Below are 57671 nucleotides of genomic sequence, written 5' to 3'. Positions count from 1 at the left end.
CAGCTACGAAATTTCCCCCGCCGCAGGCGAAACCCTTAGCAAAATCGCCAAGATCATTAAAGATTACCGCGATTACGACGTGCTGATCGAGGGTAATACGGATAATGTGCCGATCAACAAACCGAATATCCGCAACAACTGGGATCTCAGTACCCTGCGCGCCTCTTCGGTGGTGCAATCGCTGCAGAACAATTATGGTGTGGACCCGAAACGCCTCACTGCCGGTGGCCGCGGCGAATACAACCCGATCGCGTCGAACGATACGCCTGAAGGTAAAACGCGCAACCGCCGCACCCAGATCATCATCACACCGAAACTCGACCAGTTCATGGAGCTGATCGACAAGGCGCCGGATAGCGCGGAACCCGCTCCCGGAGCGCAACCTGCACAACCTGCCCAACCGCAGACACAAGGTTAGCCTTTTTTATAAGTAAGGATGGAAGCCCGCGCCCCGTGCGCGGGCTTTTTCGTTTCCGGCCGGGAGCCATTTAATAAGGAGTCAGAACCACCGGATACCGGGCGGGTTGTAAATTTCGGCGGAATGCCTTAACTTGGATGCCTTCAGTAACGTGATTCATCCGCCCCTTTATCAACCAACTAACGAGCATGAACGGGAATTTGCACACGCAGGATTATTGGTGCCAGCTCCGGGACGGAAATACGGATGCATTATCTGCTTTGTACCAGTTGCATTATACAGGCCTTATCAATTATGGCGTTAAGCTCACGGGCGACCGCGACCTGGCCAATGACTGCTTTACCGCGGTATTGCTCGATCTCTGGGAGAGGCGGCATACGCTGCCGGAGGTGTCCAACGTCCGTGCGTACCTCATCACCTGTCTGCACCGGCGCATGCTGCGCGAAATCGCCTCGGGCAAGAAGCGCCTGGAACACCACCAGGAAGCCCCCTCGGCCCAGAAGCTCCAGTGGTCGCATGAAGATTACCTCGCCGCCATCGAAGGGAACGACGCGTTCACCCAGGTATTCGCGAAAGCTTTCCGCCGCCTTACCCAGCGGCAGCAACAACTCCTGCGTATGAAATTCTTCGAAGACCTCGATTACGACCATATCGCCCTCACCTGCGGCATCACCAAAAGAACAGCCTATAATATTATACACGACGCCCTCAAACAACTGAAACTCGAACTGAAAGGGCACGTGCAATCTTCAGGCCTTCCCATCGAAACCCTGATCTCCGCCGCTTTGCTGCTGATTTTGCATTAAACGGGAAAAAATTAACAATTTCATAGTAAATCCGCTTTCCTGCCTGCTCTATACTGTAAAGCGAGGAGATGAACTATTGGCGGCATAAGGCGGAAGACCTGGTGATGGATGAATCCTTCCAGCAGTATTGCATGGGAACCAACCCGGCCGCAATAAGGTTTTGGGAGCAGTGGCAGGCGGCCCACCCCGAGAAACGGGACCTCGTGCAAACGGCCAAAGTGATGTATCTCTGCCTCAACGGCGGCCTCGATGCAGACGTCTTCGCGGCCCACCACCGCAAGTTCACCGAAGCCCTGTTTGCCCGGGGGATCAGGCCTGGCATGCAGGAAAGGAAAATTCAGGCCGTAAAGCAGAACGGATGGAAGTGGTATGCGCTGGCCGTAGCCGCCACATTGACCGGCCTCGTGTTAACGATGATCTGGATGCGCAAAGACGTACCCGCAACGGAAAGCAATATGCCCGTGTATGCCAGCAAAGCCGGCGAACGGAAATCTTTCCAACTGCCAGACGGGTCGAAAGTAGTCCTCAACGCAGCCAGTACCTTACGCCTCGAGCCCGGGTTTCACAACGGCAAACGCGAACTGACACTGGAAGGAGAAGCATTTTTCGATATCGCTCAGGACGTTTCCGCCCCCTTCGTCATTCATACCGAAGACATGGACATCACCGTGCTGGGCACGGCTTTCAACGTAAAAGCATATAAAGACGACCAAACGGTTGAAACTGCATTGATCCGCGGCCGCGTACGGGTCGACATGCCCGCAGGACAACAGATCTATCTGCAACCAAAAGAAAAACTGGTGATCGCCAGGCAAACTGAATCATCAGATATTCAACCATTACAACCGCAACGGGCAGACATGAGAAAAGCCCCTGGCGGATATGCTATCGACTCTCTCACACACATTCCACAAGACAGCGCCATTGTTGAATTATCATGGGTCGACAACCGGCTGATTTTCGCCGATGAGTCTTTCGGGGACATCGCCCGGAAGCTGGAACGATGGTACGGCGTACAAATCCGTTTCGAAACGGAAACGCTGCGCGGGTATCATTTTACAGGGCATTTCAACAAAGAAACCCTCCACCGGGTACTGGAAGTGATGCAGCTTTCCAGGCCATTCGGATTCCGGTTCGAAAACGACCATACCGTGGTTTTACATCAGTAGATGAGAGAAAGAGCGGTGACGCGCTCCGGACACATCACATGTGACATAAAAAAGGGAGAATGGTGACGCATTCCCCCTTGGTTCAAGCTGGGAGACAGGGTTCTGTTGACACGGTAACCTGTTTCCTGTTTATTCACTTTAAACCTGTACGAAAGTATGCAAAAAAACCAACTTCCAGGCTGGGGAAAGGGGAGCCGTGGGCTCCTGTCAAATTGATTATGTTTATGAAACTAACCATTCTACTTACCGTGGTGGCATGCATCCACGTAAGTGCGAACACCTATTCGCAAGACACCCGGGTTACGTTGAAGCTGAACGATGTTTCCGTCCAGCAACTGTTCAATTCCATTGAAAAGAAAACGACATACCGTTTCGTTTTCTCCAATGATATCATTCCCCGCAATTTCCGGGTGAGCATCGAAGTACAGAATACCGCCGTGTCGGAAGTGCTGAGCCACGCGCTCGGGCGCTCCAACCTCGATTTTAAAATGCTGGAGAACGATATGATTGTAGTCGCCGATAAAAGCGCCATCCGCCAGATGGTGCGCGTCGAAGGCCGGGTGACCGATGCCGCCGGTGAGCCGCTGGAAGGTGTGAGCATCTCCGTGAAAGGTGCCAGCGGCGGCACTTTTAGCGGCGCCAAAGGACAGTTTGCACTCAATGTTCCCGATGCCAACGCTGAACTGGTTTTTAGCTACGTGGGCCTTGAAACCCAGATCGTCGCGCTTCATGGCCGCAAGTCGGTGGATGTAGTAATGAAAGGCGCCCGCCAGCTCAGCACCGTTACCGTCGTGAATACAGGCTTCCAGCAACTGAACAAGGAAAGAGCGACCGGCTCGTTCGGTTATATCGATAAGGAACAACTGGGCCGCCCGTCCACCAATATCGGCAGCCGCATCATCGGCACCACCGCAGGCGTGCAGGCAAAAATGGACGTAGACGGCAATCCCACTTTCGAAATCCGCGGCAAATCGAGCCTCTACGCCACCGCAGCCCCGCTGGTGGTTGTGGATGGTTTCCCCATCAATGGCGACTTCGCCACCATCAACCCCAACGACGTGGAAAGCGTGACCATTCTCAAAGACGCCGCCGCCGCTTCCATCTGGGGTGCGCGCTCCGCCAACGGCGTGATCGTAGTGGTAACAAAGAAAGGCCAGCGCAACACCCCCCTGCGCATCGACTTCTCCGCCTTCACCCGGATGGCCGGCAAACTGGACCTCGATTATATCAACCCGTTGGCCACCTCCGCCGAAACCGTGGATTACGAGCAACGCGCCTTCAACAAATGGAGCGCCATGACCAATCCCGGCTCCGTGCAAGACGCGGACCTGGCCTGGTCTTCGGCCACCGTGGCACTCAACGAGCATTATCTCGGCTACATTTCCGAAACGGAAAGGGATGCCATTCTGGCGCAGCTCTCGCGCCAGAACAACAAGCAACAAATCCGCGACCTGCTGCTCGACAACCCCATCACCCAGCAGTACAACCTCAGCCTGTCGGGCTCCACCGGCCGGATGACCAACATGGTTTCGCTGCTGTTCGAAAACAACCAGTCTAATTTTAAAAATACCGGTTACCAGAAGTACCTCCTCAACTTCCGCTCCGTCGCCAATATCACCAAATGGCTCGACCTCAGTATCGGCGGTATGGTGCATTACAACAAGCAAGACAGCAGCGGCCTGAAGCTGGCGGATATCCAGGATATTTCTCCTTACGAAATGCTGCAGAACCCCGACGGGTCGCTCACCAACCTGCAACAATATTACATGCCGATCCTCGACCGGCACATCCCTACCGGGCGCTTCCCGTATGCCGATTGGAGCTACAATCCCGTGCGCGAGATCAACAACCGGAAACTGACCCGCACGCATCTGAACGCGCGCTTTATGGGCGGGCTCACGCTCAAGCTCATGAAAGGCCTTACGCTGGACAGTAAGTTCCAGTACGAGATTTTCAATAATAACGTCCGCAATTATTACAACGATCAAACGTTCTATGTACGGCAGACAGTGAACCAGGGCGCTTCCTGGAACCAAACCACCGGCGCCGTTTCTCCCAATATTCCGAAAGGGAGCATACTGGGACAACAACGCTACCGCACCCAGGCATACAACTGGCGGAACTCCGTGAACTACAACAACACCTTCCACCGCGATCATGAAGTGAATGTCATCGCAGGTGTGGAGATCGCCAATGCGGTGACGGAATTCTTCGCCAACCCGCTGACTTATGGTTACAATGATGAAACGCTGACTTCAGGCATACTTCCCAATGGTCCGGGCGGTACATTCAAAACGATCCAGAACTGGCAGGGCAACAACTTCACGATTCCCTACGGGAACGGGTTCGCCTACAACACCAACCGTTATTTCTCTTCTTTCGCCAACCTGGCTTATACTTACCTGGGCAAGTACACCGTATCCGGCAGTTTCCGGACCGATGCCTCTAATATCATCGCTGACGATCCGAAATACCGCTATTCGCCGTTCTGGTCGGCTGGTTTGGGATGGGCCATGCACCGGGAGCGCTTCCTGCAGCATAACAATACCATCAACCGCCTGAACCTCCGCGCTACATATGGCTACAACGGCAACGAAGACCGCACGACCTCGTTTAAGCCGCTGATCGCGCTGGGCTCCGTTTCGAATGTGTATACCGGTGATAATACCGCCACGATCTCCAGCTTCGGCAACCCTTCGCTGCGTTGGGAGAAAACGGCGACCTGGAACATCGGCCTGGATTACGGCCTGTTTGATAATAAATTATTCGGTAAGATCGATTTGTATAATAAATATGGAAAGGACCAGATCGCGCAGGTGACCATCCCCGCCATCAACGGTACCACCACCCAGAAGCTGAACAACGCTGAGATCAGCAACCGCGGCGTCGAACTGGAAATCGGTACTTCGCAGCGCATCGCCAGGCGCATCAGCTGGCAGGGCAACCTGAATTTCGCATATAACAAAAACCGCATCGAGAAGCTGTTCATCGCCAACTACGCGGCGTATTCGCTGGCGAACGGCGGCACCGCGGCGTACGTGCAGGGCGCCAATGCCGACGCGCTCTGGCGTTACCGCTATGCCGGCGTGCACGACGGGCAGCCGATGGTGTACGGGGATAAAGGAACGTTATACAACTTCTTCACCTTCACCCCTGGCGACGGCCGCAATTACATGCAGAACGCAGGTACCACTGTGGCGCCCTATACCCTGGGCTTCATGAACACTCTCCGCGTGTATGATTTCGACTTGTCGTTCATCGTAACAGGCAAGTTCGGTCATGTGTTCGAGCGGCTTGGCTTCAATTACCCGGCCGTATGGTCTACCCGTGTGTTGCCGAACGAGAAGATTTCGGAAGTGTTGAACGGCGATATGCAACAGATCATCCCGCTGCCGCAGAATGATGTGGAAGACCGTTACTATTTCTGGGACCGCTTCTTCCCCTACATGAATTATCTCGTTGAAAAGGCCGGACATATCCGGATGCAGGAAGTGAACCTGACGTATAACCTCGACAAGGCGAAACTGGCGAAAATCGGTTTCCAGCACGTACAGGTGTTTGCACAGGGAAATAACCTCTTCACCATTTACGGCAACAACGCGAAGGAAGATCCGGAATTCCGGAAAGGTTTCCTCCGCCCGCAACCTACCGTGACGCTCGGTATCAAGTGCAGTCTCTAACCCGGTTTTTTCGATTCAAAAAAACAGAACACATGACGATCCAATTCAGACATATATTCCGCACCGCCTTCATCTGCGGCGCGCTGGGCTTCGCCTCCTGCGATAAATTTTTAGAAGAACGCCCGAGCAAGACTTCCGCGCTGGAAGTGAAAACCGCCGACCAGCTGGAAGCCCTGCTCAACGCGCATGCCAGCTTCTACAGCGAAAGCAACCGTTACGCGATTTACAGTACAGACGATTACGGCCTGAAAGCCGAGATGTACAAGGCCGCCCGTACGCCGTTCAACCTCACCGGCATCCAGTGCGCGTTGTGGGACACCCGGTACCTGCCCGACGATACCCGCGACGGCTTCTGGACCAACGAATACAAGAAAATCTTCACTGCTAACATGGTATTGAGCCTGGTGGAATCCGTATCCGGCACTGCGGAGCAAAAAGCCTCCCTTACCGCCGATGCGCATTTCATCCGCGCGTACAGTTATTTTCAGCTGGCGAATACTTATGCACTCCCTTACACGGACGCCAGCAAAAATGAACCAGGTGTGCCTATCAAGCTGTCGACCAGCTTCGACGAGCCCATGGCCCGCGCGCCCCTTGAAAAAGTATACCAGCAAATTGAATCCGACCTGTCGGAAGCACTTAAGACGACTGTTCCCCTCGTGCAAAACGGCCGCGCCCGCCACTGGCGCGCCAGTACTACCGGCGTGAAAGGCTTCGCCGCCCGCTATTACCTCACCCGCGGCAATTACGCCGAAGCCCTGAAATACGCCCAGGCGGCCCTCGATGAGTACGGCACCCTGGTGGATTACAATACCGAAATGCGCTATGGCAGAACGCAGAGCCTGGTCGTGAACCCCGGTACACCGGAAGTGAAAACCGTAGTGCTGCAATACCCCTACACGCACGATAACCAGATCGACCAGACGGATATGCTGGGCTGGAAAGAGTTTCTCTATTTCCGCATGCTATCGCACGACAGCTGGTGGTACCTGCCGAGCGAGGCGCTCCTCAGCCTGTACGACAAAGACCATGATCTCCGCTACCGCTATCATATGGTGGAAGGGTATTCGTACGATCGCTCGATGATCAATCCCGGTTATGATTACCCGGGGTATGTTTTCTTTTTTAAGGATCGCATGCCTTCGGGGCCTACCGTAGCCGAGATGCTCCTCACGAAAGCGGAAGCCCTGGCCCGGTCCGGCAAGCCCGCCGATGCCATGGCCGCGCTCAACCAGCTGCGTGCCAAGCGCATGGAGCCGGGAAGCTGGGTGAACCTTAGCGCCACCTCGAACGACGACGCCATCGCCAAAGTATTGCAGGAACGCCGCCGCGAAATGCCATTCGTACACCGCTGGATGGATATCCGCCGGTTTAACAGCAACGACTATCCGAACGACGATGTATCGCTGAGCCGTTCGTTCTTCCCGTACAACTCGGCCGCCGTGCAAACGAATGAAGCGGAGAAAACGTACACGCTGCCTAAAGACTCCCGCCGCTTTGCCACGCCGATCCCGCAAACGGAGATCATCGCCAGCAACGGTCAAATCCAACAAAACAAGTATTAATCCAGTTTCACCCGTTATACAAAACGTCAAAATCAACCCGACATGAAAAAATTGATTTGTCTGCTTGCCGCCGGCATGCTGACCCTGGGCGCTTATGCCCAGGAAGGACAGCGCAAGGAGCCGAAAGCCACGCCTAAAGAAATCAAGTCGCTGCGGAAGGCTGTGAAGAAGGATTTCAACAACACGAAGGCGCATGAAGATTACATTTATGCGGCTGGCGCGGAAAGCAAAAAAGTGCAGGCGCAATATGATAAATGGATCAGGAAGAACCCCCGCTCCGTGGCGATTCCTTTCGCTTTCGCTTCGGCGCTGTACGATAAAGAGTTGCCCGCCGCAAAGCCTTACCTGGAGCAGGTGGTGAAGCTTGATCCCCAAAACGGCGAAGCCTACCAGATGTTGTGGATCGATGCCGAAAGATGGGGTGACTTCGCCGCTGGGCGCGAATATCTCCGCAAGGCCACCGAGGCCGATCCGTCCAACCCTAATTACGCCTTTTACTACGCCAGCTCTTTTTCAGAAGCGGATTCCACCAAACACCACCATATGATGCTGGAAGTACCGAAGCGCTTCCCAGGCACGGAAAGGGGCGCGCAGGCGCTGTACTGGCTGGCGCAACGTTCGCAGAACCCGAAGGTGAAAACTGATGTGTGGGAAATGGCCCGCAAACAATTCGATCCGGGTAAAAATGGCTGGGCGATGAGCGCCATGAACAATTACTACGGCTACCTGCTCGCCAACGATGCGCCGAAAGCGCAGGAGCTCGCTGCGGAAATGTTACGGAACGATTCGCTCCGCTCCAGCCAGCAATGGTTGCAGAACAAAGCGGTGGCCGATGCGATCGTGGGCGGCCGCGCCTTGGCGGCGGAGGGAAAATATGCCGAAGCGATGCAACAACTGGCTGCCGCGCCCAGGATGCGGTACGGTCCAACCATATATTTGCTGTTGAAAGAGAAAGCGATCACCAGCCACGCGATGGGCAACACGGCCGCGGCTTACGACAGCCTGCTCCGTTATTACGCAGTGGAGCCCACGGAAGAAGTGTACGGCTTCATGACCCAATACGGCGGAAAGCTGGGGAAGAACGATGCGGCCATCCAGGCGGATGTCTGGAATGTCCGCAAAGCGGCATCCAAACCCGCGACGGCGTTCTCTCTCGATAACTATATGACTGCAGGCAAAACTTCCCTGGAAAGCCTGAAAGGGAAAGTAGTGCTGGTAACGTACTGGTTCCCCGGGTGCGGCCCCTGCCGCGGCGAGTTCCCGCACTTCGAAGCAGTGGTACGGAAATACGGAAAGGACCAGCTGGCATACGTGGGTATCAATATCGCCCACGAACAAGATCCTTACGTGGTACCTTTCATGAACCAGAGCGGATATTCATTTATACCCGTGCGCGACGAGCCCGAAAAGCGCGGCAACCTCATCGCCCGCGGCGCACCTACCAATTACCTGATCGACAAAGAAGGGAATATCGTTTTCTCCAACTTCCGGACCGACGGGCACAACCAGCGGACCCTGGAACTGATGATCAACGAATTACTGGATAAATAATAAGCGGCATGACAACAGAAAGCCCCCCGGTCCCGGGGGGCTTTCGCTATTCACAGAAGTACCTGGTAATGGGGAATGTTAAATGGATGACAGGCCGGGCTATTGTTTGGCGTCTTCTTCCCGGCGGAAAACCTTCGCGTCGCGGGTGTTCTTTTGTACGGCGATAGCGCCGAACAAAGCCAGCACGAAAGACATGGCGTAGAACCCCTTCTCGCTGCGCGTTAGTTCGGCATTCCACAAGCCGACCGTGAGCAGCACCACGGCGAGGATTGTACTGAACCACGACAGTCCATAATAAATCGCGGTAACAGGGATGCCCTCCATCTGGTCGCGCACCGATTTCTGCACGGAAACGGCGGCGAAGAGGCCGAACATGAGCACGGTGAAGTAGTATCCTTTCTCGTTGAGCTGCATGGGGGCGTTCCATAAGCCGATGTTGAACGCAACGGCGCCGGCAAGCAGGGCGATCCAGGAAGCGGCGACGAAGGCGGCGGAGGGTTGTTGTTGTTTGACAGTTTCCATAAAGGTGTTGCATTTAATACTGCCAAGATATATCCGCCCTTCCGTCCAACTTTTGACATCCGTCAAAAAACGCCGGGGGAAATGTTAAAGGCGGCCGCGAACCCTGCTGAGGGTTTCCTGCGAAATCCCCAGGTAAGACGCCACATACCCCAGCGGGGCGCGTTCCAGGATGTAGGGGGCCTGTTCCAGCAGCTGTTCGTACCGTTCCGCCGCCGATTTAAACTGCGCGTTGACGTACCGCTCTTCCAGCCGCAGGTAATATTTCTCATACGCGATCCGCACCAACCGCTCCAGTTCATGATGCGCGTCCAGCAACCGGAGAAGTTCTTCCCGGGAAACCGACCAGAGGACCGCACCTTCCATCAGCTGGATGTTTTCCATCGCGGGCTGGCCGGTGGTGAAGCTATGGAAGGAAGTGACGAAATCCTGCTCGAAGCCGAACCAGTGCGTGATCTCCTTCCCGTCCAAATGATAATACCCGCGCAGGCAGCCTTTTTCCACGAAGTACAGCCGCCGGCAAACCTGTCCTTGTACGATGAGCAGCTCGTTTTTGGCGTGCACGGATTCCGTGAGGCAATCTTCCAGCGCCTGCCGCGCGGCGGGGCTGATGGGATGGTAACGGGCGAGATGCGCGAGGAGTTGTTGCATATATAAAGATGACAAAAATAACGGCTATACGGAGGAAGTCAAATTTTGGCGCTAACTTGCGCCCCTATTCTAATCCCCTATGACATTTTTCCCGTATCCAGTGCCGCGCCGGCTGGCGCAGCTATTCCATGAAGCCCCGCCCGGCAGCCCGACGGCCCGACGGCAGCGCCTGTCCCATTCGTTGATACCGGAAGTTGTATAAGGAATATAGCTAACTTGTCATGTCGCTCATCCCGGACAACAAAAATGCCGCGCAATTTCAACATTCCTGCCAATTATTGTGTAACTTATGGAACAGTACCGTCAATGATTGTCTGTTACACTCATTGTGTCGAAGCACCCCGCGCAGTATAAAGGTTTGAGCTACTGACATATCAACCAGAACCAGATCGTAACTATAAAAATCATGTACACCCATGCATATGATGGATACCTATATGGTGGTCCGGGATTGGCTCAAAAAGTCCCCGGCAGTCCTCCTATTACCGCTATTAGCCGCTACACCACAACCTGCTGAAGCCGCCCCGCCTGCATCCTTTTACCAGGATTCCATCCCCACAGCCCGGGGGCGCGTCATCGATGCGGAAGAAAACATTCCCTTGCCCGGCGTCACCGTCGAAAACCTCGTAAGCCGGAGGGGCGCCATGACGGATGCCGACGGTTACTTCGCCCTCGCCGCCCGCAGTGGCGACAGCCTCCGCTTTACCTACCTGGGTAAAAAATCCTCCGTGCACATCTACCGCGGGCAAATGCTCAACGTCCGGCTCCAACAGCTGGAAGGACAGTTGTCGGAAGTGGTGGTGACCGGTTTCCAGGACCTGGAAAAACGGAAATTCTCCGGCGCAGCCGTCACCCTGAAAGCCGACGACGTTAAAATCGACGGTCTGAGCGACATCACCCGCAGCCTCGAAGGGCGCGCGGCCGGGGTTACCATCCAGAACGTTTCCAGCACCTTCGGGTCGGCGCCCAAAATCAGGGTGCGCGGCGCCACGTCCATCAACGGCGACAACAAACCGTTATGGGTAGTAGACGGAGTAGTGCTGGAAGATATGGTGAATATCTCCAACGACCAGCTCTCTTCCGGCGACCCCACCACCTTGCTGGGGTCCGCGGTGGCAGGGCTCAACCCCAACGACATCGAAAGCTACGCCATCCTGAAAGACGCCGCCGCCACCGCACTCTACGGCGCCCGCGCCATGAACGGGGTCGTGGTCATCACCACCAAAAAAGGTAAAATCGGCAAACCCGTCGTGAATTATACCGGCAACTTCAGCACCCAGCTGGTGCCCTCCTACGGAGAATACAGCATCATGAACTCAGGGGAACAGATGTCTGTACTCGCGGAACTGGAACGGAAAGGCTACCTGAACGTTTCCACCCTTAATAACGCTAACTGGGGCGTGTACGGGAAAATGTACCAGGGCCTCCAGGCAGATGCCAACGGCAACTACCAGATACCCAATACCCGGGAAGGCCGCGAGAATTTTCTCAAAAGGTACGCCGCCGCCAATACCGATTGGTACGACCTGCTGTTTAAGAATAACTTCATGCAGGAGCATTCCCTCAGCCTTTCGTTCGGTACCGACAAATCGCAGTCGTACTTCTCCACCAGCTATTACGGAGACAATGGCTGGACCATCGCCGACCGCGTCAACCGTTACACCCTGAACTTCCGGAACAACTACCAGTTGTCGGACCGCGTTACCGTGGGTTTCTCCACACTGGCCTCCGTGCGCCAGCAGCGGGCGCCGGGGTCGCTGAAGCGGAACCCCAACCCGGTGGAGGGCAAAATGGACCGCGACTTCGACATCAACCCGTTCAACTTCGCCCTCAACTCCAGCCGTACCCTCACGGCATATGACGTGAACGGCGACCGCGAATACTTCCAGCGCAACTACGCACCATTTAACATCCTCACTGAACTGGAAAATAACTACCTCGATATCAACGTGGCTGATATCCGGCTGCAGGGAGATCTCTCTATCAAGCTCACCAACGACCTGAAGCTCGATTTCGTGGGTGCACTCCGCTACGTGAAATCCTCCATGGAGCACCAGATCAAGGAAGGCGCCAATATGGCCAACGCCTACCGCGCCGCGGGCAATTCCATTATCCGGCAGAACAATAAATTCCTCTACCGCGACCCCGACGATCCCGAGGCGGAGCCTGTTGTTGTGCTGCCTTACGGCGGTTTCTACAACCGTACCGAAGACCAGATGGTGAACTACGATATCCGTCCCAGCCTCAATTACAACAAAACCATCAACAATACACATTCGCTGAACCTCCTGGCCGGTATGCAGGTGAAATCCACCGACCGCCAAAACGCCAATAACACCGGGTTCGGCTATCAATACGGCAACGGCGGCGTACCCTTCGTTGATTACCGCATCGTGAAGCAAACCCTGGAAGCGAATTTCCCGTATTATGGAATGAGCCGCGATTACGACCGCTTCGTGGCATTTTATGGATCGGCCGGTTATTCGTACCAGCAGAAATATAACCTGACGGCCACCGGCCGCTACGACGGCTCCAACCGCCTGGGCAGTTCCGCCCGCGCCCGCTGGCTCCCCACCTGGAGCATCGCCGGCTCCTGGAACGCCGACGCAGAGCCATTCATGCAGGACCTCACCTGGATCGATTACCTGACGGTACGCGGATCCTACGGCCTCACGGCCAGCATGGGCCCGGCCACGAACTCGACCATCGTGCTCCGGAATATCAATACCAACCGTCCTTTCCTCAACGAAATGGAATCGGTGATCGTACTGGCGGAACTGGAAAACGAAGACCTGACCTGGGAAAAAGCCTACACCAGCAACATAGGCCTCGACTTCGGCCTTTTCCAGAAAAAACTGAACGTGAGTGTAGACGCCTATATGCGCCAAAGCTTCGACCTGATCAGCGTGGTACGCACCTCCGGCGTAGGCGGGCAGTCGCTCAAAGCGGCGAACTACGCCGACATGGACGCCCAGGGTATCGAAGTGCTGGTAGGCGGGCAGGTGGTCAAGCAGCAGGACTGGGGATGGAAAACGAACCTGACCTTCGGCTACAACACCACCAAGATCACGCGCCTGCGCAACCGGCCGAGCATTTACAACCTGGTGGTGGCGGAAGGCGGCGCACAGCAGGGGTACCCCGCGCGGGGGCTCTTCGCCATTCCATTTACCGGCCTCGATCCGCGGACGGGCAAGCCGCTGTTCCAAAACGAAAAAGGAGAAGTGTCGGGATCCGTTTACCTGCAGGACTACAACGTCGGGTTCCTGAAGTATATGGGACCGGTGGACCCCACCATCGCAGGCGGCTTCTCCAACACTTTTAATTACAAATCGCTTTCGCTGAACGTTTTCGTGACCTACCAGGCAGGCAATATGATCCGGCTCTACCCGGCCTTCCACGTCGATTACTCCGACCTGGACGCATCGCCGAAAGAATTCCAGGACCGCTGGGTAATGCCGGGAGACGAGCAGTACACCCGGGTCCCCCCGATTTATGGTGCATATGAAAAGAGCGGGCTGAGCGGGGAATATCCTTACAATAACTACAATTATTCCACCGAAAGGGTGGCCAAGGGTGATATGATCCGGTTGAAGACAGTATCGCTTTCTTACTTGCTGGAACCTGCCTTGCTCAAGCGCATCGGCCTTAAAACCGCCAGCGTAACAGCCGCGGCGATCAATCCCTGGCTGATTTACGCCGATCCGAAGCTGAGAGGCCAGGATCCGGAGTTCTTCAATACCGGCGGCGTGGCCCAGCCCGTGCAGAAACAATTTACGCTCTCCCTGAAAGTAGGCATCTAAAAGTAACAACCATGCAACAGCATTTGAAAATATTAGCGATGATCACCCTGCTGACTACGGCGGGATGTAAGAAATTCCTGGAGCAGCCGCCGGACAACAGGGCGCAGCTGACCTCACCGGAGCAGGTGTCGCGCCTCCTGGCTACGGCTTACCCGGGCGCCAGCTATGTGCAATTCGCCGAACTGGCTTCCGACAACGTAACGGACCGGGGACAGGGAGAACAGGGGAATGAGGTGGTGGACCCATATACCTTTACGGACGTCCGCAGCGAAGAGCAGGATTCCCCGGAATACTACTGGAACGCGTGCTATTCCGCCATCGCCGCAGCCAACCAGGCCCTGGAGGCTTGTGAAAAAGCCGCCAATCCCGGCGCATACTACGCGCAGAAAGGCGAAGCGCTCCTCTGCCGCGCCTATGCGCATTTCATGCTGGTGACCTTCTTCGCCGAAACCTACGATCCCGCCACGGCATCTTCCAAACCAGGCGTGCCTTACGTGACCGAACCGGAAAAAGAAGTGGTGAAACAATATGACCGCAGCACCGTGGCGCATGTTTATGAAATGATCGAAAAGGACCTGCTGGCCGGCTTGCCGCTGATCGACGAAAAATCCTATACCGTTCCCCGTTACCATTTCAATAAAGCCGCCGCCAATGCATTTGCCACGAGGTTTTATCTTTTCAAGCGCGATTATACCAAAGTACTGCAATACGCCGGACAGGTATTCATCGACGGGAATGTGGTGGATAAGCTAAGACCCTGGAACAGCCGCTACCTCAGCTACACCGGTCAGGAAATGCGGGTGAACTACGCCAAATCCACCGAAGCGGCCAACCTGCTGCTCTGCGAAACCGCTTCCTGGTGGATGCGCATCCAGATCAGCGGACGGTACGGGCTGGACCGGAACCTTTTCCAGGAGATCTTTAACTGGAACGTAGTAGGCGCCAACTGGGCGATGTCGAACCAGACTTACATTGGCTCGCCTTCCACCACCGCGGTGTATATCCCGAAAGTATATGAGTACTTCGTGCGTACCAGCGTGAATGCGGAGATCGGTACAGGATACGCCATGGTGCCGCTGTTCACGACCGAAGAAGTATTGTTCAACCGCGCGGAGGCTTACGCTTATCTCAACAACACGACCGCCGCCGTGGCCGATCTGAATACTTTCGCGAGCGTGCGCTTCGATCCATATAATGCGACGACGCACCGGATCACCATGCCCAGAATCAGGAATTATTACGGCACCAACAACGACCGCGACGGCCTGCTGCTCACCATCCTGGACTTCAAGCGCGTGGAATTCATGCACGAAGGGATGCGCTGGTTCGATATCCTGCGTTACCGCATACCAGTGGTGCATTTCAAACAGGACGGCAGCATGTATACTTTAACCGCCAACGATCCCCGCAGGTTGTTCCAGATACCGCAGTCGGCAGGGGAATCAGGCGTTCCGCAAAATCCCCGTTAACCAAAACGCTTAAACCCGAACAGATATGCATATGAAGCATTTAATGATACCACTTCTGATCTTCGCGTTGTTTGCCGGTTGCCGGAAAGACGACGATCCCGGCAACGTGGACGAAATCCCCGGCCTGGGCGGAGACGTATGGGTGGAAGGCCCCGTCGACAAGTGGATAGAGGACAGCCTCACCACTACCTACAACATGACCGTGAAATACAAATGGGAGCAGGGCGAGCTGGATCCTACCAAAGCGCTGGTGCCCCCGCACGAAGACAAGATCATTCCCGTGCTGAGCACCATCCGCCGCGGCTGGATCAAACCGTTCGAGGAGGAAGTCGGGAATTTGTTCGTGAAACGCTACACGCCCAAGTACTTCGTACTCGTAGGCAGCTCGCAATATAATATGGACGGCACCATCACACTCGGAACCGCCGAAGGCGGGCGTACCATCGAGCTGTATACCCTGAACGATTTCCGGGTGAACTGGATGCCGGGCTACGTACCCTCCGATTCGCCGAACGTAAAGATGATGTTCCACACCATCCAGCACGAATTCGCGCATATCATGAACCAGACGGTTGCTTACTCGCCGGATTTCAAACGGATCTCCGTAGGCAAATACACCGGCAACTGGGTAAATTTCACGGATCAGGAAGCCAACCGCAGAGGATTTCCCACGGCATACGCCATGTCGTCGTCCGACGAAGATTTCGTGGAGATGGTCGCCACGATGCTCATGGAAGGGCGCGCCGGTTTCGACCGGATCGTGAACAACATCACTGAAGACGGGGCCGACGGTACCCCTGCCGCCACGGCGCGCGCCGTGCTCAGGCAGAAGGAGGCGATGGTGGTGGAATACTACCGCAACAGCTGGGGCATCAATTTCTATAACCTCCAAACCCGGACGCGCGCTGCCCTGGTAGCATTGATCAAATAAAAAGAAGCAACATGAAGAGCATCCTCTCATATATCATACTGGCCGCCGTACTGCTCGCATCCTGCAGTAAGGAAGATGATCCCGTATTCTCCGAAACGGCAGACCAGCGTATCAACCGGGTGCTGGCGGAATACGAAGCCGCGCTGACCAGCTCGCCAAACGGCTGGAACGCGGAGATGACCACGAAAAACGAAGTGACCTACCGATTTCATTTCAGTTTCGACAAATCCAACCGGGTAAAGATGTTTTCCGATTTCGACGGCACAACGGCGGCCGTGCGCAAGGAAAGCAGCTACCGGCTGAAAGCATTGCAACAGCCCGCGCTCCTGTTCGATACCTATTCCTACATCCACATCCTGACTGACCCGGCGGATTCCATTTCCGGAGGACCGGTTGGCGTGGGGCTGAACGCGGATTTCGAATTTTCGCTGGATTCATTGTCGGCCGACCTGATCAAGCTAACCGGCCGCCAGCAGGGTTCGAAGATGATTCTCCGTAAAGCCAGCGCACAGGACGCAGACGCCTGGCAAACCGGCAAATGGGCCGGCGGCAGCGTATTGGCGGGCATCAACAAGCGGATCCTCAATTATTGGAAGCGGCTCACAGTCGGGACGCGCCAGTACGAAATCGTTATCGATCCCAGTTTTCATACTTTGGAGTTTACCTGGCGCAACGCTGCCGGAACCCCGCAAAGGCATACGACCAGCTTTAATTACTCGGCGGAAGGCATGATACTCACCGAACCTTTGCAGGATGGCGCCAATACGATTACTTCACTGTCCGCAGCGACCTGGAACAACGGAACTGCCGCTTTCACCCTTACCGTAAATAATAACACGGCCGGCAGGATCGCGGGCGCCATTGCCCCGATCGTCAACGACGCCAATGCGCCGGAGCGTTGGTGGAACGAGGGGCTGCAGGATTACTGGAGAACGGTAGGAGGGTTCACGGTAAACGGCGTTTGGAATGCATATAAACTGGCAAACCTGAAGGATTATTATTACCTGGCTTTCCTGGAACAATGGGAAGAAGTCGATGGTGTAGAAGTCGATATATTCGGGTTTGTTTTTCTGGGCGGAAACGGACTGGAATTGCGCTATGGGCTCGCCACTTACCCACCGGTATTTACCGGAGGCCGGATCGTTTTTCCGCAGTATGGAGTTTTGGGGACGATACCGCCTGAGGCAGAAGATGCATTCTATAATACCGCCATAACACTGATCAATCCCAACGGGTTCTACCTCGTTCAAACAGGGCAGAACCGTTACGACATGGTGAGCGCATCGGACGCAAAATCCTGGATTACGTGGCAGCGATAAACAACCAAGTATTCTCAACTATTTTATAACCTAAATCTGAGTTTTATGAAAACGAACATGCCCCGGTTTTTATACTTCCTGATGGCTTTTGCCTTATTGGTTGCCGCTTGCGGAAAAGACGGCGATGCCGGTCCCGCAGGCCCCGCAGGTCCCGCTGGCCCGCAAGGTCCCGGAGGCGCCGCTGGCCCCGCAGGTGAGCCCGGTACTGCCAATGTTATCTATTCGGATTGGCTGGATGTTGAGTTTGTACCGATTAAAGACGAAGAAACCGGTGATACGCTTGCATTTTCAGCCGTTATCGATGCGGCGAAGCTAACGTCGGAAGTGCTGAATCAGGGAGAAATAAAAGTGTACTGGAACTTTGGATCCACTGCGGAACCACTGGTCTTCCCGCTACCATTATATGAATTCTATCTGCCAACGCCCACCGTCGTGAATGTAAGCGTGTCTTACCGGGTAGGAGCCATCGATATGATTTCAAATTATGATTTGACGTCGGCTGTAGATGAGGGTGTCAAATACGGCCAATTCCGTTATATCCTCATCCCCGGTGGAACGGCAGCCCGAAAAGCTTCAGGTGTGGATTGGAGCAACTACAAATCCGTACAAAAATATCTCAACCTGAAAGATTAGTCCCTTTACAGGTTTAGAAAAAAGGCTGATGCGCTCGTTGTGCATCAGCCTTTTTTTGTGAGAAGAAGTTATATGATCCCGTGCAGCACGCCTCCTTTCTTTCCCATCTCATCTACTTTCGCTTCCACTTTTGCGTCTTTAATGAGCGGCGGCGCGTGATGGGGTTTAATGCGCGCGTCAATAATGAACGGCCCGGTGCAGCCCCAATGCTTGTTTTTAATGAAACTCCCGATTCCGTGGATGTCGTGGGAAGGATTGCTCCGCGTAAACGTTACCCATACGAAGTTGTTGATGTTCTCCGCCGCAAAGCCCGCATCGTCGCACAATACGATCATCGGCAGTCCGCTGAGGTCCGCGTTTTTTAAGTGCCCGTCGAGGATGGCGATTTGATCCGCTGTTTCGGATTCGTTGGCGTATGGGGGCGCTTCCACGGCCAGTACGCCGGGCAATGCCATTTTGTACTGCGTGAAAGGACGGGGCAGGCTGAAGCCTGCGGGCAGTTCTTTCCACAGCTCCCGGCGCTTGTCGCCCGCCGCGGCGATGGCTACCTTGCTGCCGGCGTTGAGATCGCTGCCGGTATAATCGAGGGTATCGATGGTAGTGTTGGTATGAAAATGGAAATCCCGAGCCGGATCGATGCGCTCCAGCATATGCATGAGGAAATGCGCGATGTCGTGCGTATGCAGCGAGGGATCGTCTTCCTGCGCGCAAATGAACAGGTATTTGGCCAGGCTCAATTGGTTGCTGCCCAGGATGTGGTTGGCAATGGTGAGGATTTCCTGGGGCTTGCGCTCCTTCAGGTACGGCGTGTACCGCTCGCTGCCGATGGCGAACAGCAACGGGTGTACACCCGCGGCGTCCACCGCGTGGATCTCCCGCACACCGGGTATTTCTTTCGGAATGGCGTTCCCCGTGATCTCGTGGATCAGCGCGCCGAAGCTCGTGTCTTCCTGCGGCGGCCTGCCCACCACGGTGAACGACCACACGGGGTTTTTCTTGTGATACACCCGGCTCACTTTCATCAGCGGGAAAGGATGCGTGAGGCTGTAATAACCCAGGTGGTCGCCGAAAGGCCCTTCAGGCTTGTTTTCGTGGGGCATCACCGTGCCGGTGATCACGAAATCGGCGTCGGCGGAGATGCAATATCCTTCATCGTCGTAGAAATACCGGAAGCGCCGGTTTCCCAGCGCGCCGGCGAAAGTCATTTCCGACAATCCTTCCGGCAACGGCATCACGGCAGACAGCGGATGGGAGGGAGGCCCGCCCACGAAAATGCTCACCTTCAACGGCTGCCCTTTCGCATTGGCTTTCGTTTGGTGGATCCCGATGCCGCGGTGCAGCTGGTAGTGCAGCCCGATCTCTTCATTTTGTACATAATCATTGCCGCCCAGCTGGATGCGGTACATCCCCAGGTTGGCATTCATGATGCCCGGTTTGTCCGGGTCTTCGGTGTACACCTGGGGCATCGTCACGAAAGGACCGCCATCCATCGGCCAGTTTACGATCTGCGGCAACTCCGCGATCGTAGTGCGGCCGAAATTGACGGGCGCGCCTTTGCCGGTTTTCATCGGCAGGGCCGATAAAGCCGTGGCGGCTACATTCAGATATTTAAACGGATGCTTGATGGCTTTGACGGGATCGCCCTTGATGTCGACGAGCGTTTTGATTTTCTCCAGCGTGTCGCGGAACATGAACTTCGACCGGTCGAGCGTACCGAACAAATTGGACACCGCCGGAAACTTGCTGCCTTTGATATTTTCAAACAGCAGCGCGGGCCCCTGGTGCGCATACACCCGCAGGTGGATGGCGGCCATTTCCAGCCAGGGATCCACTTCCTGTTTGATGCGAATCAAATGCCCGTTCTTTTCCAGATCGGTGATGCAGTCGTGCAAGCTCTTGTAACCCATGATTATTTCCGGTAATGTTGAATCCTGTCAAAATTAAACAAGTTTCGGCAGAAGTGGTGGCGGCGGGTAAACTGTCCTGCCCCTGCGGCAGGATGGGTTATTGTCCCGTTTTTTATAATTTCCCGCAAACCACCGCTGTCAATGGCGGAAATGGTAAACTGATACATCATGCAACCAAAATGGATGTTACTGGCGCTGGTGCTTTGCTGCAACGCATTGTCGGCGCAAACGCCCGCCCTTTCGCCTGTAAGGCTGAGCTGTGAATACAGGCAAAACCCCCTCGGCATCGATGCCCCCGCGCCCCGGCTGAGCTGGACGCTCGGCGGCGCCGGCCGCGATCTGGTGCAAACGGCCTACGAAGTGACCGTGAGCACCACCCGCAACGGAAATGGCGACGCGTGGAAATCGGGAAAGATCACTTCCGGCGAAAATATTCACATCGCCTACGCCGGCGCCCCGCTGCAATCTTTCACGCGATACTGGTGGCGGGTAAGGGTGTACGGGAAAGACGGTAAAGCCTCCGCCTGGAGCGTGCCCGCCTGGTTCGAAACCGGCGCGCTGTTGCCCGGCGAATGGACCGGCCAATGGATCGGCGACGGCAGCACCCCCGTTTTAAAAGAAGAAGATCATTACGGCGATGATCCCATGCCGCTGTTGCGCAAACCTTTCCAGGCAAACGGAGTGGTTGCGTCAGCCCGGTTGTATATCTCCGGCGCCGGGTATTATGAAGCATATATCAACGGAAAGAAAGTAGGCGACCAGGTGCTGGATCCCGGGTGGACGAGCTACGGCAAACGGGTGCTATACGCGGTTCATGACATCACATCCCTGCTAAAAAACGGCCGGAACGCCGCTGGCATCATGCTGGGCAACGGCTGGTACAACCCGCTGCCGCTGCGCATGTGGGGATCCCGCAACTGGCGCGATTTCCTGGTTACGGGGCGCCCTTGCGCAAATGCCATGATCCGTATCACCTATACAAATGGCAAAACGGAAACCATCGCTACGGATGACAGCTGGCAGGCCGCGCCGGGCCCGGTTGTCCGCAATAGCGTTTACCTCGGTGAACATTACGATGCGCGCCGCGAAATAGCCAACTGGGCGGCGGATCAGCCTTCCGGAAACTGGAAGGCCGCGGTAGTGGTGAAAGGGCCGCAAGGGAAGATGGAAACGCAACAGCAGCCGCCGATCCGTATCACCCAAACCATCCGTCCGCGGAGCGTGAAAGAAGTTAAACCGGGCACTTACCTGGTGGATATGGGACAGAACTTCGCCGGCACCGTGCGCATCCGCGTTCAGGGTAAGGCAGGCAACCAGGTAGTATTGCGGTATGGGGAAGATACGCTCAAAAACGGGGAGATCAATGTGATGACGGCGGTAGCCGGCCAGATCAAAGGCGGGAACGGCGGCCCCGGGGCGCCGCGCATCGCCTGGCAGGAAGACCGCTACACGCTGAAAGGAAACGGCCGGGAAACATGGAGCCCGCGTTTTACCTTCCACGGATTCCGGTACGTGGAAATCACCGGTTGGCCCGGCAAACCGGGCGTTGCGGATATCGACGGGCTGCGCCTGAGCGCGGATCTGCCGGCCGCGGGCAGCTTCACCAGCTCCAATACCATGCTTAACCGACTGGATGAAGTCATCCGCTGGACTTTTCTCAGCAACGTATTCAGCGTGCAATCCGATTGCCCCGCCCGCGAAAAATTGGCTTATGCCGGGGATATCCTTTGCAGCGCGGGGGCATTCATGCATCGCTTCGAGATGCCGAATTTCTATACCAAAACCATCCGCGACCACGAAGACGCGCAGCGCCCGCAGGGCGGCATTACGGAAACAGCGCCGTTCGTAGGGATTGCAGATGCCGGTCCGGGCGACGGTTCCGGCCCGATGGGATGGCAGGCCGGTTATCCGTTCCTGATCAAGAGAATGTATGCGTTTTACGGGGATAAACGGATCGTGGAGGAAAGCTATGCTTCGATGCAACGGCTCACCGATTTTCTGCACGCAAAGGCAAAAAACAACCTGTTCGAAGCGGAAGACCTCGGCGACCACGAAGCGCTCGGCGACCGGGAAATTCCCTTGTCGGCATCCCTTTTCTATTACCTGACCGTGCGGACCATGGCGGAATTCGCCACAATCGTGGATAAGCCCGCCGACGCCGCCAAATACGCCTCGATCCGGGACAACATCCGCCAGGCGGTGAAAAACAAATTCTATCAGCCGGCAAACGGGCAATTCCGTAACGGTACGCAAACCGCCCAGGCCATGGGGCTTTGGATGGACATCCTGGACGAAGCCGAAGCGGAAAAAGCGCTCCATGCCCTGGAGGCCGCCATCGACAAGAAGAACGGGCATATCGCCACTGGCATTTTCGGCACCAAGATGATGTTCGACGTGCTGCGCGAACACGACCGGAACGAAGTGGCGTACCGGGTAGCGGATCAGCGCAGTTTCCCGGGATGGGGGTATATGATCGATAATGGCGCTACCACGCTGTGGGAAACCTGGGCGTATTCGGATAATACATTTTCGCAGAACCATCCGATGTTCGGATCGGTCGGGGAGTGGTTTTACCGTTCGCTGCTGGGTATCAATGCCGGCGCGCCGGGTTACCGCAAGATCATCATCAAGCCGCAACCCGCCGGGGATCTCACTTTCGCGAAAGGACATATCCAGAGCATGTACGGCGCCATCGGCAGCGACTGGCGCATCGGCAATGGGGTTTTTACACTGAAAACCAGCATCCCCGCCAATACAACGGCGGAAGTGATGATCCCGGTGAAGCTGGGAACGGTGGTGAAAGAAAGCGGGAAGTTATTGCAGCCGCAACGGACCGAAAACGGCTATGCCGTGTTTGCCACCGGTTCAGGAAATTATGTGTTTACGGTTTCGAAGTAAATGAGAAGCACACATGCCCGGGTGGATTTTGCGATCCGTCCGGGCATTTTTTATGGCTGTTTCCGAAAAACCTGCTGACATCCTCCTGACATCCTTCAATCATCCTTCAAGCTGCTCCAACGCTGGCTTAGGTTTGAGGGCGTTTGATTGAAGGATGACTGAAGGATCATTGAAGGATTATTGAATTTTGAAGCCGCCCATCCTGCTGACATCCTACTGACATCCTTCGCTCATCCTTCGAACGTGTTCGCTCGTGGTGCGGGTTTGAGGGTGTTTGAGCGAAGGATGAACGAAGGATGAGCGAAGGATGAGCGGAGAAACGTCCTTTCACCCCAGCTTTTTCCGTCGGTCACCCCAAGACGTCATCCTTTCACCCCATTTTTTGCCGGCGCGTCGATGCAAATCCTACTTTTACGCTGTCGGGTTGCCCGGTTAGTGCGAAAACAAACAGGGGCCGCCTGGTGAAAGGCCGCCCCTGGCTGGTGAATGTTTATGCGGGATGATGGTTAATATTCTTCTACGAAATCCAGGTCGCGGTGGTGGGTTTCGTCGATGGTGAAAATGGAGTAGAACCCGATGGCGAAGCACACCAAGCCCACGATGGCGGCGGCATTCACGACGTTGACCAGCGGCTTGAGGAAACCGTAGGAAATGGTCATCGCCACCACGGTTCCGCGCACCATGTTGGGAATGGTGGTAGCGGCGGTGGCGCGGATATTGGTCCCGAATTGCTCCGCGCCGATGGTCACGAACATGGCCCAGTACCCGATGCCGAAGCCCAGCCACAACGTCGCGAAATATAGCATGGCGGCCGTTTGGATGCCGGCATACAGGAAGATGAGGCTCCCGAGGAAAGTGAATCCCATCAACAGCATCACGGCTTTCCGGCGCGATTGCATGCGGTAACTGATGTACCCGCTGAGCAGGTCGCCGCCCGCGAGGCCCACGTAACACCACATCACGGCAAGCCCGGGCTTCACTTCCTCCACGATCCCCAGCGCTTTCCCGAACTCGTTGCTGAACGTGGACAGGATGCCGATCACATACCAGGTGGGCAAACCGATACCGATGCATTTCAAATAGCGGATCAGCCTGTCTTTCCGCGTGAAAAACTGTATAAAGCTCCCTTTCCTGACATGCGCCATGTCTTTCATGTTCACATATAACCCGGATTCAAACACCCCGATCCGCAGCAGCAGCAACAACGCGCCAAGCGCGCCGCCGGCGAAGTAGGCGTTTCTCCAGCTGAACAGTTCCACCGTGAAATACGCGGCTACCGCGCCTAACAGCCCCACACCCGCTACCAGCGAAGCGCCGAGCGCCCGCAGTTGCTTCGGCAGGCTTTCCGACACCAGCGTGATCCCCGCGCCCAGCTCACCCGCCAGCCCCACACCTGCAATAAACCGCAGGATCTTATACTGGTCCACGTCTTGCACGAAGCCGCAGGCGAAATTGGCAAGGGAATAGGTGATGATGGAACCGAAAAGCACCGACAGCCGGCCTTTCCGGTCGCCCAGTACGCCCCATAATATTCCGCCGAGCAGCAGCCCCGTCATTTGCCAGTTGAGGATGGAAGCGCCTTCCAGCGAGATGCCGGCTTCGCTCAGGCCGAGATCGCGGAGGCTGGGGATACGCACGATGCCGAATAACAGCAGGTCGTAAATATCCACGAAGTACCCGAGGGCGGCCACGATCACCGGGGCGGAGAAAAGATATTGAAGCGTCGTTTTTTCTGTTTGCATGCTTGCCGGTTTATTCGTATTTCATCCACACCGTGGCGTTACAGTCTTTGTCAGATACCGCCCTGATCCAGTGCGCATTGTAGCCTTCGGGGAACGTATGGCGGACAGTTTGGCCCGCCGCTACGCGGATGGTCTTGTAATCGTGCCAGCCATCCAGCGCGGTGTTGACCTGCAGCGTGATGTTGACGGTTTTATCCGCCGTAAGCGCCACTGATTTGCGGTCGTAGCCCGTCATCAGGAAAGGCAGCGAATGCTCGCCCGCTTTCACTTGCATGTTTTTCCATAATCCGCCTTCGCCGACGGGTTTCCCGAGTTTCCACAAGTCGTCGATGGCGCCGAACCATAAACCGCCGGCGGGACCGTTCGTGTTGAAATAGTGGCCGTCGGGCGTGGCGTTGGTTTTGGTGCCGCTGATCACCAGCAACCCGCGCCAGGTGCAGTAATCCGCGATCTTGCGCTTGTGCGTGGTTACCGGCCGGATGGATGCGAAGCCCGATTCGCGGCCAATTTCATAGAAAGTGCCATGCGCATTGAGCATGTATCTTTCCGACTCCACTTCCCGCGCGCCGCGCGGCCAGCCGAAGGCCATGGGTTCATCGTACCGCGCCGAAGTTTTAGGCAGGCGGAACGTGCCGGTCGTATCTGTTACGATGACGGAAGCTTCATCTATTTTGAAATCCTGTTTCAGCGCCAGTATCTTTTCCATCCGCGCGGTGCTGTCGCCCACACCGGCCACGTTTTGCAGCTTCTCGTCGATTTCCGCGTATCGTTTTTCGCCGCCCGCAATGCGCAGCACCTGCAGGTTTTTATTGCCAGAAGCTGGTCTGATCAACTGTGCATCAAAACCGCCGGTTTCATCGATGCCCGCGAGCGAGGCGAACATGGCATCCGCTTGCTGATGGAGCTGGCCGCCGTAATGGAGGAATGCCGTGGCCACGCAGTTTTGATCGGATTTGATACGGATCCAGCTGGCTTTGAAATGATCGGGGAAGATGAAAAATGCATACCCGTTTTTGCCGGCCGTTATTTTTTTAAATACAGTCCATTGGTTGTTGCCGGTTATATCCGTTTCAATGGTGAACGTAACGGGTTTGCCGTTGCGATGGCTGAGGTGCAGGATTTTCTTTCCGCTGCCCGTCGCCAGGTAAGGGTCGGAAGGGACGCCGGCTTGAACGGTATCTCCCATCCATGGCCCGCCCCAACCGGAAGCGGGGCCCCAGGTCTTCAGTTCTTCCGCGGTGCCGAACCAGAGATTGGATTGCGATCTGCCGGCGTAAGGGTTCTGCATAATGGTGGTTTCGTCGGTGGCCAGTACCAGCTCCCCGTTCCATTCGCAGAAATCGGGAATATAGCGCAGGTGGCTGCCGATGGGCGTTACGCCGCCGCTGTTGGCGCGGGAAAAGGTTTTCGGGAAATCATAAAACATGCCGTGCATATCCATGAGCATTTTACCGTTACCGATTTCCCGGATGCGCGGCCATTCGGTGTACCAGCCTCCCCAATGATCGTAGGTGCGGGTGGCTTTGGGCATGCGGTAAGTGAACCATTTGCCGTTGTCGAGGAGTTTGAGGATGACGGAACGCTTGTCCCACCCGATGCTCCAGGCCGGCGCCTTATCGTCGGGCGCGCCGTAGATGCCGCCGGGGCCGGTGACGTCGGTGAATTGTTTCCGTTCGATGATTTCCCATTTGTTGCCGTCCCATTCCGCCAGCACGCCCATCTCTTCGCTGTTTTTGGGAGCGCCGCCGGCCTGGAGGTCGCTTTGTTTGATATCGAAAACCTTATGTTCGCCGTTGTTGGCGATGATAAATCTTCCCTGCGCGGTGTAGGCGCCTTTGCCGTGCCATCCGGGTACGGGTTTGTGGAAGAGCTTCTTCACGGCCAGGGTGTGTACGTTGGTTTCATACACCATCCCTTCCATGTCGTAGAAATACACCATGTTGGCGGGATCGGTGAGGTGGCGCGCGGTGGCGGTCATACGGCCGGGCATGGTGGAAAGCGGCAGTACGCGCACTTTCCCTTTGTCGTCGATAAAATACGAACCCGTGATCAGCTGGTTCGATTCACGGTGGATGAGCCTGTTGGCGGGAGTGCCGCCCACGCTTTCCGGGTGGATGGTGAGCCGCAGATTGCCGTCGATGCTGTACAGCTTGTCGGAGCTGCCGAGCGGGCAATGCGGGGAATAGGTGACCATCCATAATTTGCCCGCCCAGGGTGTGATGGCGCCAATCCCGCCTTCGCCACCGTTGCCGCCGCAGGGATAACCGCCGCCTTCATTGAAGACGGTGAGGTGGGGATAAACCCCGCTGATCCGCAGGTGTTTCCCTTGCCCGTTATCCGACTGGGCCGCCGCTGTTACACTGAGCCCCGCGGCAAGGACTGTCATCATACAAACTGCTGATATCTTCATGTATTCGATTTTTGTATCAATAATTGTCGTTCTGGGAGATTTTCGGGTTCACACGTCTTTCCACGGCGGGCACCGGCCAGAGGTATTGTTTCGACTTGTCGAATTTCCTTTCCACCAGGATTTTCACATCGTCGCCAAACACGGTATAGTCGGCGATGCCGTCGTTATCCAGCGGGGTAACGCCAGGGAATGGCCATTTGGCTCGGTCCTGGTTGGCAGGGTCGGGCAGGCCGATCACGGGGCGGGTGAGCACTTTTTCTGCGAGCTTCCAGCGGATGAGATCCATGTAACGGAGGCCTTCTTTTACCAGTTCCACCCTTCTTTCGCGCCGCACGATTTGTTTCAGCGCCGCGGGGTCGGTAGTGGTAACGGCGGGGTAAGCAGCTGTGGCGGAGGGATCCACACCGTAAGCACGTGCCCTGATGCGGTTGAGGGCATCGCGCACGGATGCGTCGCCTTCGTTCAGTTCAATTTTGGCTTCCGCATAAGTTAGCAACACTTCCGCGAAACGGATAATAATGGCGTCGTTATCTTCCACGAGGCGGTCGGCCCAGGTCTGGTCGATCCCTTTTTTCCACAGGAAGCCGGTGTAGCTGGCGAATGGCCTTACAGCGCGGTTATCGAAGTTCTGGACCATGCCGCCGGTTTTGAAATTGCGCACCGTCAGCGAATCCGGATGGGGCTGGTAAGAAAACCCGAGCCAGTTGGTCCCGAATTCCACGATGGTCATCGTGAGCCTTGGATCCCGGTTTTCGAAGGGCCACAGCGGGTTGTAACGGCTGGATTCATCGATGGGCAAACCATCGGTACACTCGTAGGCATCCACGATGTCGCGGGTGGGCAGCCAGGCGCCGAAGCCGCCGGCGTTACGCGCGATGTAATCCTGCACAAAGCCGGCGCCATTGAAAACCTGTTGCTTTTCGTCGCGGGGGATGCTGATGATGATCTCTTTGCTGGTTTCCCCAGCTTTCAGGAACAACTGCGCATAATTGCTTTCCAGCGTGTATGTTCCTGCGTTAGCCAGCTGCATCACTTGCTCCGACGCGTCTTTCGCTTCCGCCCATTTCCCGGCATACAACGCCGTACGGGCTTTAATGGCCAGCGCGGCGCCTTTGGTCAGGCGTTTCACTTCTCCCGCTCCATACGACGGCGGCAGGTTTTCAGCCGCCCAGTCCAGTTCGCTGAATATGAAGGCGAGCACCGTGGCCTGGCTGGTACGGGTGATATTGCCCGCCGCTTCCAGCGCCAGGGGCTCCGTGATAAAAGGAACATCCCCGAAACGGGCAATGAGCCGGGAATATTGAAAGGCACGGATGAGGCGCATCTCCGCTTCCAGGCGCGTCATCACGGCGGGCGTTGTTGTGGCGGCCGCGCGGTGCATATTGGCCAGGTAAGAATTGGCGCGGGCAATGGCTTTGTAGCAATTCAGCCAGTACGTCTGCACCGCACCGTCGTCCGCGTTCATCGTGCCGCCGATCACCGCATTGGTGAGCTGCGCGCGGTGCCAGTCGTTATCGGTATGCAATTCGTTGTCGACCGACCAGAACGGCAGCCTGTACAGGTCGTTTACCGCCATTTCCAGTTCGGTTTGATTGGCGTAGAAGCCCCCGGTCGAAGGCTCCGAAGGAGGTGTCAGGTCCAGTTTGGCGCAGGAAGCGAGCCCCGCGGCCAGGCATATGATGGAAAGTGTCTTTTTCACGTGAAATCGTTTTAATCGGTGTATTAGAATTTAACCACGGCGCCCGCCATGAAAGTGGCCGCAATCGGATAGCTGTAACTGCCCACCTCCGGGTCCAGGTACTTCGGCAGCTTGCTGAACGTCAGGATGTCGTTGGCCGCAACGTAAATCCGCAACGACTGTACACCCACGGATTTCATCAGCTGCTCGCGCAGCGTATATCCCAGCGTCAGGTTCTTCAGCCGGAAGTATGCGCCGCTTGTTAGCCAGTAGTCGGACAGTGCGTAGTTATTGGCGTTGGAGGTCCTGGACAGGCGCGGGTAAGTGGCGGCGCGGTTCTGTTCTTCCGAATTATTCCGGCTCCAGAATTTCCCGGCCATGTCCTTCGGTACATTCCCGAAAGCTTCCGCGAAAGGTTGTACTACGTCGGCATTCAACCGGCTCAGTTTTTTGCCGACACCCTGGAAGGTGAGGCCGAAGTCAACTCCTTTGTAATCCGCGCGCAGGTTACCGCCGTAGAAGTAGCGCGGCAGCGCGCCGCCCAGCAATACTTTATCGTCGGGCGTAATCACGCCGTCTTTATTCACGTCCACGTACCGCACGTCGCCGGGTTTGGTGTTGGCGCCCATCACGGGACCGGCGGTTACTTCTTCCGCCGTCTGGAACAAGCCGTTGGAAATATAACCGAACCATTCATTGTATTCGCTGCCGTTGCGGATGATCTGGTCGCCGCGGAACTCCGTGCCTTTCAGGTCGCCGATGCGCGAGCGCGCGTCTGACAAGTTGGCGCCGATGGAATAGTTGACCTGGCCAATCCGGTCGCGCCAGTTCATTTCCAGCTCCCAGCCTTTTACATGCAGCGTACCTGCATTCTGGTTAGGTTTGTCGTAACCGATGTACAGCGGAATATCGAGCGGCAGGAGGATGTTGAAAGTGGTTTTCTTGTAATAACCGGCGGACACGTTCAGGCGGCTGTCGAAGAACGCTGCATCGATCCCGAAGTCGGTGGTGCGGGTGGTTTCCCAGGAAATATTCTCTACGGCGTAGGTTTGTTGCCCCGCACCGATCTGCGGCACTACGCCGCCGGCCTGGTAAAAGAGCGCCGTCGTGAAGTCGAGGATGGCCTGGTAGGGATAGTTGCCGATCCTTTCGTTGCCGGCTTCGCCCCAGCTGCCGCGTACTTTCAGAAACGACAGCCAGTTTACGCTTTTCAGGAAAGCTTCTTCGGAAACGGTCCACCCGGCGGATACGGAGGGGAATACCGCGCCGCGGTAGGCTTTGCCGAAGCGGGAAGATTTATCGTACCGGAGGTTCCCCTGCAGCAGGTATTTTCCCTGGTAGGCATATTTTGCCCGTCCGAAAAACGAGCGCAGGGCGGATTCGTGTGCAGAACCGCCGTTGGTCCGCAGCTCGAGGGAACCCGCATTCAGGTAAGGCAGCGTCGTTAACGGGAAGCCGCTCCGGCCGGCGTTCAGGGTTTCGAAACGGTTGTAGTTCTCCTCATATCCCGCCAGCACATCGATCACATGGCCGCCGCGCAGGTTGCGCACATAGTTGGCCAGCAATTGCCCGTTCAGCGCCATACTGTCGTTGCGCGTTTCACCGAGCACGGTGCGCGGCTGGTTGACAACGGTGCTGGGACTGCCGTCCGGGTTCGTGAATTTGATCTGGGTGGAGAAAGATTTGAATTTATCCATGTCGAAAGACGGAGCGATCTGCGCGGAGAGCGTCAGTCCTTCCACCGGTTTGAAATTGAACAGCAACCGTCCGCCGATCTGGTTGTAAAGGGCGCTGTTATTGCCCCCGGCGTAGAGCTGTGCCGCGGGGTTCCGCCCGTCTTTGGAAATGGCGTAGCGGCCGTCATTGTAATAATCATCGTAGATGCCGGGTATTACGCGGCTATCGTAAATAGGATTGGCGTTTGGAGTTTTCTCCTGTGTTCTTTTATAATAGATATCCAGCGAGGCGGATAATTTCGGGGAAATCTGCAGGTCGTTGTTGACGCGCAGCAGGTACCGGTCGAAATTGTAATTATCATAAAAGGCGCCGGCTTTGGAATAGCCGAGCGAGGCTTTGGTCTTCAGCTTGTCGGTCCCGGAAGTGAACACGATCTCGTGGCGTTGCCGGGGAGCGGTGCGCTTCAGCAGGCTGTTCTGCCAGTCGGTAACCGGGAATTCGTCGGGGTTGACGCGGTTGCTGTCGAGGTAGGAATTGATGAAGGCATCGGAGTAAGCTCCGGAGGCGGCGCCGTCGTTGATGGCTTGTTCGTTGAAGTAGCGCATGTAATCCTGCGGTCCTACGAATTCCGGTAGCTGGGTGGGTTTCTGAATGCCGTATTCGTAGTTGTATTCGAGGCTGGGCTTTCCGGAGCTGGCGCGTTTGGTGGTGATGAGGATTACGCCGGCGGCGCCGCGAGAGCCGTAAATGGCGGCGGAGGCGGCGTCTTTGAGAACGGAAAGGCTTTCCACGTCGTTGGGGTTGACGTTATCCACGCTGGACACGGGCACTCCGTCAACGATTACGAGCGGGCCGTTGGTGCCGATGGTGGTGATGCCGCGGATGAGGATGGTGGAACCTCCGCCCGGGGAGCCGCTGCTGCGCGTCACGGAAACGCCTGACATGGCGCCCTGTAATGCGTCGGAAACCTTCAGCGTCTGCCGCCCGCCAACGTCTTTGGCGCTGATGGTGGCAACCGAGCCGGTGAGGTCTTTCTTCCGCTGGCGGCCATAACCGACCACCACGGTTTCTTCCAGGTCGCGGGTGCTGCTGCTGAGCGATACCTCGATGGCCTGGCCCGGCGTTACGTCGAGCGTCTGGGGAAGATAGTTGAGCATCGATACGGTGATCTTGCCGGCTCCGGCAGGAAGGCGGAGCGTGAATTGTCCGTTGTTGTCGGTGGTGGTGCCGGCCGGTGTTCCCGGAACGGCGACGGTGGCGCCAGGTAAGGGCGTTTTGTTGGCGGCGTCGGTCACCGTGCCTTTGATCTGCCGGTCCTGACCAGCCAGCCTGACGGCCAGCAACATCACGGCGCAAAGGAATAGTAATTGCTTTTTCATAATCCTGGAACTGTTGATTTTGGTGAATTCCGCAATCGGCGGAAAAGACGTGATTGAAGCGATGGAAACAAATGTAAAAGCAGGTGGCAGCTGTCGCCAAGTTTACGGCTGGTCATTCCCCAATCAAAACTTTGAACAGGTTAACATAGTGAAAATCAATTTTTAATAAAATAGGAAAGATGTAAAATGAACAAGTAATTCCGTTTTTTATGCGGCAAATTTTCATGTGAAGCAGTGATGTGGCGGTTGCAGATCAGGATGCAACCGATTTAAAAGGGCTGGATTTCCATATTTGGAAAAGTAAATTATCTTTGGCCGCAACGGGCGCCACGGCCCGGAGCAACCAACTACAAATGCAAGCCTGCCAATGGCGACCGGGATGGAACAATACGAACACAAGGAATCGTTTTATCATTTAGATATGGTGTGCCGGTATGTAGCCGGCAATTTCGGCAATCCGGAAATCGGGTCGTGGACGAATGGCGATTACCTTCGTTTGAGTGGGATCCTGAGCCGGCATACCGGGATCCAGCTGAGCCCGAGCACGTTGAAAAGGATTTTCGGGAAACTAAAAACCACGGAAAGGTATTATCCCCAGAAGGCTACCCGCGACGGGCTGGCGCAATACGCCGGTTTTGCGGACTGGGATGATTTTGTGGAGAAGCATCCGCGGCCCGCGCGTTCGGGCGAGGGGCGCGGTGCGGGAGAAGTAGTGCCCGGACCTCCCACCAAACTTCCCCAGCCCCGGGCGCCCCTGATCAGCTGGTGGCCCGCCTTGCTCCTGATGGCCGGTGCCTGCGCAATCTTCGGGTGGCAATGGTGGCAAAAAGTGCGCAACGCCCCGGAACCGGAAGTGGCGGCGAAACTCATTTGCAGCAATCCCGTAGGCGGCAATCCCCATTCCGCCGTTTTCCGCATCCGGTTGCCGGAACATTTCAAAGGCGACAGCAGCCGGTTCCACATCGCTTTCGGCGACCGCTCGCGCGAACAGCCTATCCGGCCCGGAGCCGTGCTCACGCATTATTATGAAATGCCCGCGCGGTACTACGCGGTGTTGCATTATAAAAACCGGCCGGTAGATACCATGCCGGTGTACCTGAAAACCAACGGATGGACGGCCACCGCCTGGTCTTACCTGGATACCACGAGGGTTTACCCGCTGAAGGCGCCCGCGTTCGGGCCTGGCGGGATGTCGGTGACACCGCGGGAGCTGCATGCTTCAGGCGTGGATACCTTGCATACGTTCCTGGTGGATTATGTGAATACGCGGGAGTTGGACGCAACGGGCGACGATTTCGAGTTGCATGCCAGGCTGGCCACGTCGGCCCTGCGGCCGGGGATCCGCTGTTCGCAGGTGATCATCTCCCTGTACGGTGAAAAATCGCGGCATGAGATATTATTGATGAAACCCGGCTGCGTATCCTGGGCGCACCTGGTCTTCTCCGAAAAACGGATAGACGGCCGGCAGGAGGATCTCAGTCCCGTAGGCACCGATCTCACCAACGGTGGCACGGTGCACCTGCGCGTGAAGGACCGCCACGCCGAGCTGACCGTCAACGATAAACCATTATATAACATCGCATACGATCAACCCATCGGAAAGCTCTACGGCATCCGGATATCCTTCGCGGGCATCGGCTCCATTCAGCAGGTGCAACTGAAGAACGCGGATGGGCGTGTGGTGTTTGAAGATGGTGGAGAAATAAAGTAAGTCAGGGAGCATTGCAATCAGTAATCACTCAAACCCGCCCCGCATTTCCAATAATCTTTTATAAATCTCTTTCGCAACAGGCCCGGGTTCCCCGGTGCCAACGGGCTTCCCGTCGATCCGGAGCACTGGTGTCACGATTTTGGTGGTGCTGGTGATGAACGCTTCGCGGGCATTGGCCAGCGCCGAAAGCGGGAGGGTGGCCTCCGTAGGATGGAGGTCTTTCATCGCCAGGATCTTCTTGCGCGTGACGCCTTTTAAAACGCGGTCGGCGGGCGTGATGAGTTCCCCGGTTTCCGTCACGGCCCAGAAGTTGGCGCGCGGGCATTCGCGGATGGAGCCGTTTTGGTGATACAGTACATCGTCGGCCTGGTGCTCGCGGATAAAGGGTTGCAGGTAGATGGCCTGGAGATAATCGATCGTTTTCACTTCGGGGAGCTGGCGCTGGAAGTCGTGCGTCACGAGATGGATGCCTTTGTCGAAACCCGCGGGATCGTAGTAATAGGGCGCAAGCGTGATGAGGAGATTGGGCGTGGCCGGCGTATATCCGTTTTCGGAATAGCCGCCGGTGAGTGTGATGCGGACCCCGGCATGGGGAGCGCCGTTAATTTCAATCAGTTCCGCCAGCAAATGTTTCAGCCGTTCGCGGTCGACTTCCGGCGTGAGCCGCATAACGGAAGCGGAATGGTAAAACCGGTCGAGGTGGTCTTCCAGGAAAACGGGCTGCCCGGCGCGTGCGCGGAAATAATCGAAGATGCCGTACCCGCGTTGGATCGACAAATCGGAGATCAGTACCCTGGCTTCGTTTTCCGGAACGATGGCGCCGTTGATGATGGCATGGCTCATGGTTGCAAACGGTTGTATTTTTGGAGAATAGGCAAAACCTGTTGCAAAGGTAGCGCTTCCACTGCGTTGCCATTGCGGCCCTTCGCCGATGTGGCCACGAACAGCGAATTGATGATGGCTTCTTCCGTGGCTTCGATGGCGGCCAGGAACAATGGAGACATGGCTTCGTTTTGCAGCAGCGTTACCGTTTGATGGGACTGGTTGCCGCTGTGCGGGATACGAAGCTCTTCGGCGGTAGAGAACGCGATCACATAATCGCCGCTCCCGTTCGAAGCGATGCCGCCGGTTTTTCCAAGCCCTAGTATGGCGCGGCTGGCGAGGCGCATCAGGTTCCGGTGGTCGATGGGGGCGTCTGTAGCCACCACGATCATGCAGGAGCCGTCTACATTATTCAATAAATGATTGCTGAAATCGAATTTGCCAAGTTCCTTGCCTACCGGTGCACCGTCGATCGACAATACCCCGCCGAAGTTGCTTTGCACGATCACCCCAACCGTGTAACCGCCCAGACTGGCGGGCAGTTTCCGGGAAGCGGTGCCGATGCCGCCTTTGAACCCGAAACAGATCGTTCCTGTTCCCGCGCCTACGTTTCCTTCTGTTACTTTTCCCGCGGCAGCGGATAATATGGCGGCGTTCACATCGGCGACGGTTACATGCCGGCCACGGATGTCGTTGAGGTAGCCGTCGTTCGTTTCTCCCACCACCGCATTTACCGACCGCACATTTTCATTCCCTTTTTCGGCCAGCGTGAGCCCGGCAACGGCCTGCATGGCCACCGGAACACTGAGGGTATTGGTCAGCACGATGGGCGTTTCCAGGTTACCCAACTCATTCACTTGTGTGATGCCGGCGAGTTTGCCAAATCCGTTGCCGACGAATATCGCCGCCGGTACTTTCTGTTGAAACAGGTTGCCTTCCGCGGGGACGATGGCGGTAACGCCGGTACGGATGGAATCGCCTTTCACGAGGGTGGTGTGCCCGACCTTCACGCCGCGCACGTCAGTGATGGCGTTGAGCGCGCCGGGTTGCATCACGCCGATATGGATGCCGTAATCCCGCGCGCGTTTGCACTCCTGCGCCCACAGCGCGCCGGGGAGGAGTAAAAAGGCAATAATGGCTGAACGGTGGAACATGGTACAATGATAATCATTTTTACCCTGCCCGTGGCGCCAATCACGTAGGTTGCTATTCGTTGCGGCAAGGCAGGAAGGTGAACATCCATTTCACGGGGTTCTGCCAGTCGCGGCCTTTGAACGAGGCTACGGGCGCCTTCACTTCCACGATGTTCCAGCCTTTTTTGAGGTATACTTTCGCGGGAGCGCGGTAGGCGTACCCTTCGTTGGTGTAAGGTGTTTCCAGGGTGATGGTTTTGCCTGCGCTTGCCCAGACGGGCGGGGGGATGAGGGCGCCGTTCACGCGGATACTGCTGCCACGGTTGTCCCATTTGCCGGCGATGGGTGGCAGGGATGCGTGGGAACGGGAATAATCGTGGAATCCTATCCAGCAGTCAGTTTCTCCGTCGCGGTCGCTCCAGATACGGGTAGATGCGTACCAGGTGGTGTTTTCTGCGGGAGCCGCGAGTACTCCTTGCAGGTTGGGCGCCCACCAGTGCCGGAGGATCACCGTGCCGCCGGTGGCCGTCTGCGATGGACGGACGCTGGCGGTGTCGAACTCCTGCGCGGTGTTGCCCCCATTGGCGAATGGACCGTATAACTGCCACTGCTGGCCGCTTTGCGGGAAGTAAGTGAAGGGCATCCCTTCAAAATACCGTACTTTATGCGCGATCAGCCGCTGCTCGAACCCGGCGAATTCCGCCGCGATACCCGGGCCGATCGCCACCGTGATGCCCGGTGTTCCGCCGCCTTTCCAAACGCGCTCCGCGAAAGCGAGGAGCGAAGGGTAAACGGGGTTCATCGTCATCACATCTTCTTCCGCCGCCACATTGCGGTCGTGCCAGAGGCAGAGCGTGGCGCCGAGCGCGGAGGCATTGCCGGCCGGCGTATTGCAGAACTGGCGCTGGTAGATGCTGATCACGCTTTCCAGCGGGTCCATGTGGTTGATGTAGAGCTGGCGCGAATCGATGTATTGAATGGAGTCGTTGCCATGATCTACCGATCCTTCCGACCACAATTGCCGGATCACGCTTTCTGGGAAGTTACCGCCGGGCATCCAGCCGATTACTTTCCTGCCCATGCTTTCCGCCAGCCGCGTCATTTCCGGCAGGAAGCGCGGGTTGGTGATCTTCACTTCATCCGCGCCGATGTGCAGGTAAGGCAGGTCGTATTCTTTACAAAAGTCTTTCACGATCTGCGCTACGATGGCCATTCCGGAATCGCTTTGCATATCGTAGCCCATTGCCCTGCGGAATGCGGCGCTGTGGCCCGGCATGTCGATTTCGGGTACCAGTACGATGTGGCGCTCGCGGCAATAGCGGATAAGTTCGTGGAGATTTTCTTCCGTATAAAATTTCCCTTTCTGCCGGGTCATGTGCCGCGCTTCGGTGAGTTGCGGGTAGCGCTTGAAATGAAGCCTCCAGGCCACGTCTTCTGTGAAATGAAAATGAAACACATTCATTTTGTACCGGCTCATCACGTCGATCTGCTGCTTGAGGAGATCCATGGGCTGGTAGTTTCTGCCCACGTCCACCATGTAAGACCGCCAGGAGAAAGCCGGCCAGTCGCGGATGGCGCTGCCTTGTACATAACCGCCGGAAGTAAGCTGGAGGAGGGTTTGCAATGCATTGAAAGCGCCGTGGGCGGAAGGTGCGGTAATTTTTACCGCTTCGTCGCTCACGTCAATGGTGTAAGATTCCTTTGTAGTCACAGGAGCGGAGACGGCGGCCTTTTCCAGGATGATCACCCGTTCCCGCTGCTTGCTTTTCGCCAGCAGCCGGATGTTGCGGAAACCTTCCGCACGCAGCGAGGCTTGCAGGCGCTGGGCTTCGGTCCGCAAAGCGGGATCGGCGCAAATAATAGCCATGCAGGTTGATAAATTGAACTGCGCGTCGCGCCAGGCCAGCTCCGCCGGCTCCGGCAGAAGGGCGGGATGCTTTTTTCCATAACCTCAGCATGGGATAATGGCGCAGTGGCGCCCGCATGCAGGGGATTAGACAGCAAACATGCGGCTATCAGCCGTGGAAAGAGGAATTTCATGATCAATAAGCGATATTGGTAAACATGATCTGTTTGTAATCGTCGTACTCGAACAGCACGCCTACTTTCTTTCTGCCGGTGGGCACCAGGTCAGAATACGCCGTATGCGAATGGCGGCGCGGATTATCCGGGCGTTGGGCGATGGTAATGTTTTTGTACCAGCGCTTGCCGTCGTTTCGGCTCACGCGCAGCACGAGGTTGTTGCGTTGCACGGTATCTGCGTTGTTGCAGAATAGCAGCGTGCGTTTGCGGCCATTTCCGACGCTGAGCACGGAACCCTGGCACACGGGATCGGGCAGTTGGCGGTCGAAGTAGGTGGTGTCCCACGATTGCCCGCCGTCGCTGCTTTCAGCGATAATACGGTAACGGTCGCGGCCCTGCTGGTTGCGGATGTTCATCACCATCCGGTTTCCTTTCAGCTGCGCGGCCATGGCTTCGTTGCCGCCGGGAATCGCTACGGTTTCGCTGAGGTGGAAGGTTTTGCCGTGGTCGTCGGTGTAATATCCATGCGCTTTGTAATCGGAGAAATCGGCAATGGGTTTGCCGGCGGAGTGGTTGGCGGAAATGAAGATGCGGCCCTTGAACTGACCGTCGGCGAACTGCATGGCGTGGCCGGGCGTGTTGGCATAGCTGCGCCAATCTTCCTTGAAATTGTACGCCGGATTCCTGTCGGGCATGTTGGGCCGGTGGGTTTGGGTGGTGATGTTTACCGGTGCCGACCAGCTGATGCCGCCGTCTGTAGAAGTGACGTACCACACTTCGCGGAGCCCTTTTCCTTTCCGCACTTCTCCTTCATGGTTGTCGCCTGTATTGTAAAACAGGAAGACGCGGCCTTTGGGATACGCGGGATCGGTAAGGTCCGCCACAGGCGCGGGGTTGCCGGCCTGCAGGTTGCTGTAATCCACGACCGTCCGCAGCGCGCTCCATGTTTTTCCACCGTCGGCGCTTTCTTTCAATACGATATTGATATCGCCGAAATCCCCGGCATGGTCGACGCGGCCTTCCGCAAAAGCCAGCAACTTGCCGCCGACGGAAACGATGGCGGGAATGCGGTAACTCTTATGACCTTCCTGCCCGCTGGTGAAAACGGGCGTAAACGTTTGCGCGCCGGCATGCCGGGCCAACAGCAAAATGACGATAGAAAGTAAATACCTGTAGATCATGATCATTTTTTAAGGTTCGATACGGAGGCGGAAGGTGGAAGCCGGCAAGCCGGCGGCATTCACGAGGTTCGCGCCCGTAAAAGGCTGCCATCCGTAATATACGAAAGCAGGCCTTTCGGGAGACCGGATTTCCACGGTATTCCCGCGGATCTTCGCTTCCGCGGGATGTGTTCCGTCCAGCGAGAACCCTTTCAGCCAGGCGCCATCCGCCGGCTTCAACCCTTCCGCCCATGTAAAAAATATTGTCACGGTACCATCGGCATATACTGCCTTTTCGGCCAATGGGCCCGAGGGTACCACGTTTTTCATTCCATAATAATCGTACAAGGCCCAGGCCGCCAGCCGCTGCCCAACGATCCGCTTGTTGGTGGGATGTACGTCGTTGCGGGCGCCCACGTCGCTGGAAACGGCCATGCCGGAGCGGAGGATGTGTTGCAACATGATCCGCTGTCCGTCGCGGAACTGCGGCCAAAGCTGCGAGCGGTAGCCCGTACTGTCGATCGAGGAAAGCTGCACGAAATAGCACGGCGCACCGGGCCAGTATTCCCTGTAGGCGTTGACCATCAAAGCGAACAACTGCCCGTATTCCGCAACGCGCGCCGTTTCCTGTGCGTTGGTTTCTCCCTGGTAGAAGAGAATGCCTGCGATGGCGGTGCTTGTCCATGCGCGCAATCCTTTTTCGAAAGCGAAACCGGGTTGGTAACCGTGCGCGGGGCCTTCGGGGCTTTCGGTATGCCCGCGGTTCTGGCGCCCTCTTTCCCGCGACCAGTCCGGAAGGGCTGGATTATCCAGCCAGTTGCCGCGCGTTTTCCGCGCGAAGCCGCTATCGGCCAGCAGGGCTTCTTTCGGGATGAACGTTTCCAATGGCGCGCCGCCGATGGCGAGATGCACCAGTCCAACGGGCACGCCTGCCTGCTGCGTTACCTTTTCCGCGAAATAATAGGCTACGGCGCTCATGCCGGGCATCGATGCCGTGTCGCAGGGTTGCCAGGCGCCGCCGGTATAGAAACCGCCGCTGTCGAGCAGGCGGGACAGGCTGTCGGGGAATGGCTGGTTGTAAATACCTTTCCCGGCGTACTTCGGATTGTAAAACCGGATGTTTTGACCATTTAAGTTTTTACGCGCTTCGGCATAATGCGCCTCGCTCCGCATGGGGAATTCCATGTTCGATTGCCCCAGGCACAGCCAGACGTCGCCCACGAGCAAATCCCGGAGCGTGATGCGCGCTTTTCCTGCCTGGATCAGCATATCGGCAGGCGTGGCGCTGGCAGGCAGTGGCCGGATGCGGATGCGCCAGGTACTGTCGGGCAGCGTACGCGCGGATGCGGAGCGCCCCTTGAAAGTGAGGCGCACTGTTTCGCCGGGAGTGGATTTCCCGGAAACGGTAATGGGTTGATGGCGCTGGAGGACCATGTGATCCATCCAGGCAGGATCCGTTTTAAGCTGCCCGAAAGCCAGCGCGGGAAAGAAAACCAGGTATGCGAGGCTCCGGATCATACGCTGCTTTTTTGCAGATGCGCGGTCAGCAATTGCCGGCAATACCATTCCTGCCGCGGGAGGTGGAACGGGCCTTTGAACAGGTTGCCTTTCGCGGTTTGCGCGATGGAGCCGTCGCGGTGCAGGTATCCGAACCATTCGCCGTGTTCCTTGTCGTGGAAGCGGGTGTAGGCGTAGGCATGCACCTGCCGGTGCCATTGCGCGTATTTCGGGTGGCCGGTTACGAGGTAGGCGAGAAGCGTGGCGATGATGGCTTCGTTATGAGGCCACCAGAATTTCATGTCCTGCCAGTATTCTTGAACCGGTTTGTGGTAGACGTCGCGGAAATAGAGGATGCCGCCGTGTTGGGTATCCCATCCCCGTTCCCACATGTAATCGAGCATGCGGCAGCCCAGGCTGATGAGCTGGGGATCGTTGTTGCGGTGTACCGCTTCCTGTAAAATGAACCACGCGCCTTCGATGGCGTGACCGGGATTGAGGGTGCGGCCGTCGATGTGGTCGATGATGCTGCCGTCGGGCGCTACCTGTTCCATCACGCAGCGGATGTCATCTTTGACGAAGTATTTTTCAATATCACCGATCCATTGGGTGATAAGCGCATCGCAACGCGGATCGCCGATGGCGTCGCGGAGCTGCTGCGCGGTGTTGAGCATGATCATGGGAACGCCGATCCCTTTGGCCGGGCGCGTCGGTTCAAACTTCGGTTCCAGCAGACCGGGCGTGGTGGCGTATTCCACGCATTTGCCAAATAGCGCCCGCGCGCGGGTGGCTGCTTCTTCGTTGCCGGAGGCTTTGGAATATGCCGCCATGGCGATCACGGCGAAAGTTTCGGAGAAGAAATAACGGCGCTTACGGATGGGCGCGCCATTTCTCGTTACATGGAAAAACATCCTGCCGTCGGTGTCGAAGCAGTGGTTGATAAGAAATTCATATCCCAGTTTCGCCCCTTCCAACCATTCCGGTTTTGCTTCCACGGTATTGTATAACGTCGACAGTAACCACGTTGCCCTCCCCTGGATCCAGACCGCCTTGTCATCGTCGATGAGTTCTCCCGTGGCATCGCGCATCAGCAGGAATCCGCCGTGCTCGTAGTCGAAGGATCGGGGGAACCAGAACGGGACGGTGTTGTTCAGCAGTCGATCAGCGTAAAAATCGCGTAGCGATTCCAGTTCCTGTATATTGTATCGCATAAGGTTCATTTTTATCGGTGAATAGTGAGGCCCTGAATCTGTTGCATTTTCGGAAATACGAGGCTCCACGCATATCCTGCGATCACGCAGGAAGCGAGCCCTGTAAAAGCGTACATCAGCAGGTGCATGGATGTGAATCGAAGGAGTATTACCTGTATCACCGCACTCACCACAAATCCCGCCACAGCGCCGGCGCCCGTTGCGCGGCGTGTGAAGATTCCCAGTACGAAGAGCCCGCCCACACCGCCGGTGAACAATCCCAGGATGAGATTGAACTGGTCCCACAACGAAGTGGCGCCGTGTTCCGCCATCGACCACGCAATCCCCGTGCCCGCGATCCCCACGAGCAGCGTGGTGATTTTCGCGGAGCGGAGATAATATTTATCTTCCTTTCCCGGCGACAACCGGCGTAAAAAGTCATTCACAAAAACGGTAGACACACCGTTCAGACTGCCATTCAAACTGCCCATCGCCGCCGCGAAAATCGCGGTGATTACCAACCCGGCCACCCCGGCAGGCAACTGCGTCACGATGTACCACGGGAAAATCGTGTCCTGCGCGTCCAGCGCCATGTTCACCTGCCCGGGATGATCCCGGTAAAACAAAAAGAGTAGCGTGCCGATGGCGAAAAATATAATTGTGGAAGGCAACGTCAGCCATGCGCCCAGCCGGAGGCTCTTCACGGCGGTTTGCTCGTCGGGCGTGGTGAGATAGCGCTGTACCACCGTCTGGTCGCAGCCGTACTGGATCAGGTTGAGCGTAAATCCGCCGATGATCACCACCCAGAAGGTGGCGGAGGAAAAATCAAACCGGAAATCAAACAGCTTTAGTTTGTTGTATTGTTCAAGCGTCTGCGTCACAGCCGCGGTATCGCTCGTAAGCGACATCGGGATCAGGATCAGCGCCAGCAGCGCGCCCGCCAGCAAAATAATCACTTGCACTACTTCCGTCCATATCACGGCCTCGATGCCTCCAAGCACGGTGTAAAACAGGCTCACGGCGCCCATCAGCAGGATGCTCAATTTCACATCGATTCCCGTTACAACCGACAATGCAATAGCCGGCAAGAGGATTACGATGCCCATCCGCCCGAGTTGCAGCAAAATATACATGCCCGCCGACACGGAACGGACGGTATAGCTGAATCGTTTTTCCAGGTATTCGTAAGATGACGTAACCCCCAGTTTGCGGTAGTATGGAATGAAGAAGCGCACCACGGCCGGCATGCAGAGAATAATGGTCATCAGCAGGAAGAAGTAGGACCAGTCGGTGGCGTAGGTTTTTGCAGGAATGCCGATGAACGTGATCGCGCTGAGTTTGGCGCCGAAGATGCTCAGCCCGGTGGCCCATCCGGGGATCTTTTCGCCGCCTTTAAAGTAATCGGCGGTGGAATGCTGGTGGCGGGAAGTCCATAACCCGATGGCGATCATCCCCAGGAAATACAAAGCCAGTACGATATAGTCGGTGGTGGAGAAGTAGGAGGGCTTGCTGATGGAGCCTTTTAGCACGTCCGTCGTGCGTGTTCCCGGGCGGATCTCGCCGCTGGGAATGTAGATGTCGCCGTTCCACTTCACGGCGGTGGCGGTTACGGGCGGGGAAAAGGGGAGTTGCCCGGCGACGGTCCAGGTGTCGGTGATGGTATTGTACAGCAGCAGGTCGGTGTTGAAACCGGGATGATGCTCGAGGATGTTAAGTTTTGTTGTTTTCAGCCGGGCCAGTTCATCGCCTTCGGCGCGGGCGATTTGTGCGTTGAGGGTTTCGATGTTGCGGAAGATGTTGCCTTTGTCGCCGCCGGTAACGAGGATGTAGCTGGCGCCTGTAGACACGGCGGTGGCGGCGGACAGGTTAGTGACGCCGTTGTTGTCGCGGATGGGCGCGATGGGCGACCATTGGTTGCGGGCGGGGTCGTAGCTCCAGGCCTGGGAGCATAGCTCGCTGATGCCCGAATCGGTGCGCGCGCGGCCTCCCAGGAGGTAGAGCTTCGTTTTCGATCCATCGGATTGCGCTGCCATCACGCTGTGCGACAGCGCTTTGGGAATGGTGGTGAGCGTTTTCCAGGCGGGGTTGGCGGCAGCCAGATCGATGGAAAGGAAAGCATCGGAAACGCGTTCGGTGTTTTCTCCGCCGGCCACGTACACGGTGGAGCCGATGGCGGCGGCGGTGGCGTTCGTTAGCGGGAAAGGCAATGGCGGCAGGTCTTTTGCGACCACCCGCCCCTGCGATCCATGCCATTGGAGGAGGAACGTTTGCGCGAGGGGGCCGGTTTCATTTTCTCCGCCGATACAAACAACGCCGTCTGGAATAGTAGCGCTGGCACCGTAAGCGAGGCGTTTCCCCAGCGGGAATGCGGTTACGGTATCGCCGCGCATGACGTACACTTCGCTGCGGTAGGCTTTGGCGCCTCCGGCCCAGGGCATCCCGTCGGGGAAGTTGGCGCCGCCGGCAATCAGCAATGCATTGTTATGGATGCCCGTGAAGGCCCCCGCAACTCCAGGTTGCGGGGCGCCATCGGGCAGGGAGGGCAGCTTGGCGGCAACATCCCACCGGATATGGTTCGGTTGTTGCGCCTGCCCTTTATGGATCCAGGAAAAAAACAGGCTGGCTGTAAGCATGAATCGAATGTCTCGGATAAATCGCATGATGATCAGGAGTGAGTCTTGGCCGCTGGCCGGGATTTATAATGATCGAAGCCCAGGGCCTCCACATCCGCCCCGAACTGCGCGAACTGCGCCTGGCTCATGTTGGAAACGGGCAGCCGGAATGTTCCGCAGTCCAACCCGATCAGTTTCATATACGCTTTGCCGGTGGCGATGCCGCCGTATTTGCCCAGCAAACGGATCATATCGATCGACTGCTGCTGGAGCTGCGCGGCTTTTTCCAATTCGCCGTCTGCGAAAGCCTTCATAAGCTGGTGGTACAAAGGCGCGGCATAATTGAACGTGCTGCCCACGGCGCCTTTTGCGCCGATGGCGAGGGCGGAAAGCATGTTTTCGTCGCGGCCCCAGAGCATATCGTATTTCCCGTTCTGGTAATGCATGCAGGAGAGGTAGTCCATGAAATCTTCATGCGTATACTTCACCCCTGCGAAATTTGGAATCCGGCCGTCTACAGCTTTGAGCAGATCGATCATGGCGAAGTGGACGCCGTTGAGGACGGGGATGTGATAGTAATAAAACGGCATATCCGGCACCACGGCGGCAATCTCGGCGCAGCATTGGGCCAGGGCTTCCACGCTGGCGGGCTTGAAGTAGAACGGGCCTGTAAAGGAAACCGCGTCGATACCGGCGGCCTGCGCGTGCAGCGCCAGTTCCTTGCAATCAGCCAGGCAGGTGCCGCCGAGCAGGAGCATCACGGTGAAATCATCGTCGCCTTTTTTACATTCCACCCAGGCGGTGGTAACGGCTTTTTTCTCGGCGATGGTCATAGAAACCCCCTCGCCGGTAGACCCGCAGATGAAAGCGCCTGTTACGCCGTTGGCTTTCAGCAGGCGGTAATACTCCGGGATCAGTTTCCCGTTTATAGCTCCGGTCGCATCCATGGGCGTAAAGGGAGCGGCAATCAGTCCTTGCAAATGTTTCATGCTTATTTTTCTGGAATCGTTGTGATGATAATCGGGTTATTGCGGTTTGGCAGTGAGGTAGCCGGGTGTCTGGTTCACGAGCGGGTCGTTGGTCCAGATGGCGGGCTCCACGGGCCAGAGGATCTTGTATCCCTGGGTGGCTTTATCCAGTACGCCGAAAGGATGGGCGGCGGATTTGTACACCAAAGGCTCGCCGGCTACTTTCATGCGGCGCAGGTCGTACCAGCGCTTGCCTTCGAAAACGAATTCCTTGCTCCGCTCGCGGAAGATCGCCAGTTCATTGGCGTCCTGGCTGCTGTTTACGAAAGGCGCCGGATCGTTGCCGGGGCCATAAGCCCTGTCGCGGATGGCTTTGATGTATGTAGTGGGGTCCTGGTTTTGTGCATTGGCGATCTCTGCGAGCATCAGCTGGCGGTCGGCCTCGCGGTAAACCGGCCAGTCGTCGGCGAAGTAACGCTTATTGGCGTCGATGGTACCAAGGAATTTCACCAGCGCCGTGTTGCGGACGGTCACCACGTATGGAGTGGAGCTGGTAGTCACTTTGTAGTAGTCGTAGAATGTGGCGTTGCGGCGGGTGTCGGCAACGTCGTAAGACTGGAATAGCTCGAAGGTATACCTGTACCGCTGGATAATTTGTTGCGAATTTGTTTCGGCGATCTTCAGCGGATCGGTCAGGAAATTACCCACACCTTCGCTTACCAGCGAATCTTTGTAATGCAGGCCGTTGAAGTTGAAGGTGGAATAAGTGAAGGTGCCCACGCTCATTTCCGATTCCGCCACGCGGTAGCGGATCGCGAAGATGATTTCATTATTGCCTTTATTATTGTATGCGAACACATTGGCGAAAGCAGGCAGCAGTTGGGTGCCGCTGATGGCGTCCAGCGCAGTTTTCGCCTCAATGAGGTCGGCGGTGTTGTTGTATACCCTGGCGGACCAGAGGAATACTTCGCCTTTCAACATGCGCGCCGCATTGGGCGTGAACTGGGTTTTGTCGGTGGATGCCGCGGCGCCGAAGAGCCGCAGCGATTCGTTCACGTCGTTTTTCACAAGGGCCAGCACATCTGCTTCCGAAGAACGTGCTTTGCGCAGCTTCACCACGTCGATGGCGCCGTTCAGTACTTCCGGTTCGATACGGATGGGAACGCCGCCGTAAGTCCGCAGGAGGTGGAAGTAGTAAAAAGCGCGCATGGCGTACGCCTGGCCCAGGAGGTAGTTCTTTTTCTCGGCGGAGAGGAAGGCCACTTCATTTACTTTCTGGATGAAGAGGTTCAGTTGGAGGATCGGACCGTAAAAGCCTGCCCAGCCGCCTACGCCCGCGGAGTTTTCTTCGATCCGTTGTTCGATGATCTGGAGCTCGTTGAGCGATGTATTCTGGACGTCTACGTTGCTCATACCGCCACCGCGCATTTCCCCCAAACGGAAGAACTGAAACTGGTTGTCGCGGAACTGTTTGTGGAGGCCCACCATGAAGTTGGTGACCTGTACTTCGTTTTTCCAGAAGTTACCATCGCCGAAGTAGTCTTCAGGCGTAAGTTCCAGTGTTTTATGGCAAGAGGTGAGGACGACGGCGATGGTCAGCACCCGGAATATGTAATGTAGTTTGTTCATGTCGGAATTTGTTGAGTTCGTTTATCAGAATTGAAGGTTGGCGCCGAAGATCAGCTGCGTCGGGATGATGTAGGCACTGTTCTGGTTGCCGGTGCGCTCGGGCAGGTTGATCTGGCTGTTGGTGATGTATCCCAGGTTCTGGCCGGTAACGGTGAGCGTGAGCCCGTTGATGCGTGCCGGTTTGAGGATGTGGGAAGGAACTTTGTAGCTGAGGGAAACGTCGCGGAAGCAGAGGTAGCTGGAGTTGACCCAGAACATGCTGCTGGGACGGTCGTAGTTCTTGGTATTCAGCTGGTCGGCCCAGGTATAGCGGGGATATTTGGCGTTGGGGTTTTCCGGCGTCCAGGTGTCTTTCACCACATCTGTGGCGTTAAATTCGCCCTGGAAGCTGCCCAGCGCCCACATGTTCATGAAATCCTGCTGAATGTGGCCCAGCGCAAAGTCCATACGAACGAACAGCTGAAAGTTTTTGTAGGAAACGGTGGTGTTGATGCCGCCCGTCCAACGGGGAATGGTTCTGCCCAGACGGGTCATGTCGCGGTAGTCGATGGTGTCGTTCCGGTCGAGGTCGCGCCATTTCATGTCGCCGAGCTGCGTGGCGATGTGGTTGGTCAATCCTTTTTCAGTGATCAGTTTTTGGCTGGCCACGCGTTTGCCGGCCGCTGCACCGTATTGCACTTCCCCTGCCGCGATGTCGATCTTGTTGTAATCGGCCAGGTCTTTATCGTTGCGGATGATCCCGTCACTCACGAATCCATACACTTCACCCCATTCCATGCCTTCCTGTAATCCGCCAACCCATACCATCCTTCCGGAAGCGGGGTCAAATACCTGCTGGCCGCCCTGGCGGTTTTTGTCGTTGCCGTTGAAAGGCAGCTTCACGACGATGTTTTTATTCCAGCTGGCGTTGGCGGCAACCGACCAGGTAAGGTCTTTATTATTGATCACTTTATAATTAAGCTCCATTTCCAGCCCGCGGTTGCGCATACTGCCGTTGTTGGTGCGTATGGATGAGATGCCCGAAGAGGTCGGGAGGTTGATGTAAGTGAGCTTGTCGTCGGTCAGCCTGTTGTAATACGCGAAAGACGCGGTGAGCCTGTTGTTGAAGAACCCGAGGTCTGCGCCGACTTCCGCCGTTTTCGTTTTTTCCCATTTCAGGTTGGGATTTGAAATGGCGGTTTGGAGGTAGCCGGTGATGCCGTTGTAGGCGGCCTGCGCACCATAAGCGCCCTGCAGTTCGTATAAACCGATGGCGTTGGCGGTGCCGATGCCGATGTTGCCGTTCAGGCCGTAGCTGGCGCGGAGTTTCAGGTATGAGAGCCAGTCCGCGCTTTTCAGGAAGTTTTCTTTATGCGCCATCCAGCCGACGGAGCCGGCGGGGAATGTGCCGTATTGGTTATTGCCCAGGAGACGGGAATAACCATCATGACGAACGGTGAAGGTGGCGAGGTATTTACCGTCCCAGTCGTACATCAGGTTTCCGAAACCCGACATAATCCTTTCACGGTTGTGGTAGGAATCGGTGCCGCGAGTTTGGGTGAGATTGTTGTTGAGGGTCAGGCCCAGGTCCATGAAATCGTCGGTGGGCGCGAGGCGGCCGCTGGCGCTGACGCCTTTCCCATATGCGTCGAAGTATTCAAAACCGGCCAATGCGTCGATGCTGTGGCGGTTTATCTGTTTTTTGTAGCTGAGCGTGGCATTGTAGGTTTGGTTGATGGTGCGGTCGAAGCTGGCGCTGCTGGCGCGGTCGCGGTTCCAGCCTGCATTCGGGTTGGTGGCATTCAGGAGGCCGGTGCGGTAATCTTTGTTGAAGCTTTCATAAAAGCCTTCGTCATAGAACAGGATCGCCCCGATGCGGCCGGAGATGTCAGGCGTAAACTGGAAGTTGAAGCGCTGTGTGAGCGTGAATTTGTCGGTTTGGTTTTTACGGATGTATTTGTCGGCATTGTAAACCGGGTTGCCGTCGCTGGCGTCTCGGCCGAGGAGCAGTTCCCCATTGGCGTTGGTGCCGCGCATGGTGGGCGGGGCGGAGAGCATGCGGCCCCAGTAGTTGGATTCGCCGTTCACGAGGGTCTGGTCTTTCCAATTCGCCATGGCGTACTGGATGCCGGTTTCGGAGGTCAGCCAATCGCGGATTTTATAATCGGCGTTGCCGGTAAAAGTGAGGCGGCGGTAGAATACGTTGAGAGGAAGGCCTTCTTCGTCGAAGTAGCCGAGGTTGGCGTAGTACTTGCCGCGGTCGTTTCCACCTGACATGCCAACGTTGTAATCCTGGGTAACGGCGGGTGATTTGAAGGCATAGTCGCCGTAGTTAAAGTCTTTATAGATGAGTTCGGCGTTGGTGCCATTTGGATCGTAATCGCCGGCGGCATTTGTTTTCACGGCGTCGGTCATGGTTTTCCAGCCATTGTTGGCGCTGAGGAGTTCGCGGTTAATATCGTTGAGGCGCATGGTGCTCCAGATGGCGCGGGAGTCGTAGTTGCCGTCGAGGATGTTGCCGGCGCCGTCTTTATAAAGGTTCCCGGTGCCGCGGGGGCCGACTGCGGAGAGGGCGGAGGGAGCGAGGGTACCGTTTTTGATGGCTTGCACGACGCCCAGGCGGGTCCATTTAATATAGTCTTCCGCGGAGAGGAAGTTGTAGGGTGAGTTCATGTAGGCATAGCCGCGTTTCGCCTGGAGGTTGATGGAAGAGGTGCCGGCTTTGCCGCGTTTGGAGGTGATGAGGATCACGCCGTTGGAGGCGCGGGCGCCATATATGGCGGTGGCGGATGCGTCTTTCAATACCTCGAGGGAGCCGATATCTTCCGGGTTGATGTCGCTCAGGGAGCCGCGCACCTGGCCATCGATCACAACGAGGGGGGAGCCGGACCCGTCGAAGTTGGTGCCACCGCGGAGGATGATGCTGGGCATGGCGCCGGGCCTGCCTGAGCCGGTGGCTACACGAACGCCGGAGATGGTGCCGGCGAGCGCCTGAGCAGGGTTGGAGCGGAGGCCGGTTTCGAGAATTTTGTTGTCCAGTTTGGCGATACTGGAGGTAAGTTTCGATCTTTTGGCCGAACCGTAGCCGGTTATGACTACTTCATCCATCCGGGAGGCGGAGGAGGCGAGGACGATGTTAAGTTGGCGGTTTTGTCCGACGGTGATTTCCTGCGGGGTGAATCCGATGTAGGAAACGGAGAGGACGTCTCCGGGTTGAGCGTCGATGGAGAAATGGCCTTTGTCGTTGGATTGGACGGCTTTCTTTTTGGCTTTGATGACGATGGTGACCCCGATGAGAGGGGTGTTATCATCTCCGGAAACGACTTTCCCGGTGAGAGGCCCGGATTGTGGCCGGGCGGTGAGGGAGGTGAGGAGGCAGGTCAGGAAGACGAGGCCCCTTAAGCAAGCGAATTTCATAATGGAAAGGAATTTTGGTTGTATTATGTATAACATAACAAAAGTAATCAAATCCGGGAAGAAGCCAATTTTAAATCGACTTTTTGGGGATCCTTAACATAATTTCAACTAGAGAATGACATAAGCAATTGATATGCAGTCGTTAATGGCGGAAAATTGAAATCGATTGATTTCCGTGGATTTACAACTGCATTGAGTATATTTGCGTTATAAGTAATACATATTATGGACCTCATCGATATTAAGGACAGTTTGAAGTCGGTAGATACCAGTTCGTTGGTGGACAAGGTGGAGGCTAATCTGGTGGCTTTGTTGCAGGAGCGCAAGCTGAAAGTGGGGGATTCCATCCCGACGGAACTGGAGCTGGCGGAAGCGCTGGGGGTTAGCAGAACGGTGGTGCGGGAAGCGCTGCTGCGCTTGCGGCTCATGGGTTTAATCGAGTCTAAAAAGAAGAAAGGGGCGGTGATTACCAGTCCGGATATCCTGGGGCTGTTGGGCAAAAGCATGAACCCCTACATTCTCAGTGAAGAGACGCTCCGCGATATATTTGAGATTCGCCTCGTATTGGAAATCGGGATGGCCGACCTGCTGTTTCAAAACCTCCAGCCGCAGGACATCGAAGACCTGAATAATATCGTGAACAGCGAGCCGGCAATCGTGGGAGAAAATCATATTTTCAATATCAGCCAGGAGATCGCATTCCACGGAAAACTATACGAGATCACCGGCAACGCCACCTTGAAGAAATTCCAGAAAATGTTGTTGCCCGTTTTTGATTATGTGCATCACAGCGGCCTGCTGCGAAAGCAATCCACCGTTCGTAATTTCGTCAGCCATAAGGGCCTGGTGGATATCCTGCAGAACGGCTCCCCGGAGCTGTTCCGCAACGCGATGCGCAACCACCTGGAAAATCATTTCGCCCGTCTTTTTGATTGATAGAAAATTTCCGCGCGAAAAATTGGTCAATTAAAAATTAAATCTTTTCTTTGCTGCCCCGAAAGGGGAAATGGATCGGTAGTTCAGTCGGTTAGAATGCCGCCCTGTCACGGCGGAGGTCGCGGGTTCGAGTCCCGTCCGGTCCGCACGATTTAGAAGAGACCCGCGCTTGGCGCGGGTTTTCTGTTTTTAGTCGAGTATTTAGTCGAGTTCCCTTTTGTTTTCAATGATCTTTACGGAGGTTAACAGCACATCTCAATTTACATAATTGAATTTAATTTTCTTCACTCCCTTTAGTTCTTCTCGCCCGTTAACAAGTGCTTAGCTGACTTACACGCTTAGAATATCTATTTTCCAAAATTTAAACTAACTTAAGGGTATACATACTAATTATCCCTTCCTAATTTGACAAGTATGGTAGTCGGAAACTATTACAAGTGCGTGAATTGTGATCATCAGTATCGTATTCGCTATAATATAGGAGGAAATTTTCCCCAATCTTCTTCTTTTTACTGCAAAACATGTGGTATTTCAATAACGTATGGCTACGATGGCAATAGGAAACTTGTACTAGATAATATCGAGGAAGTAGAAGAATCTAATACAGCCCAGGTTATAAACCTTCATCCCGAGTTATCCATTGATGAGTCAAAAGAATCCGATCCCACTTATTTCCCATCAATTGAATTTATGATAAAACAAAAAGGTCTTGAAGAACTCAAAGCCTTTAGACACGCACAAGTGAGTAATGTTGAATTTATTTCAAAATGGGATGAATGTAAGGAGGATTTCAGGCTATTGACTGAGGAGCGTTGGCCTCTATTAGAGAAAAAGTTTGGAACAGACAGAACAAAAATTAAGCGCATACTGCTAGATAAAGTGATTAGCGCTGCTGAAGTGTTTTTGGAAGGGAAATGGAAATCACTTATTGATGGATTCAGGAAGGAATTAGCCTTAGCGAAGGCTCACCCAAACTATCCGCAATTAAAAACTTTTTTGGAAGGGTACAGAGATGAATTTATGTTCCATAAGTTGTATGAAATAATGAATCAATATAGGTCGGTTGAATCGGAGTTGCTTTCGACGCTGCTAGAACAAAAAAGAGGCAATAAACCATCAGGACTTTCATCGTCAGCAAAATGGGAAAAAATCGAGAGGATTTATGGTGATTTTTATGAAGTATATGGAGATTTAGCGGTTATTCCTACTGTAATTAACAACCTTTTATCCAGAAATAATTATGATCAATTCGCTACCCCTGGCTTCACACTAAAGGCTTATTTGGAAACGGATAAGGCCAAAAGGTGTATCAACTTTGCTGGCAATGCCAACTTGGCAATTCTTGGTCAGTTCTATGATGCTTCACTGAGGAATGGCACTCATCACAAAACTGCGAAAATTAATAAAGCAAAACAGAAGATTGTACTTAAAACTGGTAAAGGCGGTAAGTCGGAGAAAGTTTGGTCATTTGTTGAATATATAGAGTTTTGTAACGAAATCTTTGCTCGTTGCTTAACTCTTTTAATTATTTATGATGAAGTTGTTGTTTAAAATGACGTTAGCCGCCTAATGCATATTTATGTTCAAGTATTAATAGGAGGTTAAGTTATTTTTGTGCATTTCCTGAATCATCAAAGTAACCATATCTATTGCAATTATTATTATTACACATTAATCCTGCTTCTGAATACTATTTTCATTAATTCGATGAATTAAAATTATGGCAAACGACTACAAAGACGAATTTTTACTACGGCTTCAAAAGAGTGAAATTTATGCTACGTTGAAAGCTAAGTGTAAGGACAAGGAACCAGAAGTAATTGCCTTAGTTGATAATGCCGTATCATATGCTTTTCAGCGAACGAAGACAATCATCAAACACATGGGTGAGTTTACACTCCATGATGGAGATCACCTTTTCAGGGTTTTAAATCTGATGGAAAAACTGCTCCCTGCCCAAACTATACGGAATTTTTCAACTCCGGAATTAATGCTTTTAGTTTTGTGTGCATTCTTTCACGATATTGGTATGGCTCCTGATGAAAGGCAGGTATTGGCCTGGAGGAGAATTTGGGATAGTGAGCCCGAGATAGACGAGGAGGATAGGAATAGCTATAATGATTTTTATCGATTCTATTCAGCAAGACCGGAACAACGAGAAATAATCGAACGCAACATTAATCGAGGAAAGGTAGCAAATGCTGATACTATAAAGGCTTATTTAATAACAGAATTTATCCGGCAAACTCATGCGGACAGGGCAAGAGAAATAATTGAAAAAGACTGGAATGGGAAAATTGTTTATCGTGATACCGACCTTACAGTTGAATTCGCTCAAATTTGCTACGGACACAATGAAGATGCGTTAAATCTTCTTGATCTTGAAAAGAATTATTTATGTGCTGAAAATGCATTTGCTTGCTTACCACTGATTGGAGTGATTTTACGGTTAGCCGATATTTTAGATTTTGATGCGAAGCGAACACCATCTATTTTGTATTCCCATCTGTATGTAAGAGATCCAATATCTTTGAAAGAGTGGAATAAGCATCGCGCTGTTGAGGCGTGGGAAATTAGTTCAGAATTGATTCAGTTTAACGCTAAATGTACTCACCCTGCTATTGAGGCGTCAATACACCAGTTTTGCGATATTATTGATCATGAGTTAAGCATGTGTAATAACGTTGCCTCTTCTCTTAATGAGTTTAATAAATCTAAAAACCGAGATATCGCTGTTAAGTTTCCATTTAAAGTAAACCGGGATAAAATAACAACAAAAAAGAATATTCATAATCAACCACTATATTTATATCGAGATACCCAGTTTAATTTAAGTAAGCGTCAAGTTATTGATCTTCTTATGGGTACAAAGCTATACGGCAATCCAGAAGTGGCACTCAGGGAACTGTTGCAAAATTCTATTGATGCTTGCCTGTTAAGACAAGCTCAGGAAAGAAAATGGGGAAACCCATACAACCCTGAAATCTATGTCAAGTACTATTTAGAGGGAACTGATAATGTTCTTGAAATTATTGATAATGGTACTGGAATGGATCAACATATAATTGACAATTATTATTCAAGAGTAGGATCTTCGTTTTACAAGTCAACTGAATTTTTTAATTTAAAATCTGAGTCAAATGCAGATTTTACACCTACCTCAAGATTTGGGATCGGCATTTTATCCTGTTTCATGGTCGCGGACACTTTGATCGTTGATACTAAAAGAGTTTATGCCAAACATAAGTCAAGTGATGCTCTAAATATCACAGTCGAAGGACAAGAAAGCATTTTTTGGATTAGGGACGGTAGGCGAGAATTGCCAGGGACAACCACAAAACTCGTTCTGAGAAAAGCTCGGAATCCATGGCAAAATATGACGGAAGAAGTATTCATAAAGTCTGTAGAAAATGTGATTCCAAATCCACCTTTCAGGATCAATATACATACTACATCACATCAACAAGTAAGAGACGAGAACAGTTTTAAAAGTGTTAAGACTACGTCACTTAAAGATTATTCATGGGACTACAACGAGAATATTAAGATAATCGAAATTCCATTGGACGGAAAGGAAGACGGCATCATTGGTTCCGCATCAATTGCGATTTTAGAACGTCACGGTATGCCAGTTGAAAACATTGACTTGACTTCAATTGACATAACAGTTGAAAATGAGAATTACACCCTTGAAAAAAAACTTTGGGTTTCAACGAATTCTATAACACAAGAATCCAATTCGATAACTATTAATGATGATGGTGGAATAAAAAAGGACAGTTCAACAAGAGAATTGACAATATCTAAGTCTAGAATATCATTACATGGAATTGAGGTGCCGTCATCACTTTTCCCTGAATCATGGAGAAGAACCGCAAATCAAGTCAAAATATCCTTTCCTTTTCCAATGATTTTAATTGTTGACGTATGCGGCAAGAGAGATTTAGACTTAAACTCTCCCCGCACAGAAATAATAATTAGTGAAAAGTGGTTTAACTTTGAGGAACAGCTTGCAGTTGTAATTTGCAGCGGACTTTCAAAATTAGTAACAAAAGAGTACTGGACAGCGCTTAAGAAAATTTTTGAAAGATCAACAAATGAGGTTTTTTTGAATGCATTGAAAAAGGTTAAATAGAAATTTTTCATTCAGAGTATTTGAGAAACAAAGAACTATTAAATGCGGAAGTTGTTACATGGAATGCATATAATGGATTATTGTTATTTGGACTGCTAAAATATTCAGTTTTCAATAATATGATTTCTATGAAGTTCGACTAATTTGATATAAATCAATAGGATATGGATTTACTTCATTTTCAGCGATTGAAATCTTTCATCTTATTTGAACAACCGGCGGATTACGAATATATAACCCTTCAATTCCGCCGAACCCATGAAAAGCATCAGGAACATTTTGATTGTTGGCCGATAGCTGCAACTCGGCGGAAATTAGTCAACGACTTTTGGTTTTGGGCCTTGGGTCATTATGCGGCTTTGGTTGCTATTTGTGGAGTTGCATTCCTGGTAATACTGGCCGCCTTTAACTTATCATACCTTCTCATAGTTCTAGTCGTTGGGATTTTACTTTATTTGCCTTTATATATCCTATTATACCGCCCAGCCTTTACCAATGATTTTTTACCTAAACTGGAAACTGTGATAGCCGAATTCGAAGGGAATCAGCGGATATGGGCGGAGAAGTGCAAGCAGGAGCAGCTTTCCACCCGAGGGCTTGTATTGCTTTACTATATTTTGGATAAATGCGCTGAAATCAATTTTCTGACCCCAAGTGATAAATCCGCAAGCCTGATGCTCAAAATTTTCGGTGTCAGCCAGAAGGGCTTAAAGAATGAACTTGATCTTCTGTTTAAGAAGGAAAAGCGGGCAAAAATTGAGCAGAGAAAGCAAACCGAGATTACGAAGAGCTTCGAGGAAGTGTATGCCATATTGGAGGAGATGCAGTTTCCGAAAGGCGTCAAAATGCTTAAAGAGCTGGAAATCCGTTATAATCGATCTGCATAACTTTATTTTCACCGTTCTAACCAAATATAAGTATACTTAACCCGATTCCGGGCCCCCTAACCCCATATTTACAGCCTAAATCTGTAAACTATGGAAAGTGCGAAGAATGAAATGCCCATCACGCCAATGCTGTTTCCTTTGGAACCGGATGTATTCTGGCAAAAGTTGCGCTTGCTGGTGCGGGAGGAAGTCGGCCGGTTGGAAGCACAACCTGCGGCGGGCGGCTCCACGTTTGTTACCCCCGGCCTTACCTACAAACCCCTACTAAAGATTGCCGAGGTATGCCAGCTATTTCAAGTTACCCGCCCCACCATCTACGATTGGATCAAGTGTGGCAAGCTGAAGCGGTATAAAGTCCGGTCGCGGGCTTATTTCCTCTGGAACGACATTCAGCAATTGCTCTACCCGGATGGTTCGTCAGGGCAGTCATCTCCTGTCATTTGATTTTGTATTAGCGAGCGGTGTTTTTGCTTCGCAAAAACTCGCTCGCTTTTGCTCCCGCTGGTCGCAAAAGGTTGCCCGCCAGCGGGCAACTTGTAATTTTTTGGCTTATGTGTGCAAAGAAAGGTGGGCGTCCTCCCAGCCCAAAGAAACGCCAGCACCAGGTCGGCATCAGGTTGAACGCGGAAGAACTGGCCCAGATAAAGGAGCAGGCAGCCAAGGCCGGGCTAAAACTAATGCCCTACATGCGGGGAATTATCCTCCGGGGGAAGGTGATCGCGCGGCTGGATGAGGACGGCCGCCAGTACCGGCAGGCCCTAATCGGGATGGCGAACAACATTAACCAGATGGCAAAAATATGCAACGCTACCGGCTATATTGACGCCTGTAAAGGCTTCTATCACACCTATCAGGAGTTAGCCTCTATCCTTAAAAAGTTAAGTAGTGATAAGTAAGGTAATTACCGGAAAATCCTTCGCGGGATGCTGCCGGTACGTATGCAGGAAGGAAGACCATGTGAAGATCCTCCACGTCAATTGCGTAAGGGAAGCCAACCCCAAGGATATGGCTGCTGACTTTGAAGACAATCGCCGCAGGCTTCACAATAAGCACCGCGCTGTCTTTCATGGGATATTGAGTTTTCACCCATCGGAGAGGGTTACAGAATCCCTGATGACCTTAATAGCATGCCAATACCTTGACCGCCTTAAAATTACTGATACCCAGTTTGCCATCGTCAAGCATTCTGACAAGGCCCACCAGCACCTGCATATAATTGCCAATTTGGTAAACATGAAGGGAAAAGCTATTTCGGATAGCTGGCTAGGGCTTCGCGGGAAAAAGGTTGCCCAGGCGCTTACCTTGGAACACGGACTGAAAGTAGCCCAAGGACGTACCCCGAAGCTAACACCTCCGGCGCGTGGAAGTGAG

37 protein-coding genes and 1 tRNA gene (2 of these 38 running past the window's edge) are annotated in these 57671 nt (G+C 54.5%); 21 read left to right on the top strand and 17 right to left on the bottom strand.

Features of this window, described 5'->3' with window-relative positions; all coding sequences use genetic code 11:
• The 6 genes from WJU16_RS08455 to WJU16_RS08430 form a co-directional block, all read left to right on the top strand.
• Window positions 1–418, top strand: the final stretch of a protein-coding gene (locus WJU16_RS08455) for an OmpA family protein (RefSeq protein WP_341837884.1). The gene continues 494 nt to the left of window position 1, outside the view; the window shows 418 of its 912 coding nt (coding positions 495–912); its start codon lies beyond the left edge, outside the window; it ends in the stop codon at window positions 416–418.
• 188 nt (window positions 419–606) lie between these two features.
• The gene (locus tag WJU16_RS08450; protein WP_341837883.1) at window positions 607–1224 is read left to right on the top strand and encodes a sigma-70 family RNA polymerase sigma factor; all 618 of its coding nucleotides are present in this window, start codon (window positions 607–609) and stop codon (window positions 1222–1224) included.
• Window positions 1225–1292: 68 nt separating this feature from the next.
• Window positions 1293–2393: a FecR domain-containing protein gene (locus tag WJU16_RS08445; RefSeq protein ID WP_341837882.1), complete on the top strand. Its 1101-nt coding sequence runs from the start codon at window positions 1293–1295 to the stop codon at window positions 2391–2393.
• 224 nt (window positions 2394–2617) lie between these two features.
• Window positions 2618–6073, top strand: coding sequence for a SusC/RagA family TonB-linked outer membrane protein (locus WJU16_RS08440; RefSeq protein ID WP_341837881.1), 3456 nt, complete (start codon window positions 2618–2620; stop codon window positions 6071–6073).
• Between the two features lie 32 nt (window positions 6074–6105).
• On the top strand, window positions 6106–7638 hold the full coding sequence (locus WJU16_RS08435) for a RagB/SusD family nutrient uptake outer membrane protein (RefSeq protein WP_341837880.1): 1533 nt from the start codon (window positions 6106–6108) through the stop codon (window positions 7636–7638).
• 42 nt (window positions 7639–7680) lie between these two features.
• Entirely contained in the window at window positions 7681–9189 is a 1509-nt protein-coding gene (locus WJU16_RS08430) for a redoxin family protein (RefSeq protein WP_341837879.1), read from the top strand.
• A 99-nt stretch (window positions 9190–9288) separates the two neighbouring features.
• On the opposite strand, the gene yiaA is transcribed toward WJU16_RS08430, so the two are convergent.
• Both yiaA and WJU16_RS08420 read right to left on the bottom strand, forming a co-directional pair.
• Window positions 9289–9711 (bottom strand): inner membrane protein YiaA, encoded by a 423-nt coding sequence (gene yiaA / locus WJU16_RS08425; RefSeq protein WP_341837878.1) that lies wholly within the window; start codon window positions 9709–9711, stop codon window positions 9289–9291.
• A gap of 84 nt (window positions 9712–9795) precedes the next feature.
• Window positions 9796–10359, bottom strand: coding sequence for a Crp/Fnr family transcriptional regulator (locus tag WJU16_RS08420; protein ID WP_341837877.1), 564 nt, complete (start codon window positions 10357–10359; stop codon window positions 9796–9798).
• 422 nt (window positions 10360–10781) lie between these two features.
• Here WJU16_RS08420 and WJU16_RS08415 point away from each other — a divergent pair, with 422 nt between their 5' ends.
• From WJU16_RS08415 to WJU16_RS08395, 5 genes are read left to right on the top strand one after another with little or no spacing between them, the layout of a single operon-like run.
• On the top strand, window positions 10782–14159 hold the full coding sequence (locus WJU16_RS08415; protein ID WP_341837876.1) for a SusC/RagA family TonB-linked outer membrane protein: 3378 nt from the start codon (window positions 10782–10784) through the stop codon (window positions 14157–14159).
• Between the two features lie 11 nt (window positions 14160–14170).
• Window positions 14171–15628: a RagB/SusD family nutrient uptake outer membrane protein gene (locus WJU16_RS08410; protein WP_341837875.1), complete on the top strand. Its 1458-nt coding sequence runs from the start codon at window positions 14171–14173 to the stop codon at window positions 15626–15628.
• A gap of 43 nt (window positions 15629–15671) precedes the next feature.
• Entirely contained in the window at window positions 15672–16559 is an 888-nt protein-coding gene (locus WJU16_RS08405) for a putative zinc-binding metallopeptidase (RefSeq protein ID WP_341837874.1), read from the top strand.
• A gap of 11 nt (window positions 16560–16570) precedes the next feature.
• Window positions 16571–17878, top strand: coding sequence for a DUF4302 domain-containing protein (locus WJU16_RS08400; protein WP_341837873.1), 1308 nt, complete (start codon window positions 16571–16573; stop codon window positions 17876–17878).
• 45 nt (window positions 17879–17923) lie between these two features.
• Entirely contained in the window at window positions 17924–18511 is a 588-nt protein-coding gene (locus WJU16_RS08395; protein WP_341837872.1) for a hypothetical protein, read from the top strand.
• Window positions 18512–18579: 68 nt separating this feature from the next.
• On the opposite strand, the gene WJU16_RS08390 is transcribed toward WJU16_RS08395, so the two are convergent.
• Window positions 18580–20418 carry a UbiD family decarboxylase gene (locus tag WJU16_RS08390; RefSeq protein WP_341837871.1) on the bottom strand — a complete coding sequence of 613 codons (1839 nt, stop codon included), beginning with the start codon at window positions 20416–20418 and terminating at the stop codon, window positions 18580–18582.
• Window positions 20419–20586: 168 nt separating this feature from the next.
• On the opposite strand from WJU16_RS08390, the gene WJU16_RS08385 reads away from it, so the two are divergent.
• Window positions 20587–23316, top strand: coding sequence for a family 78 glycoside hydrolase catalytic domain (locus tag WJU16_RS08385; RefSeq protein ID WP_341837870.1), 2730 nt, complete (start codon window positions 20587–20589; stop codon window positions 23314–23316).
• Window positions 23317–23822: 506 nt separating this feature from the next.
• Here the strand turns inward: WJU16_RS08385 and WJU16_RS08380 are convergent.
• From WJU16_RS08380 to WJU16_RS08365, 4 genes are read right to left on the bottom strand one after another with little or no spacing between them, the layout of a single operon-like run.
• Entirely contained in the window at window positions 23823–25058 is a 1236-nt protein-coding gene (locus WJU16_RS08380; protein ID WP_341837869.1) for an MFS transporter, read from the bottom strand.
• Window positions 25059–25068: 10 nt separating this feature from the next.
• Entirely contained in the window at window positions 25069–27447 is a 2379-nt protein-coding gene (locus WJU16_RS08375; RefSeq protein ID WP_341837868.1) for a hypothetical protein, read from the bottom strand.
• A 37-nt stretch (window positions 27448–27484) separates the two neighbouring features.
• Window positions 27485–29167 (bottom strand): RagB/SusD family nutrient uptake outer membrane protein, encoded by a 1683-nt coding sequence (locus WJU16_RS08370; RefSeq protein WP_341837867.1) that lies wholly within the window; start codon window positions 29165–29167, stop codon window positions 27485–27487.
• Between the two features lie 23 nt (window positions 29168–29190).
• On the bottom strand, window positions 29191–32202 hold the full coding sequence (locus WJU16_RS08365; protein ID WP_341837866.1) for a TonB-dependent receptor: 3012 nt from the start codon (window positions 32200–32202) through the stop codon (window positions 29191–29193).
• 379 nt (window positions 32203–32581) lie between these two features.
• Between WJU16_RS08365 and WJU16_RS08360 the strand changes: the two genes are divergently transcribed.
• On the top strand, window positions 32582–33913 hold the full coding sequence (locus WJU16_RS08360) for a hypothetical protein (protein ID WP_341837865.1): 1332 nt from the start codon (window positions 32582–32584) through the stop codon (window positions 33911–33913).
• A 24-nt stretch (window positions 33914–33937) separates the two neighbouring features.
• Here WJU16_RS08360 and WJU16_RS08355 read toward each other — a convergent pair whose 3' ends face one another.
• From WJU16_RS08355 to WJU16_RS08310, 10 genes are all read right to left on the bottom strand, one after another.
• Window positions 33938–34756: an aminotransferase class IV gene (locus WJU16_RS08355; protein WP_341837864.1), complete on the bottom strand. Its 819-nt coding sequence runs from the start codon at window positions 34754–34756 to the stop codon at window positions 33938–33940.
• Window positions 34753–35889, bottom strand: coding sequence for a P1 family peptidase (locus WJU16_RS08350; RefSeq protein ID WP_341837863.1), 1137 nt, complete (start codon window positions 35887–35889; stop codon window positions 34753–34755). The genes WJU16_RS08355 and WJU16_RS08350 overlap by 4 nt, the downstream gene beginning before the upstream one ends.
• Before the next feature lie 52 nt (window positions 35890–35941).
• Window positions 35942–37792, bottom strand: a complete 1851-nt coding sequence (locus WJU16_RS08345) for a family 20 glycosylhydrolase (protein WP_341838653.1) — start codon at window positions 37790–37792, stop codon at window positions 35942–35944.
• Window positions 37793–37910: 118 nt separating this feature from the next.
• Entirely contained in the window at window positions 37911–39071 is a 1161-nt protein-coding gene (locus tag WJU16_RS08340; RefSeq protein WP_341837862.1) for a sialidase family protein, read from the bottom strand.
• A 9-nt stretch (window positions 39072–39080) separates the two neighbouring features.
• Window positions 39081–40568 carry a sialate O-acetylesterase gene (locus WJU16_RS08335; protein WP_341837861.1) on the bottom strand — a complete coding sequence of 496 codons (1488 nt, stop codon included), beginning with the start codon at window positions 40566–40568 and terminating at the stop codon, window positions 39081–39083.
• On the bottom strand, window positions 40565–41758 hold the full coding sequence (locus WJU16_RS08330; protein WP_341837860.1) for an AGE family epimerase/isomerase: 1194 nt from the start codon (window positions 41756–41758) through the stop codon (window positions 40565–40567). Before WJU16_RS08330 ends, WJU16_RS08335 begins: the two co-directional genes overlap by 4 nt.
• 11 nt (window positions 41759–41769) lie before the next feature.
• Window positions 41770–44397, bottom strand: coding sequence for a sodium:solute symporter family transporter (locus WJU16_RS08325; RefSeq protein WP_341837859.1), 2628 nt, complete (start codon window positions 44395–44397; stop codon window positions 41770–41772).
• Between the two features lie 5 nt (window positions 44398–44402).
• Window positions 44403–45338, bottom strand: a complete 936-nt coding sequence (locus WJU16_RS08320) for a dihydrodipicolinate synthase family protein (RefSeq protein WP_341837858.1) — start codon at window positions 45336–45338, stop codon at window positions 44403–44405.
• A 36-nt stretch (window positions 45339–45374) separates the two neighbouring features.
• Window positions 45375–46946, bottom strand: coding sequence for a RagB/SusD family nutrient uptake outer membrane protein (locus tag WJU16_RS08315; RefSeq protein WP_341837857.1), 1572 nt, complete (start codon window positions 46944–46946; stop codon window positions 45375–45377).
• A 24-nt stretch (window positions 46947–46970) separates the two neighbouring features.
• On the bottom strand, window positions 46971–50342 hold the full coding sequence (locus tag WJU16_RS08310; RefSeq protein ID WP_341837856.1) for a SusC/RagA family TonB-linked outer membrane protein: 3372 nt from the start codon (window positions 50340–50342) through the stop codon (window positions 46971–46973).
• Window positions 50343–50567: 225 nt separating this feature from the next.
• Between WJU16_RS08310 and WJU16_RS08305 the strand changes: the two genes are divergently transcribed.
• From WJU16_RS08305 to WJU16_RS08270, 8 genes are all read left to right on the top strand, one after another.
• Window positions 50568–51278, top strand: a complete 711-nt coding sequence (locus WJU16_RS08305) for an FCD domain-containing protein (RefSeq protein WP_341837855.1) — start codon at window positions 50568–50570, stop codon at window positions 51276–51278.
• 72 nt (window positions 51279–51350) lie between these two features.
• Window positions 51351–51424, top strand: a tRNA-Asp gene (locus tag WJU16_RS08300).
• Between the two features lie 268 nt (window positions 51425–51692).
• Entirely contained in the window at window positions 51693–52829 is a 1137-nt protein-coding gene (locus WJU16_RS08295; RefSeq protein ID WP_341837854.1) for a hypothetical protein, read from the top strand.
• Between the two features lie 169 nt (window positions 52830–52998).
• Window positions 52999–55413 (top strand): ATP-binding protein, encoded by a 2415-nt coding sequence (locus tag WJU16_RS08290; protein WP_341837853.1) that lies wholly within the window; start codon window positions 52999–53001, stop codon window positions 55411–55413.
• Between the two features lie 164 nt (window positions 55414–55577).
• Window positions 55578–56300 carry a hypothetical protein gene (locus WJU16_RS08285; protein ID WP_341837852.1) on the top strand — a complete coding sequence of 241 codons (723 nt, stop codon included), beginning with the start codon at window positions 55578–55580 and terminating at the stop codon, window positions 56298–56300.
• 90 nt (window positions 56301–56390) lie between these two features.
• A complete protein-coding gene (locus WJU16_RS08280; RefSeq protein ID WP_341837851.1) occupies window positions 56391–56744 on the top strand; it encodes a helix-turn-helix domain-containing protein in 354 nt (117 codons plus the stop codon).
• Window positions 56745–56851: 107 nt separating this feature from the next.
• The gene (locus WJU16_RS08275) at window positions 56852–57196 is read left to right on the top strand and encodes a plasmid mobilization protein (protein ID WP_341837850.1); all 345 of its coding nucleotides are present in this window, start codon (window positions 56852–56854) and stop codon (window positions 57194–57196) included.
• Window positions 57186–57671, top strand: the 5' portion of a protein-coding gene (locus WJU16_RS08270) for a relaxase/mobilization nuclease domain-containing protein (RefSeq protein ID WP_341837849.1). 285 nt of this gene lie beyond the right edge of the window; only the first 486 of its 771 coding nucleotides appear in the window; the start codon lies at window positions 57186–57188; the stop codon falls past the right edge of the window. Before WJU16_RS08275 ends, WJU16_RS08270 begins: the two co-directional genes overlap by 11 nt.

It is taken from the genome of Chitinophaga pollutisoli (assembly GCF_038396755.1).
Classification (GTDB): domain Bacteria; phylum Bacteroidota; class Bacteroidia; order Chitinophagales; family Chitinophagaceae; genus Chitinophaga; species Chitinophaga pollutisoli.
Note: the sequence above shows the minus strand (reverse complement) of the source record. Positions and strands in the feature narration are given on the sequence as shown.

Excerpts from the sequence above, each read along its gene's own strand:
- WJU16_RS08290 (WP_341837853.1), top strand. The coding sequence starts at position 52,999 with ATGGCAAACGACTACAAAGACGAATTTTTACTACGGCTTCAAAAGAGT.
- WJU16_RS08420 (WP_341837877.1), bottom strand. The coding sequence starts at position 10,359 with ATGCAACAACTCCTCGCGCATCTCGCCCGTTACCATCCCATCAGCCCC.
- WJU16_RS08325 (WP_341837859.1), bottom strand. The coding sequence starts at position 44,397 with ATGCGATTTATCCGAGACATTCGATTCATGCTTACAGCCAGCCTGTTT.
- WJU16_RS08395 (WP_341837872.1), top strand. The coding sequence starts at position 17,924 with ATGAAAACGAACATGCCCCGGTTTTTATACTTCCTGATGGCTTTTGCC.
- WJU16_RS08445 (WP_341837882.1), top strand. The coding sequence starts at position 1,293 with ATGAACTATTGGCGGCATAAGGCGGAAGACCTGGTGATGGATGAATCC.
- WJU16_RS08400 (WP_341837873.1), top strand. The coding sequence starts at position 16,571 with ATGAAGAGCATCCTCTCATATATCATACTGGCCGCCGTACTGCTCGCA.
- WJU16_RS08275 (WP_341837850.1), top strand. The coding sequence starts at position 56,852 with ATGTGTGCAAAGAAAGGTGGGCGTCCTCCCAGCCCAAAGAAACGCCAG.
- WJU16_RS08285 (WP_341837852.1), top strand. The coding sequence starts at position 55,578 with ATGGATTTACTTCATTTTCAGCGATTGAAATCTTTCATCTTATTTGAA.
- WJU16_RS08305 (WP_341837855.1), top strand. The coding sequence starts at position 50,568 with ATGGACCTCATCGATATTAAGGACAGTTTGAAGTCGGTAGATACCAGT.
- WJU16_RS08430 (WP_341837879.1), top strand. The coding sequence starts at position 7,681 with ATGAAAAAATTGATTTGTCTGCTTGCCGCCGGCATGCTGACCCTGGGC.
- yiaA (WP_341837878.1), bottom strand. The coding sequence starts at position 9,711 with ATGGAAACTGTCAAACAACAACAACCCTCCGCCGCCTTCGTCGCCGCT.
- WJU16_RS08415 (WP_341837876.1), top strand. The coding sequence starts at position 10,782 with ATGATGGATACCTATATGGTGGTCCGGGATTGGCTCAAAAAGTCCCCG.
- WJU16_RS08385 (WP_341837870.1), top strand. The coding sequence starts at position 20,587 with ATGCAACCAAAATGGATGTTACTGGCGCTGGTGCTTTGCTGCAACGCA.
- WJU16_RS08405 (WP_341837874.1), top strand. The coding sequence starts at position 15,672 with ATGATACCACTTCTGATCTTCGCGTTGTTTGCCGGTTGCCGGAAAGAC.
- WJU16_RS08310 (WP_341837856.1), bottom strand. The coding sequence starts at position 50,342 with ATGAAATTCGCTTGCTTAAGGGGCCTCGTCTTCCTGACCTGCCTCCTC.
- WJU16_RS08435 (WP_341837880.1), top strand. The coding sequence starts at position 6,106 with ATGACGATCCAATTCAGACATATATTCCGCACCGCCTTCATCTGCGGC.
- WJU16_RS08375 (WP_341837868.1), bottom strand. The coding sequence starts at position 27,447 with ATGATGACAGTCCTTGCCGCGGGGCTCAGTGTAACAGCGGCGGCCCAG.
- WJU16_RS08355 (WP_341837864.1), bottom strand. The coding sequence starts at position 34,756 with ATGAGCCATGCCATCATCAACGGCGCCATCGTTCCGGAAAACGAAGCC.
- WJU16_RS08320 (WP_341837858.1), bottom strand. The coding sequence starts at position 45,338 with ATGAAACATTTGCAAGGACTGATTGCCGCTCCCTTTACGCCCATGGAT.
- WJU16_RS08315 (WP_341837857.1), bottom strand. The coding sequence starts at position 46,946 with ATGAACAAACTACATTACATATTCCGGGTGCTGACCATCGCCGTCGTC.
- WJU16_RS08365 (WP_341837866.1), bottom strand. The coding sequence starts at position 32,202 with ATGAAAAAGCAATTACTATTCCTTTGCGCCGTGATGTTGCTGGCCGTC.
- WJU16_RS08340 (WP_341837862.1), bottom strand. The coding sequence starts at position 39,071 with ATGATCTACAGGTATTTACTTTCTATCGTCATTTTGCTGTTGGCCCGG.
- WJU16_RS08450 (WP_341837883.1), top strand. The coding sequence starts at position 607 with ATGAACGGGAATTTGCACACGCAGGATTATTGGTGCCAGCTCCGGGAC.
- WJU16_RS08440 (WP_341837881.1), top strand. The coding sequence starts at position 2,618 with ATGAAACTAACCATTCTACTTACCGTGGTGGCATGCATCCACGTAAGT.
- WJU16_RS08410 (WP_341837875.1), top strand. The coding sequence starts at position 14,171 with ATGCAACAGCATTTGAAAATATTAGCGATGATCACCCTGCTGACTACG.
- WJU16_RS08330 (WP_341837860.1), bottom strand. The coding sequence starts at position 41,758 with ATGCGATACAATATACAGGAACTGGAATCGCTACGCGATTTTTACGCT.
- WJU16_RS08280 (WP_341837851.1), top strand. The coding sequence starts at position 56,391 with ATGGAAAGTGCGAAGAATGAAATGCCCATCACGCCAATGCTGTTTCCT.
- WJU16_RS08390 (WP_341837871.1), bottom strand. The coding sequence starts at position 20,418 with ATGGGTTACAAGAGCTTGCACGACTGCATCACCGATCTGGAAAAGAAC.
- WJU16_RS08380 (WP_341837869.1), bottom strand. The coding sequence starts at position 25,058 with ATGCAAACAGAAAAAACGACGCTTCAATATCTTTTCTCCGCCCCGGTG.
- WJU16_RS08295 (WP_341837854.1), top strand. The coding sequence starts at position 51,693 with ATGGTAGTCGGAAACTATTACAAGTGCGTGAATTGTGATCATCAGTAT.
- WJU16_RS08360 (WP_341837865.1), top strand. The coding sequence starts at position 32,582 with ATGGAACAATACGAACACAAGGAATCGTTTTATCATTTAGATATGGTG.
- WJU16_RS08350 (WP_341837863.1), bottom strand. The coding sequence starts at position 35,889 with ATGTTCCACCGTTCAGCCATTATTGCCTTTTTACTCCTCCCCGGCGCG.
- WJU16_RS08335 (WP_341837861.1), bottom strand. The coding sequence starts at position 40,568 with ATGATCCGGAGCCTCGCATACCTGGTTTTCTTTCCCGCGCTGGCTTTC.